General features: G+C 58.3%; 47 protein-coding genes (2 of these 47 running past the window's edge). 38 read left to right on the top strand and 9 right to left on the bottom strand.

The annotated features are described in order from the left end of the window. From ACFSKT_RS22920 to ACFSKT_RS22890, 7 genes are all read left to right on the top strand, one after another. Nucleotides 1-513 carry the 3' portion of a carbohydrate ABC transporter permease gene (locus ACFSKT_RS22920; RefSeq protein WP_377717672.1) on the top strand. It extends 369 nt beyond the left edge of the window, so only the last 513 of its 882 coding nucleotides appear in the window; its start codon lies beyond the left edge, outside the window; its stop codon occupies nt 511-513. Nucleotides 514-570: 57 nt separating this feature from the next. After that, on the top strand, nt 571-2,187 hold the full coding sequence (locus ACFSKT_RS22915) for an ABC transporter substrate-binding protein (protein WP_377717671.1): 1,617 nt from the start codon (nt 571-573) through the stop codon (nt 2,185-2,187). Between the two features lie 89 nt (nt 2,188-2,276). Continuing rightward, a complete protein-coding gene (locus tag ACFSKT_RS22910) occupies nt 2,277-3,761 on the top strand; it encodes a glycoside hydrolase family 32 protein (RefSeq protein WP_377717670.1) in 1,485 nt (494 codons plus the stop codon). A gap of 23 nt (nt 3,762-3,784) precedes the next feature. After that, complete coding sequence (locus ACFSKT_RS22905) at nt 3,785-4,672, top strand: ROK family protein (protein ID WP_377717669.1); 888 nt, start codon at nt 3,785-3,787, stop codon at nt 4,670-4,672. A gap of 291 nt (nt 4,673-4,963) precedes the next feature. Beyond that, nucleotides 4,964-8,755, top strand: coding sequence for a GH32 C-terminal domain-containing protein (locus tag ACFSKT_RS22900; protein ID WP_377717668.1), 3,792 nt, complete (start codon nt 4,964-4,966; stop codon nt 8,753-8,755). A gap of 184 nt (nt 8,756-8,939) precedes the next feature. Continuing rightward, nucleotides 8,940-9,677 carry an MBL fold metallo-hydrolase gene (locus tag ACFSKT_RS22895; RefSeq protein WP_377717667.1) on the top strand — a complete coding sequence of 246 codons (738 nt, stop codon included), beginning with the start codon at nt 8,940-8,942 and terminating at the stop codon, nt 9,675-9,677. A gap of 322 nt (nt 9,678-9,999) precedes the next feature. Then, a complete protein-coding gene (locus ACFSKT_RS22890; protein ID WP_377717666.1) occupies nt 10,000-11,694 on the top strand; it encodes a methyl-accepting chemotaxis protein in 1,695 nt (564 codons plus the stop codon). A 181-nt stretch (nt 11,695-11,875) separates the two neighbouring features. Here ACFSKT_RS22890 and ACFSKT_RS22885 read toward each other — a convergent pair whose 3' ends face one another. Then, a complete protein-coding gene (locus ACFSKT_RS22885; RefSeq protein WP_377717665.1) occupies nt 11,876-12,778 on the bottom strand; it encodes an AraC family transcriptional regulator in 903 nt (300 codons plus the stop codon). Between the two features lie 112 nt (nt 12,779-12,890). Between ACFSKT_RS22885 and uxuA the strand changes: the two genes are divergently transcribed. The 13 genes from uxuA (at nt 12,891) to ACFSKT_RS22820 (ending at nt 28,215) form a co-directional block, all read left to right on the top strand. Next, complete coding sequence (uxuA, locus tag ACFSKT_RS22880) at nt 12,891-13,973, top strand: mannonate dehydratase (protein WP_377717664.1); 1,083 nt, start codon at nt 12,891-12,893, stop codon at nt 13,971-13,973. A gap of 3 nt (nt 13,974-13,976) precedes the next feature. Next, the gene (locus tag ACFSKT_RS22875) at nt 13,977-14,825 is read left to right on the top strand and encodes an SDR family oxidoreductase (RefSeq protein WP_377717663.1); all 849 of its coding nucleotides are present in this window, start codon (nt 13,977-13,979) and stop codon (nt 14,823-14,825) included. Between the two features lie 240 nt (nt 14,826-15,065). After that, on the top strand, nt 15,066-16,805 hold the full coding sequence (locus ACFSKT_RS22870; protein ID WP_377717662.1) for a sensor histidine kinase: 1,740 nt from the start codon (nt 15,066-15,068) through the stop codon (nt 16,803-16,805). Beyond that, nucleotides 16,802-17,584, top strand: a complete 783-nt coding sequence (locus ACFSKT_RS22865) for a response regulator transcription factor (protein WP_377717661.1) — start codon at nt 16,802-16,804, stop codon at nt 17,582-17,584. The genes ACFSKT_RS22870 and ACFSKT_RS22865 overlap by 4 nt, the downstream gene beginning before the upstream one ends. 117 nt (nt 17,585-17,701) lie before the next feature. Next, on the top strand, nt 17,702-19,078 hold the full coding sequence (locus ACFSKT_RS22860; protein ID WP_377717660.1) for an extracellular solute-binding protein: 1,377 nt from the start codon (nt 17,702-17,704) through the stop codon (nt 19,076-19,078). A gap of 238 nt (nt 19,079-19,316) precedes the next feature. Beyond that, a complete protein-coding gene (locus ACFSKT_RS22855) occupies nt 19,317-20,195 on the top strand; it encodes a carbohydrate ABC transporter permease (RefSeq protein ID WP_377717659.1) in 879 nt (292 codons plus the stop codon). Nucleotides 20,196-20,286: 91 nt separating this feature from the next. After that, nucleotides 20,287-21,096 (top strand): carbohydrate ABC transporter permease, encoded by an 810-nt coding sequence (locus ACFSKT_RS22850; protein WP_377717885.1) that lies wholly within the window; start codon nt 20,287-20,289, stop codon nt 21,094-21,096. A 60-nt stretch (nt 21,097-21,156) separates the two neighbouring features. Beyond that, a complete protein-coding gene (locus tag ACFSKT_RS22845; protein ID WP_377717884.1) occupies nt 21,157-23,274 on the top strand; it encodes a glycoside hydrolase family 52 protein in 2,118 nt (705 codons plus the stop codon). A 185-nt stretch (nt 23,275-23,459) separates the two neighbouring features. Continuing rightward, a complete protein-coding gene (locus ACFSKT_RS22840; protein ID WP_377776353.1) occupies nt 23,460-23,876 on the top strand; it encodes a MarR family winged helix-turn-helix transcriptional regulator in 417 nt (138 codons plus the stop codon). 189 nt (nt 23,877-24,065) lie between these two features. After that, entirely contained in the window at nt 24,066-25,292 is a 1,227-nt protein-coding gene (locus ACFSKT_RS22835) for an epoxide hydrolase family protein (protein ID WP_377717657.1), read from the top strand. 323 nt (nt 25,293-25,615) lie between these two features. Beyond that, entirely contained in the window at nt 25,616-26,170 is a 555-nt protein-coding gene (locus ACFSKT_RS22830) for a GNAT family N-acetyltransferase (protein WP_377717656.1), read from the top strand. Between the two features lie 655 nt (nt 26,171-26,825). Then, a complete protein-coding gene (locus ACFSKT_RS22825; protein WP_377717655.1) occupies nt 26,826-27,392 on the top strand; it encodes a GNAT family N-acetyltransferase in 567 nt (188 codons plus the stop codon). 259 nt (nt 27,393-27,651) lie between these two features. Next, nucleotides 27,652-28,215 (top strand): GNAT family N-acetyltransferase, encoded by a 564-nt coding sequence (locus tag ACFSKT_RS22820; protein WP_377717654.1) that lies wholly within the window; start codon nt 27,652-27,654, stop codon nt 28,213-28,215. 143 nt (nt 28,216-28,358) lie between these two features. Here the strand turns inward: ACFSKT_RS22820 and ACFSKT_RS22815 are convergent, their stop codons facing one another. Next, nucleotides 28,359-28,514: a hypothetical protein gene (locus tag ACFSKT_RS22815; RefSeq protein WP_377717653.1), complete on the bottom strand. Its 156-nt coding sequence runs from the start codon at nt 28,512-28,514 to the stop codon at nt 28,359-28,361. Between the two features lie 241 nt (nt 28,515-28,755). On the opposite strand from ACFSKT_RS22815, the gene ACFSKT_RS22810 reads away from it, so the two are divergent. Next, nucleotides 28,756-29,028 (top strand): hypothetical protein, encoded by a 273-nt coding sequence (locus tag ACFSKT_RS22810; RefSeq protein WP_377717652.1) that lies wholly within the window; start codon nt 28,756-28,758, stop codon nt 29,026-29,028. Nucleotides 29,029-29,167: 139 nt separating this feature from the next. Beyond that, the gene (locus ACFSKT_RS22805) at nt 29,168-29,980 is read left to right on the top strand and encodes an imm11 family protein (RefSeq protein ID WP_377717651.1); all 813 of its coding nucleotides are present in this window, start codon (nt 29,168-29,170) and stop codon (nt 29,978-29,980) included. A 394-nt stretch (nt 29,981-30,374) separates the two neighbouring features. Here ACFSKT_RS22805 and ACFSKT_RS22800 read toward each other — a convergent pair whose 3' ends face one another. Continuing rightward, nucleotides 30,375-31,115 carry an SDR family NAD(P)-dependent oxidoreductase gene (locus ACFSKT_RS22800; RefSeq protein WP_377717650.1) on the bottom strand — a complete coding sequence of 247 codons (741 nt, stop codon included), beginning with the start codon at nt 31,113-31,115 and terminating at the stop codon, nt 30,375-30,377. Between the two features lie 122 nt (nt 31,116-31,237). On the opposite strand from ACFSKT_RS22800, the gene ACFSKT_RS22795 reads away from it, so the two are divergent. Next, a complete protein-coding gene (locus tag ACFSKT_RS22795; protein ID WP_377717649.1) occupies nt 31,238-32,137 on the top strand; it encodes a LysR family transcriptional regulator in 900 nt (299 codons plus the stop codon). 112 nt (nt 32,138-32,249) lie between these two features. Here the strand turns inward: ACFSKT_RS22795 and ACFSKT_RS22790 are convergent, their stop codons facing one another. Next, the gene (locus tag ACFSKT_RS22790; protein WP_377717648.1) at nt 32,250-36,725 is read right to left on the bottom strand and encodes an endo-1,4-beta-xylanase; all 4,476 of its coding nucleotides are present in this window, start codon (nt 36,723-36,725) and stop codon (nt 32,250-32,252) included. Between the two features lie 417 nt (nt 36,726-37,142). Between ACFSKT_RS22790 and ACFSKT_RS22785 the strand changes: the two genes are divergently transcribed. The 3 genes from ACFSKT_RS22785 to ACFSKT_RS22775 all read left to right on the top strand — a co-directional run bounded on the left by ACFSKT_RS22785 (nt 37,143) and on the right by ACFSKT_RS22775 (nt 39,176). Beyond that, on the top strand, nt 37,143-37,979 hold the full coding sequence (locus tag ACFSKT_RS22785) for an alpha/beta fold hydrolase (protein WP_377717647.1): 837 nt from the start codon (nt 37,143-37,145) through the stop codon (nt 37,977-37,979). A gap of 182 nt (nt 37,980-38,161) precedes the next feature. After that, complete coding sequence (locus ACFSKT_RS22780; RefSeq protein WP_377717646.1) at nt 38,162-38,716, top strand: TetR/AcrR family transcriptional regulator; 555 nt, start codon at nt 38,162-38,164, stop codon at nt 38,714-38,716. Between the two features lie 10 nt (nt 38,717-38,726). Next, nucleotides 38,727-39,176, top strand: coding sequence for a DUF3995 domain-containing protein (locus ACFSKT_RS22775; protein ID WP_377717645.1), 450 nt, complete (start codon nt 38,727-38,729; stop codon nt 39,174-39,176). A gap of 151 nt (nt 39,177-39,327) precedes the next feature. Here the strand turns inward: ACFSKT_RS22775 and ACFSKT_RS22770 are convergent, their stop codons facing one another. Next, nucleotides 39,328-39,936, bottom strand: a complete 609-nt coding sequence (locus ACFSKT_RS22770) for a DedA family protein (protein WP_377717644.1) — start codon at nt 39,934-39,936, stop codon at nt 39,328-39,330. Between the two features lie 297 nt (nt 39,937-40,233). Here ACFSKT_RS22770 and ACFSKT_RS22765 point away from each other — a divergent pair, with 297 nt between their 5' ends. Then, complete coding sequence (locus ACFSKT_RS22765; RefSeq protein WP_377717643.1) at nt 40,234-40,815, top strand: DUF1349 domain-containing protein; 582 nt, start codon at nt 40,234-40,236, stop codon at nt 40,813-40,815. A gap of 121 nt (nt 40,816-40,936) precedes the next feature. Continuing rightward, complete coding sequence (locus ACFSKT_RS22760) at nt 40,937-41,977, top strand: zinc-binding alcohol dehydrogenase family protein (protein WP_377717642.1); 1,041 nt, start codon at nt 40,937-40,939, stop codon at nt 41,975-41,977. A 103-nt stretch (nt 41,978-42,080) separates the two neighbouring features. Here ACFSKT_RS22760 and ACFSKT_RS22755 read toward each other — a convergent pair whose 3' ends face one another. Further along, the gene (locus ACFSKT_RS22755; protein WP_377717641.1) at nt 42,081-43,133 is read right to left on the bottom strand and encodes an oxidoreductase; all 1,053 of its coding nucleotides are present in this window, start codon (nt 43,131-43,133) and stop codon (nt 42,081-42,083) included. 155 nt (nt 43,134-43,288) lie between these two features. Here ACFSKT_RS22755 and ACFSKT_RS22750 point away from each other — a divergent pair, with 155 nt between their 5' ends. The 3 genes from ACFSKT_RS22750 to ACFSKT_RS22740 all read left to right on the top strand — a co-directional run bounded on the left by ACFSKT_RS22750 (nt 43,289) and on the right by ACFSKT_RS22740 (nt 45,522). Further along, nucleotides 43,289-43,717 carry an Lrp/AsnC family transcriptional regulator gene (locus ACFSKT_RS22750; protein ID WP_377717640.1) on the top strand — a complete coding sequence of 143 codons (429 nt, stop codon included), beginning with the start codon at nt 43,289-43,291 and terminating at the stop codon, nt 43,715-43,717. 244 nt (nt 43,718-43,961) lie between these two features. Continuing rightward, the gene (locus tag ACFSKT_RS22745; RefSeq protein ID WP_377717639.1) at nt 43,962-44,426 is read left to right on the top strand and encodes a VOC family protein; all 465 of its coding nucleotides are present in this window, start codon (nt 43,962-43,964) and stop codon (nt 44,424-44,426) included. 226 nt (nt 44,427-44,652) lie between these two features. After that, the gene (locus tag ACFSKT_RS22740) at nt 44,653-45,522 is read left to right on the top strand and encodes an SDR family oxidoreductase (RefSeq protein ID WP_377717638.1); all 870 of its coding nucleotides are present in this window, start codon (nt 44,653-44,655) and stop codon (nt 45,520-45,522) included. 127 nt (nt 45,523-45,649) lie between these two features. Here ACFSKT_RS22740 and ACFSKT_RS22735 read toward each other — a convergent pair whose 3' ends face one another. Beyond that, nucleotides 45,650-46,606, bottom strand: a complete 957-nt coding sequence (locus ACFSKT_RS22735) for a copper amine oxidase N-terminal domain-containing protein (protein ID WP_377717637.1) — start codon at nt 46,604-46,606, stop codon at nt 45,650-45,652. Between the two features lie 210 nt (nt 46,607-46,816). Between ACFSKT_RS22735 and ACFSKT_RS22730 the strand changes: the two genes are divergently transcribed. Next, a complete protein-coding gene (locus ACFSKT_RS22730; RefSeq protein WP_377717636.1) occupies nt 46,817-46,981 on the top strand; it encodes a hypothetical protein in 165 nt (54 codons plus the stop codon). Between the two features lie 327 nt (nt 46,982-47,308). Here the strand turns inward: ACFSKT_RS22730 and ACFSKT_RS22725 are convergent, their stop codons facing one another. After that, a complete protein-coding gene (locus ACFSKT_RS22725; protein ID WP_377717635.1) occupies nt 47,309-48,466 on the bottom strand; it encodes a glycosyl hydrolase family 8 in 1,158 nt (385 codons plus the stop codon). A 154-nt stretch (nt 48,467-48,620) separates the two neighbouring features. On the opposite strand from ACFSKT_RS22725, the gene ACFSKT_RS22720 reads away from it, so the two are divergent. The 6 genes from ACFSKT_RS22720 (at nt 48,621) to ACFSKT_RS22695 (ending at nt 56,886) form a co-directional block, all read left to right on the top strand. Further along, the gene (locus ACFSKT_RS22720) at nt 48,621-50,195 is read left to right on the top strand and encodes a response regulator (protein ID WP_377717634.1); all 1,575 of its coding nucleotides are present in this window, start codon (nt 48,621-48,623) and stop codon (nt 50,193-50,195) included. Continuing rightward, on the top strand, nt 50,192-51,979 hold the full coding sequence (locus tag ACFSKT_RS22715; RefSeq protein ID WP_377717633.1) for a sensor histidine kinase: 1,788 nt from the start codon (nt 50,192-50,194) through the stop codon (nt 51,977-51,979). Before ACFSKT_RS22720 ends, ACFSKT_RS22715 begins: the two co-directional genes overlap by 4 nt. A gap of 443 nt (nt 51,980-52,422) precedes the next feature. Continuing rightward, the gene (locus ACFSKT_RS22710) at nt 52,423-54,144 is read left to right on the top strand and encodes an ABC transporter substrate-binding protein (protein ID WP_377717632.1); all 1,722 of its coding nucleotides are present in this window, start codon (nt 52,423-52,425) and stop codon (nt 54,142-54,144) included. Between the two features lie 162 nt (nt 54,145-54,306). Then, nucleotides 54,307-55,218 carry an ABC transporter permease gene (locus ACFSKT_RS22705; protein ID WP_377717631.1) on the top strand — a complete coding sequence of 304 codons (912 nt, stop codon included), beginning with the start codon at nt 54,307-54,309 and terminating at the stop codon, nt 55,216-55,218. A gap of 12 nt (nt 55,219-55,230) precedes the next feature. Further along, nucleotides 55,231-56,154, top strand: coding sequence for a carbohydrate ABC transporter permease (locus tag ACFSKT_RS22700; RefSeq protein WP_377717630.1), 924 nt, complete (start codon nt 55,231-55,233; stop codon nt 56,152-56,154). A 105-nt stretch (nt 56,155-56,259) separates the two neighbouring features. After that, nucleotides 56,260-56,886, top strand: a complete 627-nt coding sequence (locus ACFSKT_RS22695) for a polysaccharide deacetylase family protein (protein WP_377717629.1) — start codon at nt 56,260-56,262, stop codon at nt 56,884-56,886. Nucleotides 56,887-57,159: 273 nt separating this feature from the next. Here the strand turns inward: ACFSKT_RS22695 and ACFSKT_RS22690 are convergent, their stop codons facing one another. After that, nucleotides 57,160-57,671 carry the 3' portion of a Nif3-like dinuclear metal center hexameric protein gene (locus tag ACFSKT_RS22690; RefSeq protein WP_377717628.1) on the bottom strand. It continues 286 nt past the right edge of the window, so 512 of the gene's 798 nt are visible here — the last part of the coding sequence; the start codon falls outside the window, past its right edge; the stop codon is at nt 57,160-57,162.

Here is a 57,671-nt window from a genome sequence, read left to right as displayed (position 1 = left end):
GGGCTAATCCCGACCTACCTGCTGGTGAAGAAGCTGGGCATGATCGACACGATCTGGGCCGTCGTCATTCCCGGCGCGGTGAACGTGTGGAACATCATTTTGGCCCGGACGTTCTTCCGCGGGGTGCCCTTCGAGCTGAAGGAAGCGGCTTACGTGGACGGGGCTTCCGAGTGGAAGGTATTCGCTAGCATCGTGCTGCCGCTGTCGAAGCCGATTATCTTCGTGCTGGCGCTGTACGCGTTCGTCGGCCAGTGGAATTCGTATTTCGACGCGATGATCTATCTGGACAATGCCAGCCTGCATCCGCTGCAGCTCGTGCTGCGCTCCATCCTCATCCAGAACCAGGTTGACCCCGGCATGATCGGCGACCAGCTGGCGATGGCGGAGATGAAGCGGCTGTCCGAGATGATCAAATACGCGGCGATCGTCATTTCCAGCCTGCCGCTGCTTATCATGTACCCGTTCTTCCAGAAGTACTTCGAGAAAGGTGTCATGGTCGGTTCGCTCAAATAGGGGCCGGCTGCACATAAAGGCATCATCCATAGCGATATAAATGGGAGGTCATTATCGATGAACAAGATCAGACAACCGCAAGCCGCATTGAAGACCGTATCCGCCACTGTGCTCGTCTCCGCGCTCTTGTTGTCCGCCTGCAGCAACGGGGGCAGCGACGGAGCGGCAAGTCCGAAGCAGGACGCAAGCGGCGGGAAGGTGACGCTGAACATCATGACGCAGAGCTCGCCGCTCGCGCCAACCGATCCGAACGAGAAGCTTATTTTCAAACGGCTCGAGGAGAAGACGAATGTCCATGTGAACTGGAAAAACTTCACCCGCGACGTGTTCGCCGAGAAGCGCAACCTCGCGATGGCGAGCGGCGATCTGCCCGACGCGATCTTCGACGCCGGCTACGGCGACTACGAGCTGCTCAAGCTGGCCAAGGACGGCGCGATCATCCCGCTGAACGAATTAATCGAGACGCACATGCCGAACTTGAAGAAAGTATTGGAAGAAGCGCCCGAATACAAATCGATGATGACGGCGCCGGACGGCAACATCTATGCCTTCCCGTGGATCGAGGAGCTGGGCAGCGGCAAAGAGCGCATCCAGTCGGTTGACGCGGTGCCGTGGATCAACGTCGAGTGGCTGAAGAAGCTCGGTCTCGACATGCCCAAGACGACGGAGGAGCTGAAGCAGGCGCTCATCGCCTTCAAGACGCAGGACCCGAACGGCAACGGCCAGGCGGACGAAATTCCGCTCTCCTTCATCAACAAGCCGGGCGCCGAGGATCTCGTCTTCCTGTTCGCGTCGTTCGGTCTGGGCGAGAACCCGGACCATGCGGTCGTCACGAACGACGGCAAGGTCGTCTTCACGCCGGCCGAGGAAGACTACAAGAACGCGGTCAAGTACATCCACGAGCTGTATAAGGAAGGTCTGATCGACGTGGAGGCGTACACGCAGGATTGGAGCACGTACTTGGCCAAGGGCAAGGATCAGAAATACGGCCTATATTTCTCCTGGGATAAGAGCAACATTACCGGCGCCAACGACAGCTACGACGTCATGCCGCCGGTCGCCGGCCCGAGCGGCGAGATCAATGTCACCCGCACGAATGGCCTCGGCTTCCATCGCGGCCGCACGGTCGTGACGAGCGCCAACCAGAACCTGGAGGCGACGGCCAAGTGGATGGATCAAATGTACGATCCGATCCAATCCGTGCAGAACAACTGGGGCACGTACGGCGACGAGACGCAGCAGAACATTTTCGAATTCGACGAAGCAAGCAATTCCCTCAAGCATCTGCCGCTGAACGGCACCGCGCCGGTCGAGCTGCGGGAGAAGACGAGCGTGGCCGGACCGCTGGCGATCCTCGACAGCTACTACGGCAAGTACACGACCGTGCCGGACGACGCGAAGGAAAGACTGCGCATCGTCAAGGAAGTCATGGTGCCGCACATGAAAGCGGACAATGTCATGCCGAGCGTGTTCAATTCGATCGACGAGCTGGATGCCCTGACGACGATCGAGACGGACCTGTTCGCCTACGTCCTGCGCATGCGCACCGAGTGGTACCAGAACGGCAAGATCGACGAGGAGTGGGACGACTATCTGAAGGAGCTGGACCGTCTGGGTCTGCCGAAATGGCTGGAGATCAAACAGGCCGGCTACGACCGGGCGACGCAGAAGTAACGGCCGCTGAGGTAACGAGGAAGAGAACGCCTTCGGCGGCACCGGCTGCCGGGGGCGCATATAGAGGAGAGCAAAGGAGAGAGGCATGCATGTCTACAATGATCCAGCATGATTACAGAAGCGTATATCATTTCTCGCCGCGCGAGAAATGGATGAACGATCCGAACGGGATGGTGTTCTTCCAAGGCGAGTACCATCTGTTCTACCAGCATCACCCAAGCGGGATGAAATGGGGGCCGATGCATTGGGGTCACGCGGTCAGCAAGGATTTGGTCGCGTGGGAAGAGCTTCCGATCGCGCTCGCGCCGGATGAGCTGGGGATGATTTTCTCGGGCAGCGCGGTAGTCGATTGGCACGATACGACCGGCTTCTTCGGCGGCGAGCCGGGGCTGGTCGCCATCTTCACGCATCATCTGGAGCGGGAAGGCCAAGCCGCCTTGCAGACGCAGAGCCTCGCCTACAGCAAGGACGCGGGGCGTACGTGGAGCAAATACGCGGGCAATCCGGTGCTTGCGCACCCGTCCTTCGTGGATTTCCGCGATCCGAAGGTGTTCTGGGACGCGGAGAAGGAGCGTTGGGTCATGATCGTCGCCTGCGGTCAAACGGTATGCCTGTATCATTCGCCGGATCTCAAATCGTGGACGTTCGCGAGCGAATTCGGCGAAGGCATCGGCTTCCACGGCGGGGTGTGGGAATGCCCGGATTTATTCCCGCTGCCCGTGGACGGCGACGCCTCGCGGCAAAAGTGGGTGATGCTCGTGAGTATCGGCGACAGCCCGGACTATCCGGAAGGCTCGCGCACGCAATACTTCACCGGCGAATTCGACGGCGAGACGTTCGTGCCGGATGCGCATTCGCGGACGGTGCGCTGGCTGGATTACGGCCGGGATAACTACGCGGGCGTCAGCTGGTCCGACGTGCCGGCCGAGGATGGCAGACGGCTGTTCATCGGCTGGATGAGCAACTGGAAATACGCTAACCTGACGCCGACCGAAGGGTTCCGCGGCGCGATGACGGTGCCGAGGGAGCTTAGCCTTCGCACGCTTGCCGACGGCAGCACCGCATTGGCGCAGCAGCCGGTTCAAGAGCTTGCGGCCGCGCGCGTACCGCTCGTGACGCTGAAGGATGCGACGATTGCCGAAGCGCAGCAGGCGCTCGCGGGACTTGCGCTCGAGAGCTATGAGCTGCGGGCAGAGGCGGCGCCAGGCTCCTCCTACGCGTTCCGGGTGAGAGCGGGCGGCGGCGAAGAGACGATCGTCGGCGTGGATGCTTCGCTTGGCGAAGCGTATGTAGACCGGTCAAATTCCGGCTTGAGCGGGTTCCATGAGCAGTTCGGCGGACGGCATGCGGCAAAGCTGGAAGCCGGCCGTGATGCGGGCCCGTCGCATGATCTGACGATTCTCGTGGATCGCGCGTCCGTCGAAGTATTCGCGAACGACGGGCAGGCGGTCCTCACGGATCTGATCTATCCGAACGCCGATGCCGCCGGTCTATCCGTAGCGGGCGATGAAGGGCTCGTGCTCGCTTCCTTGGCGATCTATGCGATCCGGCAGCCCGCAGGCGGCTCGGTCTGAGCGCGAAGGGAGGCATCGGCGATATGAAGCGAATTGGCGCAATCGAAGCGGGCGGCACGAAGTTCGTCTGCGGGATCGGCAGCGAGCGGGGCGAAATCGAGGACCGCATCAGCTTTCCGACGGAAGGACCCGAGCAGACGATCGGTCAGGCGATCGCTTATTTCAAGGGGAAAGGCGTCGACGCGATCGGCGTCGGCTCCTTCGGGCCGATCGATCTTCGGCCCGAGAGTCCGACCTATGGGTATGTCACCACGACGCCGAAGCCGGGCTGGTCGAATGTCGACCTGCTCGGCGCGCTGCGCCGCGAATTCGGCGTGCCGTGCGGCTGGGACACGGACGTGAATGCGGCCGCGCTCGGCGAAGCGATGTGGGGCGCGGCCCGCGGCTTGAGCAGCTGCCTGTATTACACGGTCGGCACGGGCATCGGCATCGGCGTCTATGCGGAAGGCCGTCTTGTGCACGGCCTGGTTCATCCCGAGGGCGGACATACGCTGCCGAGACGGCACCCGGACGATGGCTACGCCGGCCGGTGTCCGTACCACGGCGATTGCCTCGAGGGCATGGCGGCAGGTCCCGCGATCGAGGCGCGCTGGGGCGTGAAGGGACACGAGCTGCCGGCGGATCACCCCGCCTGGACGATCGAAGCATACTATCTCGGGCAGTCGATCGCAAGCGCCGTGCTGCTTAACTCGCCGGAGAAGGTTATTCTCGGCGGCGGCGTTATGCAGCAAGCCCAGCTGTTCCCGCTCATTCGCGCCGAGGTGAAGCGCAATTTGAACGGCTACGTGAGCGCACGCGAGATTCTTGACGATATCGACGGCTACATCGTGCCGCCGGGGCTCGGCCAGCAGGCCGGCCTGTGCGGCGCGGTAGCGCTGGGGCTCTCGGCGCTGCGCGAGGCGACGGCTTAGAGAGCGGCGCCGCTCTCTAACCGTACTTCGCTTCGCATCACGACGACCAGGTCTCCACATGGCAGCAACCCGGCCGCCCCCTGTCACGGGCGGCGGCCGGTTCTTTGCTGAATGCTGCATGCACAATCCTCGGATTGTGAACGCAAACCAATCCGCTTTTCCGGGACGCAGCTCGCCTCTCTACCAAAGACGGCGCCAGCCGTTGCGCCTTTGCTGTGCCCATTTTTCCTCACGACCGATCACGATGGCACCATCGGATTCGCCACTTTCCACGAATAGGGGTGCGTAAGGATGTCATGGAACAAAGGAATGTCCGCGCTGCTGGCGTTCGCGCTGCTGCTCGGCTCCGTCCCGCTCGGGACTGCTGTTATTGCGGCGGGAGAGCCGACGGCTGATCAGACGGCAAAGGAGGAAACGTCTATTTTTGTAAGCGCAACCAAAGCGAATAGCGACCTGTCGGCTTGGACGATCAAGGGGAAAGGGAAGCTGGAGGATACGGCGCAGGGGCTCACGCTAACCTCCGACCCGAAGGAAAATGTCATTGCGATGTCGGATACCCGCGCGGACGATTTCGTCTACGAAGCCGACGTCCAGATTACGGATCTAAAGGCGGACGCCACGCTCGTGTTCCGCTCGGATGCGGATGGCTGGTCCTCTTACATGCTCCAGCTTGTGCCGCAAGCCGGACTTATTCGGCTGAAGGACGCAGATGGTCAAGGGCTATATGAGGAACGACAGGTCAGCGTGTCAGCCGGAGGGATTTATCATCTGAAAGTGAAGGCTGAAGGCGATACGCTTAAGGTGTATTGGGGCGATCGCTACAAGCCGCTCATCGACGTGAAGGACGCCTCTTACCGCGGCGGCTATCTCGGCCTGCACGTCTGGGATGGTTCGGCGCTGTTCCAAAATGTGCGCGTCAGCGGCCTGAACGGCAATCTCGGCACGACGGCATACCGGTCCGGTTCCTGGCAGCCGGACCTTCGAGGGACGAAGGGCACGGCAGAGGCATCGCAGCAAGCGGTGCAAATGTACGGGAACAGCTACGGCGACTTCGTGTACGAGGGCGATATTGCGTTCGGCTCGGCTACGGGCGAGGCCGCGCTGCGAATACGGGGCGACGAGAAGGGACTGAGCGGCTACGCGGTCGCGCTGCTTCGGGAGAACGGCCAGGTCCGCGTTCAGTTGAAGAAAGCGAGCGGCGCGGTCATCGCGGCTTCCGCACGCGCGTATCCTTCGCAGCCGGGGGCGAAGCACCATGTAGAGGTGAGCGCGGTCGGCAGCCGGATTCAGGTGCTCGTCGACGGCTATGCGACCGCCGCAATCTCCGTGACCGACGGCAGCTACGCGAGCGGACGGACAGGCTTGTCGGTAGCGTCGGGAACGGCTTATTTTCAGCATACGTACATCACGGCAGCGGCCGACTATTATACGGAGAAGTACCGTCCAGCCTACCATTACAGTCCGGCGCGCGGGTCGGCCAGCGATCCGAACGGGCTTGTCTACTACGAAGGGGAATACCATCTGTTCCATCAGGACGGCGGGACGTGGGCGCATGCGGTGAGCACCGATCTGGTGCATTGGAAGCGGCTGCCGATCGCCTTGCCGTGGAATGATCACGGGCATGTCTGGTCCGGCTCGGCGATCGCGGACGAGGGTAATGTGTCGGGTCTGTTCACGGCTTCGGGCGGCAAAGGTCTTATCGCGTATTATACGTCCTTCAACCCCGATTTGCCGGGCGGCAACCAGCGGATCGGCATCGCGTACAGCACCGATCGGGGCCGGACGTGGGTCTATCCCAAGGATCGTCCGATCGTCATCGAGAACCCCGGCAAGCAGGGCGACGACCCGGGCGGCTGGGACTTCCGCGATCCGAAGGTCGTGCGCGATGCGGCGAACAACCGCTGGGTGATGGTCGTCTCGGGCGGCGATCACATCCGGTTCTTCACCTCGACCAACCTGCTCGACTGGACGCTGACCGATAACTTCGGCTACGGCAATTATGTCCGCGGCGGCGTATGGGAATGCCCGGACTTGTTCCCGATGAAAGTCGAGGGAACGGGCGAGACCAAATGGGTGCTCATGATCAGCACCGGCGCCAATCCCAAGACGCAAGGCTCGGACGCGGAATACTTCGTCGGCACGTTGACCCCCGAAGGGAAATTCATCAACGACAATCCGGCCGGCCGCGTGCTGCGTACCGATTACGGCAAAGAGTTCTACGCCTCGATGTCGTTCGCGGGCATGCCGGACGATCGCCGGGTCATGGTCGCGTGGATGACGAACTGGGATTATCCGTTCGCCTTCCCGACGTCTGGCTGGAAGGGCGAAATCTCGCTGCCGCGCGAGGTGACGCTGAGACGGACGGCCGACGGTCTGCGGCTCGCCCAGGCGCCGGTCAAGGAGCTGCAAGCGCTGCGGAAGGAAATCTACGCCGCCGCTGACCGCGAGGTGCGTCCGAATGGGGCGAATGTGCTGGAGGGCGTGACGAGCGGCGCATACGAGATCGAAGCCGAGATCGCCATTCCGGCGGGAAGCAGCGTGCAGGAGTTCGGCTTTCATCTGCGCGAAGGCGCGGAGGAACGCACGGTGGCGGCCTACGACGTCGCGGGTTCGCGGCTAATCGTCGATCGCTCCGCCTCCGGCGAGACCGACTTCTCAAGCCTGTTCTCCACACGGCACGAAGCGCCTCTTGCGCTGTCGGGCGGCCGCGTCAAGCTGCGCCTCTTCGTGGACGAATCGTCGGTCGAGCTGTTCGCCGGCGATGGCACGGTCGTCTTCAGCGACCTGATCTTCCCGGACCCGGCCAGCCGCGGGATGCGCTTCTACGCCAAAGGCGGCAGCGTGAACGTGGTGTCGCTGAACGTATACGCGCTGTCTAACGTATGGCGTACCGATGCGGACGGATCGGCTCGGGTCATGATGGACACCGCCGGCCGTGAGCTGAGCTTGGGGAGCAGCGAGACGTTGTACGCGGCGATCGATGGCGGCCGACGGAACGGGGAGCAGCCGCTTCGATGGCGGTCCTCCAACCCGGCTGTCGTGCGGATCGATAACGCGGGCAACGGGCATGCGGTCATTCATGCGACCGGCGCGGGCGAGGCGGTCGTCACCGTCTCGACGCCGAACGGCAAGACGTCGGCGCGCGTGCCGGTGGACGTGTCGGACGGCGAGTTCCGCACGAATTTGACCGGTTGGCAGCCCGATCTGTCCGCGTCGCGATGGATCGCCACGGCGTACGGCATTCGCGGCAGCTACGGCAGCGACGCCAATTACATGGCGCGGGAGCAGGCGGGCGATTTCACCTACGAGGCGGATATGCGGCTTGGCGAGTCGGGCGGAGCGGGCTCCCTGCTGTTCCGGGCCAGCCGAGACGGACGCAGCGGCTACTACTTCAACCTTGATGCGAACATGAAGGCGTTCCGGCTGTTCTACAAAGTAGACGGCGCGTTCGCCGACCGGCAGGTGCTCGCGAAGGTGCCGGCTTTCGTGCAGCCGGGCCGGACGTACCACGTGAAGATCGTCGCGGAAGGGCCGCATGTTCAAATCTTCGTGGATGGCGCCCAAATTATGGATCTGAAGGACGGGACGTTCGCGGAGGGACATTTCGGCGTGAACGTGTTCGGGGGACAGGCGTATTACCAGCAGGTGAACGCGAGCGCGATGCGGCCCGCGGACCTGCAGCGCGTCGGCATCGCGAACGCGGCGGGCACGGGCAAATACCTCTTTGCCGCCGCATCGCGCAACGGAGAGCCGATTATCGTCAAGGATGGCACGACCGGCGCAAGCGGTCAGACATGGGTGCTCGTGCCGACAGGGGACGAGCAGGGCAGCTATTCGATTCGCACGCCGGAAGGCCAAGCGCTCGACCTGGATATCGGGCAGAATAAAATTCAGCTCTACGCCTACTTGGGCTTCAACAACCAACGATGGCTCATTCGCCGGCATGATGACGGCACGGTGGGCATCGTCTCGTCGCATAACGGCAAAGCGCTCGAAGCGGCGGAGAGCGGAGATGGCTTGACGTTGAACGATTCGGATCCGGCGCTGGCAAGGCAAAAGTGGCGGCTGGAGAGCGTGCAATAACGGGGACAGCCCTGACCGGGATGGTCAGGGCTTCTTCGCGCATGGATGTGGAGGCTCGGATCATGGGTGGCAGCCGCTTCCGGGATCATTCGGTTATATTCAAATTAACCCTTGCCCGTTCGCGCGCATCCTTTTACATTGGAGGGGCTTGCTCCGTTTTAAACCGAAAGGAGAATTCCATGCCATGCCCGACATGTACCGTTTAGACTTGCCTATCCCATACGGAGATCAGGGCCAATATCTGTCGCCTGTTATTCTGCGAGACGACCGCGAGACGATTCTCGTCGACTGCGGTTATCCGCAGTCCGTCGCCTTGCTGGAGGCGGCCGCGGCGAAGCACGGTATCGCGCTATCGACTGTTACCCGCCTCGTCTTGACCCATCACGACATGGATCATATCGGCTCGGCCGCCGAGCTGAAGCGGGCTTATCCGCATATCGAAATGATCGCGCACGAAGCGGAAGCGCCCTATATCGCGGGAGCCGCCAAGTCGCTGCGACTCGCGCAGGCGGAAGCCTCGTATGACACGCTGCCGGACGAGGCGAGAGAAGCGGCAGCGGGCTTCATCGCCTTCCTCGGCTCGATCGAACCGGTTCCCATCGATCGCACGGTTGCTTCCGGCGAGCGTCTTCCATGGTGCGGCGGGATCGAGGTCGTCCATACGCCTGGGCATATGCCGGGCCATATCTCGCTCTATCTGCCCGCAAGCCGAACGATGATCGCGGCCGATGCCGTCGTCATTGAGGCAGGTAAGCTTGCGATTGCCAATCCGCAGTATACCCTCGATCTAGAAGAAGCCGTTCGCTCGGTTCGCCGGTTGCTGGATTATGAGATCGACGCGTTGATCTGCTACCATGGGGGGCTCTTCGCAGGGGATGTCCACGCCGCACTGCTGCAGCTTCTGCAGGCATACGGCACCTAGTTGGTGGCTGTAACCGCCAATTCGGCATTTGTTCGGGACGCAAGAGCCAAGTTGTCCCTATTTTGCGTTAGCCGGACGATGATTATGCCAGCAACAAAGAAACGAAGCGCCCGATACGCACGGCGCATGCCGTCACGGACCGGACACGAGCCTTTGGTGGCAGCATTTGGCTGCTCATGGGGCGCATGAAGCGCGGTCTTTTTTTTCGTGAAAATATAATCCGCGCATGCCCCGCTACCGATATAACCGGAGTTAGTAAAATGCACGGGTTAGATATGCATGTGCTTAACGACAATATCGACTGGGAGGGCAGACAGCTGCGATGAACGTGCGAAATTCCTTACTTACCAAACTCATGCTGGCGATTGCGATCGTGCTCACCTTGTTCGCGGTCATACTGAACGCGTACGTCGGCAGCGAGGTCAAAGAAAAGCTGGTGCTGGCGGCGCAGGAGAAGCTGGCGTCCGACATGGCGCTGACGGAGAAATATTTGGAGATGAAATATCCGGGCGACTGGTCCGCGAAAGGCGATCAGCTGTATAAGGGCGATACGCCGCTCAACGATAATTTCGAATTCGTGGACGAAGTCGGTAAACTTACCGGCGATACGGTTACGATTTTCCTCCACGATACGCGGGTGACGACGAACGTCTTGAAAGCAGACGGCCAGCGGGCTGTCGGCACTCAGGTATCCGCGGCCGTTAACGCGGCGGTACTGCAGAAAGGCGAGGTTTACGTCGGCGAAGCGGACGTCGTCGGCACGGTCAACCAGACGATCTATAAGCCGATCAAGGATGGCGCGGGCGCGATCGTCGGCATTTTGTACGTGGGCGTGCCGTCCACCCCGTTCGATAAGATGGCGAGCGATTTCCGGAACGAGATTTATTTGATCAGCGCTTTGATCTTGATCGGCGCGATTCTCTTCTGCTACTTGATCAGCCGTCCCGTCATGAAGCGCATCCGCCGGCTCGTGACGGTCGCCGGTCAGATCGCGGACAAGAATTTGACGCTGGAAGTGCAATCGAAGTCGAAGGATGAGATCGGCCAGCTCGCGGTTTCCTTCGAACGGATGAGGCTGAGCCTTCGCGAGACGATGACGCAGGTGGGCGACATGTCCGTGCAGCTGAAGGAGAACAGCGTGTCCCTGTCCGAAGCGGCTGTCCAGACCGGACAATCCTCGCAGGAAGTCGCCGGAGCGATCCACCACGTCGCGGAAGGCGCAAGCGCGCAGTCTGCATACGCCCATTCCATCCAGAGCCGGATGAAGGAGACGCTGCGTCAGGTCGAAGGCGGCGGCAGCAAAATCCAAGAGACGCTTCAGGAAGCGGAGGCGGCGGCCGAGGTGGCGAAGCGGGGCGACGAGGCGATCAACGACGCGATTGCGAACCTGTCCACCGTGACGCAGACGGTCGAGTTCGCGACGGACGCGATTCACAAGCTGGGCAAGCGGTCGTCGGAAATCGGCGGCATCGTGCACGTCATCTCGGGCATCGCGAGCCAGACGAACCTGCTCGCGCTGAACGCGGCGATCGAAGCGGCGCGCGCCGGCGAGCATGGAAAGGGCTTCGCGGTCGTCGCCTCGGAGGTCAGCAAGCTGGCCGAGCAGTCGAAGCAGTCGGCCGAGCAGATCCGCGCGCTCATCGACGACGTGCAGGCAGAGACGAACGAGACCGTCGGCACGATGGAGCACAATCTGAAGTCGGTCGAGGAGCAGGTCGAGATCATTACGCTCGGCGGGCAGGCGCTCAAGGAGATTGTCGCGATGACGCGTTCGACGGAAGCGAATACGGTGGACGTGAAGCGGACGCTCGAGGCGCTGGCGGCCAGCTCGCAGGCGGTCATGGACGCGATCGATCACATTAACCGCCTCGTCGAAGTGTCGGCGACCGCGTCCGAGGAAGCGGCCTCGTCGGCAGACGCGCAGACGTCAACGGTCAACGATATCGCAGGCGCTTCCAAAGACGTCGCGGCTATCGCCAACATGCTGAACGACAAGGTACGGGAATTCAAGCTATAAGCCGCAGGATTTTGCCGATACGGGCAAACGAACAGGCCATGCAGGACGATTGTCGTCCGCATGGCCTGTTTGCCGTTTAATCCCGAAGCGCCCGAATCCCGAAGCCGCGGGGGCCGCAACGGAGCGGCATTTTTGCACAACCCGCCTGCACCGCGGGCCGCCGCCGCTTGCTACGATTTCACTAGAGGCGGCCGGTCTTCCGGCCAAGCGGCTGCTCGCTCCATTGCTTGCGGTAGCGGTGCGGCGTCATCCCGTAGTGGTCCTTGAATACTTTGCAGAAGTGGGAGGCGCTCGTCATGCCGATCTCTTCCGCCATACGGGCGACCGCCATATCGGTTGATTGCAGGAGAAGCACGGCTTGCTGCATTCGCTTGGCGGTCAAATAGTCGGTGATGCTGCTGCCGGTGCATGCCTTGAACAAGTGGGACAAGTGGTAGGTGGATAGATGCAAATCGCGGCTCATCCGCTCCAGCCGAAGCGGCTCCCGGTAATGCCGATCGAGCCACTCCATCATCCGTTCGGCTTGATGGGGCTTGCGCAGCTCCTCCGGCTTGGCCGCTTGATGGTGCTTCTCCCAAAGCGGCTTCAAGGCGCGGAAGAAGGCGACGAGGAAGAGCGAGACTTCCTCCATGCGGCGGTCCTTGGACAGACCGAGACAGCGCTCCTCCAGGTCCATCAGCATGCCCGCGACCGACTCCAGCTCCGGTTCCTGCCAGACGCAGGTGGCGAGCTTGCCTTTGTGAAGATGCCGGAAGAAGGCTTGAAGCGCGGGCCACGGCGTCAGATAGGCGTCGTAGGAAGAAGGCTCGTAATGCACGATGGAGCGCACGAACGGCTTCTCCTTGCTCAGCTCCATCTGGACATGGTGCAGCTGGTACGGCTGGAACACGCAGATGCAGCCTGGGCCGACCTCGTAATGGACGCCGCCCAGAATGAGCGTCCCGCGACCTTCGTGGACGAGGAGAATCTCGACGCCTTGATGGGCGTGGAAGGTCCCCTCGAACTGATCGGCGCATGTGCTCGTACGCCGGTAGGCGTAATATAGGGGCGTTTCCTTGAGATCGATCGGCTGGATGTACGTCATGCGGTCATGGCCTCCATGTCGCGTAATCTCGTGCAAATAATGAGAGAAGGTTCTAGCGTTAGTATAAATCGGCATATCGGAAATGCAAGCGTAAAAGAAGGGACGTAGGACGATGAGAATGGTATTTCGATGGTACGGCGAAGGCAACGATACGGTGACGCTGCGGCAGATAAAGCAGATTCCAGGGGTGGAAGGCATCGTGTGGGCGCTTCATGACGTGCCGGCCGGGGAAGAGTGGCCGATGGAGAAGATCGCGGCGTATAAGGAATTGGCCGACGCTTACGGCTTGCACCTGGAGGTCGTCGAGAGCGTCAACGTCCACGAGGACATCAAGCTCGGCCTGCCGAGTCGCGAGCGGTATATCGACAACTACAAGAAGACGATCGAGAAGCTCGCGAGCGTCGGCGTCAAAGTCATCTGCTACAATTTCATGCCGGTCTTCGACTGGGTGCGAACCGACATGCATAAGGAGCTGGAGGATGGTTCGACGGCCTTGTTCCTGGAGAAAGCGAAGATCGAGGCGATGGATCCGCGGGAGCTCGTCCGCACGATCGCGGGCAACCCGGATTTCACGATGCCGGGCTGGGAGCCGGAGCGGCTGGCTCGCCTAAGCGAGCTGTTCGACGCGTACCGCGGCGTGTCGGAGGACGATCTGCGGGACAATCTCCGCTACTTCCTAGAGCAGATTATTCCGACGGCGGAGCGGTGCGGCATCCGGATGGCGATCCATCCCGACGACCCGCCGTATTCGGTATTCGGGCTGCCGCGCGTCGTCAAGGACGCGGCGGATCTGCGGGCCATTCTCGGCTTCGCGAACAGTCCGGCCAACGGCATCACGCTGTGCAGCGGGTCGCTCGGCGTCCGCCAAGATAACGACATTCCGGCGATGGCGCGCGAATTCGCGGGCCGCATTCCGTTCACCCATCTGCGCAACGTGCGGGTATACGAGAACGGCGATTTCATCGAGACGTCGCACCGCGCCCAAGACGGCACCGTCGATTTGTGCGGCATCGTGCAGGCGCTCCATGAGACCGGCTTCGACGGGTACGCCAGACCGGATCATGGCCGGCATATTTGGGAGGAGCAGTGCAGACCGGGCTACGGGCTGTACGACCGGGCGCTTGGCATCATGTATCTCTGGGGCATCTGGGATTCGTTGGAGCGGAGCAAGCAGACGAAAGCGGGAGGCGTTTAGCATATGAGTGGACGGCATGGAAGTATGCAAGGCCGCGTCGCGGTCATAACCGGCGGCAGCGGGGTGTTGTGCTCGGCGATGGCAAGGGAGCTGGCGGCGCACGGCGTCAAGGTCGCGGTGCTGAACCGGACGGCCGAGAAGGGCGAGGCCGTGGCGGCAGAGATCCGGCGCGCGGGCGGGGAGGCGATCGCCGTCGCCTGCAACGTGCTGGATCAAGCGAGCGTCGCCACGGCGGAAGAGACCGTGCGCGAGCGGCTGGGCGGGTGCGACATCTTGATTAACGGCGCGGGCGGCAATCATCCGGATGGCATCACGAGCAAGGAGATTTTCGAGCGGGCGGATCTTGGCGATCCCGACGTGAAGACGTTCTTCGACCTGACGGTGGCGGGCTTCACCGACGTGCTGCATCTGAATTTCCTCGGTACGCTCATCCCCAGCCAAGTATTCGGCCGCGGCATGACCGAGCGCGAAGGCGCCGTCATCATCAATATCTCGTCGATGAGCGCGCCGAGTCCGATGACGAAGGTGCCGGCCTACAGCGCGGCGAAGGCGGCGATCGACAATTTCACGCAGTGGCTCGCCGTCCATATGGCCGAAGCGGGCATCCGGGTGAACGCGATCGCGCCGGGCTTCTTCCTGACGGAGCAGAACCGCCGGCTGCTCACGAACGAGGACGGCTCACTGACCGAGCGTTCGCGCAAGATCATCGCCCATACGCCGATGCGGCGGTTCGGCGAGCCGAAGGATCTGCTCGGCACGCTGCTGTGGCTCGCGGATTCGGACGCCTCCGGCTTCGTGACCGGCGTGACCGTCCCGGTAGACGGCGGATTCATGGCGTATTCGGGCGTGTGACGACGCCCCACTATCGAAATATGCGACACGGCGGCCATGGCGCCGCGCATGGTCTTCAACCTTACAGCCCTGCCGACTCGGCAGGGTTTTTCTGCTGCCGGGAAGCGGGAACGCGGTTTGGTAATTTCTGTACGTGCGTACATTTTTCGCGGGGAGGTCTTGTCGCTGCGGCCGGGACGCCCCTATAATTAAGCACATTCCCATGAATGAGGACCAAAGCGGGCGAAAGGAAGGAAACACATGCGGGCATGGCTTCACAATCACAACACGCTGCGCAATCAAATATTGGCGGTCTGCCTGCTGGTCATGGCGCTTGTGCTCTGCTTCGTCGGGCTGGTCACCTACAACCGGGTGTCCGCGCTCATTACGAACAACGCGGAGCGCCAGCTGCAGCAGACCGCATTCGAAGCGACCGGCAGATTGGAAACGCTTTATCGACAGGTGGACATGCTCTCCAGCCAAGTGATGACGACCGGCGACGTGCAGCAGCTGCTCCTGCAGGAGGCGAGGGGGCGTCAAGCGGGCTTCCAGCAGCGGCAGGCCGTCATGCAGAGCGTCGGCACGTTCCAGGTATACTCGGACGGCATCAACGCGTTCGACCTCTATACGGACGACTACCGCAGCTTGTTCCCGCTGGACGATACGACGCTGATCACCCGCATCGGACCAGACCGAGTGCGCCAAGCGGACGAGGCGCGAGGAAAGCTGGTCTGGATCGGGGAGGACCCTCGGGACCCCTCGTATTTTCTGGCTTTGCGGCAGGTAAGGCTGATGGACCACTGGTTCGAGAACGGCGGGTATTTGCTCGTGCGCATCAACCGCGCGTACTTCCAGCTCGGCGACGAGAACGCGGACAGCCGCCGGGAGTATATGATGCTGTTCGACGAGCGGGAGGCGCTGATCGCCTCGAACTACGAACAGGCCGAGGAACTTGATCTGATCGCGGCAGGGCAGCGGGAGCTGACGCTTGGCAGCGAGGACTATATCCGCGTCGACCGCAGCTCGGAGCTGACGGGCTGGAAGCTGGTCATCCTCTCGCCGGTCAGCAGTCTGACCGAGGGCATCAACGTGCTGCGTACTGCGATCGTCGTCTCGGGGGCCGTCGGGTTCCTGATCTGCCTCGTCTGCTCGTTCTTCCTCTCCGCGATGATCACTCGGCCGATTCTGCGCCTCATCAAGACGATGCGCGGCGCGCGGCTCGGCGAGCTGCGGCCAAGTCCCGAGATGCATTCGACGGTGGAGCTCAACGAGCTGACGAAGACGTACAACGGACTCGTCGGCCATATGAACGATCTCATCCAGGTGATCTACGAGAAAGAGCTGGTGCGCAGCCGGACGGAGCTGAAGGCGCTGCAGGCGCAGATCAACCCGCATTTTCTGTATAACACGCTGGAGGCGCTCTATTGGGCGCTGCAGGAGAAGAACGAGGAGGAGCTGGCCGATCTCGTCGTGGCGATGTCGGAGCTGTTCCGCTATACGATTGGCAATGACAATCAGAGCGAGTGGGTAAGCGTCAAGGAGGAGCTGGAGCATGTCGAGCGCTACATGGCGCTGATGAAGCTGCGGTTCGGCGAGGAGCTCGCGTGGCGGATCGACGCGCCGGAGGCGTGCTTGTCCGTGCGGATGCCGAAGCTGCTCATCCAGCCGCTCGTCGAGAACGCGATCCTGCACGGGGCGGGGAACAAGAAGGGCGCCGGTTCGGTCTCCCTCGTCATCCGCCCGTCGGAGGACGGGGAGCGGTGGCTGATCCAGGTGAAGGACGACGGTCCCGGCATGGACGGGGCGCTCGTGCAGGAGCTGATGCGCTCGCTCGGCTCGGGCGGGTTCTCGACCGGCAAGGGCAGCGGGCTGGCGCTCGCCAATGTGAACAAGCGAATACAGCTGTACTATAAAGACGACGAGCTGGGCGGGCTGACGATCGCAAGCGTCCCCGGCGAAGGCACGGTCGTCGGATTCGAAATACCGGGAGGTGCGCCATGAGGAACGGCACGACGATCTTGATCGTGGACGACGAGCCGCGGACGCGGCAAGGATTGAAGAAGACGCTGGAGACGTGGGCGGCAAGCGATTGCGAGATTGTGACGGCGGAGAACGGCGACGAGGCGCTCGATATCACGGCGAAGCGGCCGATTCATCTGCTGCTGACCGATATCCGGATGCCGGAGATGAACGGACTGGAGCTGATCAAGGCGATCCGCGAGGGCGGGAGCGACCCCGTCGTCATCCTGCTCTCGGGCTATTCCGAGTTCGAATACGCGCAGGAGGGCATTCGGCTGGGAGTCGTCAACTACCTGCTCAAGCCGGTGCAAAAGGCGAAGCTGCTGGAAGCGGTGGAGGAAGCGCTGCGGATCGCCAAGGACCGGGTGCGGACGGGCGCGATGGAGAAAATCGTGGACAAGGAGCTCGTCGCCATGCGCGAGGAGGACCGTATCGTGCCGCAGCCAATCCAGGAGGCGATCCGCTACATCGAGGCGAACGTGAAGCAAGCCGTGACGCTGCGCGAGGTGGCCGAGCACGTCCATCTGAATGCCAGCTATTTCAGCTCGCTGTTCAAGGAGAAGACAGGCATGACGTTCAGCGAGTTCGTCGTGCGCGGCAAGATGCAGGCGGCCAAGAAGCTGCTCTACTCGACGGGCATGCCGATCGCGGACATCGCCGAAGAGGTCGGCTACGCGACGGCCAAATATTTCATCACGCTGTTCAAGGAATACGAGGGCATGACGCCGAGCCAGTACCGGAAAGATCTGCCGGATCGGTAGGGCAACCTAAAAATATCGGACTTTTCCCTAATCGCCGTGACCTTATCGGGCGGCGCATGAAGCGCTATCATTGGAAATGTAACCGCTATCCTTAGCGACAAAGGGGAGAAGAAAAACATGTTCAAGAAGAAACCATTGACCATCGCCATGACCGTCGCGCTCGCTTCCGCGCTGGCGCTGACCGGGTGCGGCAGCAGCAATAACGGCGGCAACGCCGAGAATGGCGGCAATACGGGCGGCAACGCGCCGGCCGAGGGCAATGCGGGCGGCAATGCCGCTACGGCGGAGAAGGTCACGCTCAAGATGATGCACCTGTGGCCGGCCGGCAGCTCCAAGCAGCAGAACATGATCGTCAACGATATCATTACCCAGTACCAGGAAGCGAACCCGAACGTGACGATTAAGCAGGAGATTCTCGAGAACGAGCAATACAAGAATAAGCTGAAGGTGCTCTCCGCCTCGAACGATCTGCCGGACGTCGGCATGACGTGGGCTGCGGGCTTCCTGACCCCTTATGTGAAGGGCCAGCTGTTCGCGCCGCTCGACGACACGCTTGAAGGCGGGCTGAAGGATTCGTTCGTCTCCGGCACGACCGAGGCGTACGCGGTGGACGGTAAGACGTACGCGCTGCCGCTCGAGCTGAACATCACGCCGGTGTACTACAACAAGGCGATCTTCAGCAAATACAATCTCGAAGTGCCGCAGACGTACGCCGATTTCCAGAAGGTCGTCGAGACGCTGCAAAGCAACGGCGTGGCGCCGATCGCGCTCGGCAACAAGGACCGCTGGACCGGCTCGCTCTGGTACATGTACCTGGCCGATCGGCTGGGCGGACCGGAGACGCTGAAGAACGCGATCAACCGGAGCGGCTCCTTCGAGGATCCAAGCCTCGTGAAGGCGGCCGAGGATGTGCAGGCGCTCGTGGAAGGCAATGCATTCAACAAAGGCTTCAACGGCCTCTCCAACGACGAGGGTAAATCCGAATTCTTGAACGGCAAGGCGGCCATGTACCTGATGGGCACGTGGGAGCTGCCGAACTTCACGACGAACGAATCGATCCCGCAGGAGTTCCGCGACAGCGTCGGCTTCTTCAAATTCCCGACGGTCGAAGGCGGCAAGGGCGACATCGACAGCTGGGTCGGCGGACCGGGCGTCGGGCTGTTCGTCGCCGAGAACTCGAAGGTGAAGGAAGAAGCGAAGAAATTCGTCAAGTTCTTCGTCGAGAAGTGGGGCGAGCAGTCGGTCACCAAGGCGGGCGTCATCCCGGCGACGAAGGTCGACACGTCCAAAGTGCAGCTGCCGCAAATGTACATCGACATTCTGAACGAGCTGGGCAAAGCGAGCAACATTACGCTGTTCGCGGACGTGCAGATGAGCCCTGCCGTTGCGCAGACCCACCTGAACATGATCCAGGCACTGTTCGGCAAGGAAGTATCGCCGGCGGACTTCGCGAAGAATCACGAAGAGGCGCTGAAGCAGGAAGCGGGCAAGTAATTTCCGTCGTGTAGTCTACTGAACCAAGGAGAAGGACATATCCCCCTTAGGTGCGCGATATGTCCTTTTCTGCACCCAAAAAGCCCGTTAGCGGGACCAAAACGCGCGAAAACGCGTCTTGCGGGCGTGCAAACGCCCAGTAATGAAGCAGCAACCGGCAACCGGTGAAGGCGCAGGCCCGGGTTCGCCTCGGACCGGCAAGGGCTGCGAAACGTTCACCCGAAGGAGCGTGTCTCGAATGGATAAAGTCATGTCGAACAAAAAAATGATCGCCCTGTACGTGCTGCCCGCGCTGGCGCTCGTGCTTGCGCTGATCTACGTGCCGATCGTGCTCACCGGCTATTACGGCCTTATGAAGTGGGACGGCATCGGCGCCATGGAATTCGTCGGCCTCGACAACTACAGCAGGCTCGTCCAGGACTCCGCCTTCTGGCAGAGCGCCTACCACGCGCTGCTGCTCGCGCTCTTCTCCGCGCTGAGCTTGCTTGCGTACTTGGCAGTGGCGCTCGTCCTCTCCGGCGAGATCAAGGGCGCGAATCTGCTGCGCAAAATATACCTCATCCCGATGCTGCTCTCGTCGGTCGCGATCGCGCAGCTGTGGCTGAAGATTTACCATCCGACCAACGGCGTCGTGAACAGCCTGCTCGCCTCGCTCGGCTTCGAGGGGACGATCGAATGGCTATCGGATACGCGCCTCGTGCTGATCGCCATCTTCATCCCGATCATCTGGCAGTACGCGGGCTTCTACATTCTCATCTACTATGCAGCACTGAAGAATATCCCGTCCTCGCTCGTCGAGGCGGCGCGCATCGACGGGGCCAACCCGCTGCAGATCGCGCTGCGCGTCAAGCTGCCGCTCATCGCGAGCGTCTCGAAGGTGACGGTCGTGCTTGCGATCGTCGGCTCGCTCAAGTACTTCGACCTGATCTACGTCATGACCGACGGCGGCCCGAACGGGGCCAGCGAAGTGATGGCGTCCTATATGTATCACCAGGCGTTCCGCGGCTTCGATTTCGGCTACGGCAGCGCGATCGGCTTCTTCCTGCTGCTCATCTGCCTCGTCGTCACCTGGCTGATCCGCAAGCTGACCGCCGGCGAAGAGATTCAATATTCGTAATGAGAGGAGCGACCTTATTATGGCACAAACATTAGCCGCGCCGGGTTCGGCCGCGCGCGCCGCGGGACGTCCGGCCGGACGCGCCGTCGGCATGGCGCTCCTGTACGCCGTACTGGGCATCATCGCCGTCCTGCAAGTATTTCCGCTGATCTGGCTGCTGTTCTTCTCCTTGAAGGACAACCAGGAAGTGTTCAATCTATCGCCGTTCGCCCTGCCGACCGACCCGAAGTGGGAGAATTACGCCAAGGTGTGGACCGAGGGCAACATTAGCCGGTATTTCTTCAACAGCGTCTGGTATACGGTGGCGGCGGTCGTCTTGACCGTCCTGCTGGCGAGTCTCGTGACGTTCGCCTTGACGCGGATGAACTGGAAGCTGAAGAAGCCGGTGCTCGGCCTGTTCATGGTCGGCATCATGATCCCGATCCACTCGACGCTCATTCCGCTGTTCCAAATGTTCATGAAAGCGAACCTGACGGACCATCCGCTATCGATCATTTTGACCTATACCGCGTTCAACCTGCCGCTAACGATCATGATTCTGCTCGGCTTCTATCAGACGCTCCCGCGCGAGGTCGAGGAAGCGGCAGTCATGGACGGCTGCTCGGTCAACCGGATTTTCTTCCAGATCATCCTGCCGATGACGGCCTCCGTGATCGCGACGACCGTCATCATCAACATGATTTATAACTGGAACGAGTTCGTGTTCGTCAACACGTTCATCAGCTCGGACAGCCTGAAGACGCTCACCGTCGGCATCCAGAACTTCATCGGCCAATATACGACGGATTGGGGCGCGATCGGCGCGACGCTGATGATCAGCATTTTGCCGATTCTGATCGTGTTCTTCATCCTTAGCAACCGGATCGTCGAAGGCATGACTGCCGGATCGGTCAAAGGATAACGCTCGCGGCGTACGCCGAACTATCGATGAAAGCAGGGGACCACCGTGACGAGAAACACCATGCAGCAGCACAATACGTTCTTCAATGCTCACCATTCGCCGATCGGCGCGTTCGCCAGCTTCACGCTCGGGTTCCCCGGCAGCGGCGGCGGGCTGGATCTGGAGCTGGGCCGCTCGCCGAAGCAGAATGTCTACATCGGCGTGGAATCGAAGGACGAGGCGGGCTTGTACGACGCGCTGCCATTCTTCGCGGCGGCGGACGACGAGAGCAAGCGCTACGATATCGAGAACATGGACCCGGAGCCGAACAAGCCGCGCATCATCCGGCCGTTCGCGAAGGAAGCGGTGAAGCGGGATTTTCGGCTCGGCACCGATACGTGGGAAGCCGGCGACCTGACGTTCACGATTCTGTCGCAGGCGCAGTCTGTGCCCGATCCGGCCACCGCATCGGAGGAGGAGCTGCAGCTTGCGCTCGTGCCGTCCGTGCTGGCGGAGCTTGTAATCGATAACCGGGCGGGAACGCGGCCGCGCCGCGCCTTCTTCGGCTACCAGGGGAGCGACCCGTACAGCTCGATGCGCCGGGTGGATGACACGCTGCCGGGCGTCGCGGGCATCGGCCAAGGTCGCTTGACGGCGATCACGTGCGCCGATCCGGGCGTGCGGTCGGCGCTGCACTTCAGCGTCGAGAACATCCTGACGACGCCGCAGGAGGAGAACTGGACGTTCGGCCTCGGTCCGGTCGGCGTGCTGCTCATGGACGTCCCCGCCGGGGAGAAGCGCACGTACCGGTTCGCGATCAGCTTCTACCGAGGCGGTCTCGTGACGGCCGGCATGGACGCCTCCTACTATTACACGCGTTACTTCCGGAACATCGAAGCGGTCGCGGACTATGCGCATGCGAATTACGAGGCGCTGCGCGGTCGGGCGCTGGCGTCCAATGCGCTTGCGGAAGCGCCGCATCTGTCGGAAGACCAACGCTTTATGCTCGCCCACGCCATCCGCAGCTATTACGGCTCGACCCAGCTGCTGGAGGCGGACGGGGAGCCGTTCTGGGTCGTGAACGAGGGCGAGTACCGGATGATGAACACGTTCGACCTGACCGTCGACCAGCTGTTCTTCGAACTCCAGATGAACCCGTGGACGGTGCGCAACGAGCTGGATATGTTCGTCAGCCGCTTCAGCTACGAGGATACGGTCCGCTTCCCGGGCGACGATGCCGAATACCCGGGCGGCCTTAGCTTCACGCACGATATGGGCGTTGCGAATACGATCTCGCGTCCGGGCTATTCCTCCTATGAGCTGTACGGCTTGGATGGCTGCTTCTCGCACATGACGCATGAGCAGCTCGTGAACTGGGTGCTGTGCGCGGCCGTCTATGTCGAGCAGACAAGCGATCGGGCATGGATGAAATCCAACATGGAGGTGCTCGTCCGCTGCTTCGAGAGCATGCTGAACCGCGACCATCCGGACCCGGCGCAGCGCAATGGCATCATGGGCCTCGACAGCAGCCGCGTTATGGGCGGGGCGGAAATCACGACGTACGACAGTCTCGACGTCTCGCTTGGCCAGGCGCGCAATAACATCTATCTCGCGGGCAAAAGCTGGGCTTCCTACGTCGCGCTCGAGAAGCTGTTCGCGGATCACGGACAGCCGGAGCTGTCCAAGCAGGCGGGCGAGCAGGCGGCGCGATGCGCGGCGACCATTACGAGCCATCTCAAGCCGGAGGGCTATATCCCGGCCGTTATCGGCGAGGGCAATGATTCGCGCATCATCCCGGCGATCGAGGGCTTGATCTTCCCGTACTTTACGAATCGCCGCGACGCGCTGGCCGCAGACGGGCCATACGCCGCTTATCTTGAAGCGCTGCGTACGCATTTGGACACCGTGCTGCAAGAAGGTATCTGCCTGTTCCCGGACGGCGGGTGGAAGATCTCGTCGACGAGCAACAACTCCTGGCTGAGCAAAATCTACCTATGCCAGTTCATCGCCCGCCGGATTCTCGGACTCGCGTGGGACGAGAAGGGCGCGGCTGCCGATGCGGCGCACGTCCGCTGGCTGACGCATCCGTCGCTGTCGGTATGGAGCTGGAGCGACCAGATTATTGCCGGGGAAATTGCGGGCAGCAAATACTACCCGCGCGGAGTGACGAGCATTCTTTGGCTGGAGGAAAGGGACTAAGGCTGCAATTCAAGGTTGTTCTGAGCGGATGCTCGGAGCAACCTTTTTATTTGCATGGGTGAGAAGATTCCTTTTTACCTGATGATGATAGATTGAGGACTGGTAGTTAGCTAATGCGATCATATATATAAGTTTGTGATATAATTTGTTTTATGAACACTAATGACCACTCTATAGATATCAACATGACCGATTTCGCGATGGCCTTCGAGGAACTGACCAGAATTATTATTCGGCTGCCATCCATTGAAAAACTAAGTTTTACTACGCTTTCTGTTCTTCATACGTTATCACGCAAGAGCCCTATGCGGTTAACGGAGCTGACGGCTACAGAACAAATTACGCAATCAGCCATCACACAGCTCGTTACCCGTCTGGAACGGGACGGATTGGTGGAGCGCCGGCCGGATCCGGGTGACGGTCGGGTCGTCCTTGTGCATATTACCGAGGAGGGAGCAAAAATAATTGATTCGCGCCGCTCAGAACGCATAGCTCACCTTTCGAACATGTTCGAAAAACTTACGCCGGAGGAGCAAACGGCTATTGCAGGTGCGATCCCTGCACTGATGCGTCTTTCTGAAATTGGCAACAATAACGTGTAATCATGGGAATGGGCTTGACCCAATAAGAAACTTCTTCCGAACAAGGCAAGCACGAGCTTGCCTTGTTTTTTATTTAGGGATGAACGCTTCGACAAGTGGTTGGTTTATATTAGATATTTATATTAGACATTTATATAAATTGATAATATAATTTCCTTAACTTGTTTTTCTGAAGGAGGAATTTTCTTCATGCCAAACGCCCCTTTCCCGCTTGAACCCCAGCCAATTTTCGTACCCGATGACGTACTTGCCGATCTGCGATACCGCCTCCAATCAACCAGATGGCCGCTGGATGCTGGCAATGAGGATTGGTTTTACGGCGTGAATCGAATGTATCTTGAAGGCTTGGTCGAGGAGTGGATAAACCGGTTCGATTGGCGAAAAGCCGAACGAGCCATAAACGCCTACGAACATTATCACGTGGACATTGACGGTGTACCCGTGCACTTCATGCGTAAACCTGGCAAGGGCCCAAGCCCAATCCCTCTAATCCTTTCCCATGGCTGGCCATGGACCTTCTGGCATTGGTCCAAAGTCATCGAGCCGCTGGCCGACCCTGCTGCCTTCGGAGGCGATCCAGCTGATGCCTTTGATGTTATCGTACCGTCACTCCCGGGTTTCGGCTTCTCCTCTCCACTGCCTAACCACCCCGATATGAACTTTTGGAAAATCGCCGATTTATGGCACACGCTCATGACGGATATTCTCGGCTATACCAAATATGCTGCGGCAGGCTGTGATGTCGGAGCGCTCGTAACCGGTCAGCTCGGCCATAAGTATCCGGATGAACTTTATGCCATCCATATCGGTTCGGCACAAAAACTCAGTTTGTTCAACGGGGAACGTGCTTGGGATCTCACGGGCGGCCGCCCCCTTCCGGACAATCTGCCCGAGCGCATCCGAACCCAAATTTTTGAACTGGACCGCCGTTTTGCCTCCCACCTTGCTGTCCATACCCTGGATCCCGGCACGCTGGCCTACGGTTTGAGCGACTCGCCTGTCGGCATGCTGGCGTGGATCTTGGAACGTTGGGCCAAATGGAGCAATAACAACGGCAATCTCGAGCATGTTTTCTCAAAGGATGATTTGCTGACGCACGCGACCATCTACTGGGTTACGAACACCATTGAAACGTCCATGCGCATATACGCGAACAATAACCGGTATCCGTGGACGGCTGTTCATGAACGCTGGCCTGTTATCGAAGCGCCAACGGGGATCACGTTCGTCGGTTATGAAAATCCGCCTGGCATTACGACTGACGCGCGCATTCAGCATTTTTTGGAGAGCGATCGTGCACCTTGGTACAACCATGTTAACATCACGGTTCATGAGAAGGGCGGGCATTTCATCCCTTGGGAGATTCCGAATGAGTGGGTGGAAGACATGCGCCGCACTTTTCGCGGAACGCGATAACCTGCCGCTCCCCCATTAGCGCAATCGTACACCTTAATTAAAGTTTGATCCTGGGAACAGTTTGCGCGGCGGCAGCTGTTCCTTTTATTGAGGGACGGGCAGGTTGCAGGGGATCTCGGCCGGCTGAGGGATACCGAACTGGCCTGCGTCCGTCAGCGTCGAAGGCGGCGGATTGTCTCGTGTGTGCTGCCGTACTCGTCGCCCGATCCCTTTGGCGCCGGATCGCGGAGTAAACTGGCAAAGGCATTAAGCTATAGGGCAGTTTACTACCAATAGATGCTATTATGAATTTGAAAGAATTATTTGGATTGGAGGCTCTTGTAGTGGGGATTAAGCTTGAGTTGTTAAATGAATCTGAATTCGGCATCATTGTTAATTGGATTAATAATTACGATGAGGATTTTCTAGTTCAATGGTCAGGGCTAACTTACAAGTTCCCATTGTCAACTGAACAAATGCTTACACACTATCTTAGAGGTATTAATTCACAGGAATCAGATGTGTATATATATAAAATTATTGATCAGCAGACTAATGAAATGATTGGGTCGCTACAGATTTGCCGATTCGATGCAAGTAACAATGAGGCGGTAGTCGGTCGGTTTATCATAGGAGAAGAACGATATAGAGCATCTGGAATTGGAACAAGTGCATTAAAAGCCTTATTGAAGATTGGCTTTACACAATTCAATCTAAATAGAATAAAATTGAACGTTTATGATACTAATCAACCTGCTATTCGTTGTTATGAACGACTCGGATTTAAAAAAGGAAGACTAACAGAGAATGTTTACACCTCAAGTCATGGTCATCAGTGGAGTAATTGGGAAATGTATTTAGATAAGGACATTTGGGAAAGCGAAGAAAATGTAGTTTAAATGTATGGTGCGACAAATACGACCCATTGAAGTAACGCAGGAACGATAGCTGAATAAACCCATGATGGCAGCCGGTCGCAAGATCGGCTGTCTTACCCGTTTAAAATTCCGCCGCCGTTCAACTAAAGGGTAGTGTAATGGGGAAATATGTTAATATTGGATTGCGATGCTTATGCTATTCCGAAAGGAGATTTATTGAAGATGCTTAGTGCTCAACAGGTCTTCATAAACTCATCGGTAATCAGGAAGCAGCCTGTGCTTGGGGGAATTTCCGCATTAAGGTCAACGTGACCGGTAAAGTATTCGACAGTGATTGGGCAATGGTTTGCGAAGTAGATCAAGGAAAGATACGGTTTTTTCAAATCTTTGAAGATACGGCCGCATTAGAAGAAGCTTTTGATCGTAAAACGTTGATTTGCTAGTGCATGAAAAAGTACTGCGAAAGAGTAAAAGCTTTGGTCAAGTTCTACGTTGCACTAACCTGGAGACGATAGTTAGTTCAGAAATAAGGAGCAGTATGCCGCCTTGGCTGCTGCTCCTTTTTTAGTTGAAGTAACGGGCATAATATTTCCATTATGTGTTAGAATAGTGTTGGTATTTACATTGCTTCGGCGACCTTTATATCGAAATTCGGGTTCTGAAAGGAAGATGACGATTGGAATTCGGAAACAATAACTTTTATATTGTTGCTGAAACAGAAAGGTTAGTTGTAAGGCCACTGATAATAGCTGATTACAATAATTGGTTGAGTGAATGTAAGAGCAGATTACCTTCACAACATCAATATGATGAAGGAAGTTCCGACATGAGTGAACGTACAGTTGAATGGTTCTCGGATTTCATTACCTACCATCAAGAATTAGCTGTAAAAGATAAAGCATATATATTCGGCGTTTTTCGCAAGGAAGACGGAAAACATGTAGGCATGATTGACTTTTCTACAATAGAAAGAGATGTGTTCCAGTGGGGAAGAATTGGTTATTCTATTCATAATCATTATTGGAATAATGGGTACGGAAAGGAAGCTGTAAAAGAAGCAATAAAAGTAGCATTCAATAAGCTTGGTTTCCATAGAATTGAAGCACACATCAATGTAGATAATGGCCCCTCAATTAAGTTGGCGGAAAGTGTGGGAATGGAATTTGAATGTATACGAAAGGGATTCATATTTGAGTTTGGCGAATGGACGGATAATTTGATTTACTTTAAAAACTCAATTTGAAAAATTCATCTTTCAATTGTAAGACCGAGGTTATTTTTAGTGAGCGAGGAAGACAGTGCCGGTTATATCCTGTCGGTTATCCCAGATGATAGTAAGCAATCGGAGAACGATAGCTGAATAAACCTATGATGGCAGCCGGTCACGAGATCGGCTGTTTTTGCTGAACGAACGGGCAGTATAAGGTGGGATTGTGCAGGAAGGAGAATACAGCCCACTTCTGGAATTTAGTACTAGGTAAACCAATCTAGGAGGTGTTCTTATGGGAGATGTATTCGATGCGCTGCCAGTCCTAGAAACCAATCGACTTAAACTAAGAAAGATAACAGTAGGAGATGTAGAGGATATGTATCTTTACTGTTCGAAGGAGGAAGTGCCGAGGTACGCTTCTTGGAACCCTCACCAAACCATAGCCGAAACAAAAGAGGCGATTGAGCGAGTACTTGTTCAGTGGGAGAATAAGAGCTTGGTTCATTGGGGGATTGAATATAAAGAAAACAGCAGGTTGATCGGTACAATAGAGTTCGCCACATGGGACAGACAGCATAAAATTGCCGAAATGGGATATGCCCTATCACCGGATTATTGGGGAAAAGGGATCGCAACGGAAGCCGTAAGAGAAGTAATCAAATTCGGTTTTACAAATATGAACTTGGTACGTATTCAAGCAAAATGTTACTTGGAAAATATCGGTTCTGCTCGAGTGATGGAAAAGGCGGAAATGTCATTTGAAGGAATTATTAGAAAGGGGCTCTTTATCAAAGGGAGACATCAGGATCTAAAAATGTACTCCATCCTAAAGGAAGAGTTTCAATCTATACGCTGAGTTAGGAACGATAGCTGAATGACGATACAGCGGCAGCCGACCAACATACGTTTCAGGGAGAGGGGATTACCCATGAAAGGTAAAGCCGAGCGAAGATCGGGAGAGAATCCTGAAATCCGCTCGGCTTAATTTTTCAGCAGGCCCTAACAGCCTCTAATTCTAGGTCTATACGATTTGGTGCCCCAGCCGCCCTCGACCTCGCGTTTCTGCGCATCCGTCAGCTCTTGTTCCAAATCGCGAAGCTCGACTTCCTTCTCGGCCTTCGGTTGCTGCTCGGCAGACTTTTCGTTCTCTGTCATTCTCTCGATCCCTCCGGTTTGTTGATAAACCCATTATAATACGACCAACCTGTCGGAGCCATTCCCCATTCGGGGGATACCTTCTGGGAGCACAGCGGGTTGACGCTAAAAATCCGTTGAAGTACCCGATGAAACGCGAACGCTCGCATAAGGGGATTGAACGGACGGGGAACGTGAATTCAATGCGACCGGCAGGATACTTGGTGACCGAGGCGAATATTATAGGGTTTGAATAATCGTAATGACGATGTTCGTGAACACTCGAAAAAAGCATTTAATAGCAGATGTTGAGGGGCAGATAGATGTGGGAACGGCAGAAAATAGTCTTACGGAAGAAACAAAAGCTAAGCTAATGGATAAATACGGTTTCACTGAATCTGAACCGTTAAAAGACACTCTGTTTCAAGGTGACATCGGCTTCACCATTAACTTTCCGATACTAATCACTTCAACTATTCTTATCGTGGTGCCAGGTTTTCTATTATATTTTTTCCTTAAAAAAAGAAAGCTATGAAGGATCAAATCCCATTAATTATTTAACTATCGTAGGAATGGTAGTTTAATACCTTTGAATTTATCCAGAAGATAACGCAAAGGTACGCAAATGTTCGCCAATACAAGCCGCTTCCGATAAAGAGGGGAATGATTTCAGTATGAAAATATATCGTTGGGATTATGAATCTTTATTTTTATTGACTACCCAACAGTTTTCAGATTACGTCAGCTTTCTCAAAGGCCAGCCTTTAATTGATGAATGGCCCAAAATAGTCATACACGATAATGAGTACCGTAAAGGTAAATACATTGACAATAGTGGGTTTATTGGAGGTTCGCCATTATTTAGCGAGAAAGCAAAAAGCGTTTTTCAAAAATTACTAGAAGGCAAAGCGGAATTTTTACCTGTAGAACATGAAAATGGCGATGTTTATTATATTGTAAATATTGTGAATGTGTTGAATTGTATTGATTATGAAACTGCCATTGTGAATAAAACAGAAATAATTGAAAACGTATTTATAACAGAAGTCCAAAAGTATGAATTCAAAGAGGAATTAGTCAAAGATGAATTGATGTTTAAAATTCCTGAAGATGTTGTTACGCGAGTATTTGTGACAGAAGAGTTTATAAGAATTGTTGATGAAAATGGGCTTGTAGGTTTTCGGTTTGAAGAGGTTTGGAACTCTAAAAAAGAAGAAGAAATTGAAAAAGAAATGCAATATGAGAAGCACCTTTCTGTCATTAAGCAGCATGCGGGGGCTGAATCTACATTCGAAGAGGCCTTGAATCTTATGAAAGAAGGAAAGGCATTTATTCATGAAGGTTCCAAAATTCAGCTTGATGAAAATGGTGACCTGCTCATTGGATACTTGCAATATACCGGAAAATATATTTGGATAAGCCCTGTATTTATTCCACCTAATTTCTTAGAATTGAAGTGGCATGAAGTTGAGAAAAGTCCACTGTAATCAAGATTAAACGATATTCATTGCGCTATCGTAGGAATGATAACTCAATCAGCCATCTGGATGAAGCTGCCGTTGTGATCGGCAGCTTCATTACGTTAACGGGGCAGAATCATCCTATCTAAACGTAACCTCTCTTAGGAATTAATCGTCTATTTAGGTGTTCTGAATTAAAGGGGGGAAGGTGTGCATTGAGAATCTCGATATATACTTGCGGAGTAATAATGGTGGGCGTTGTCTGGTTCTTTCTTTCCGTTTATTTTTCAGCCGGTGAGGAAACATGGTGGTCTGTTTTTAGGTTGGAGCGAATTAGTTTTGATGTTGTTGTCGCAGAGATATCTTGGTTTAAGGTTTCGATATTCGCAATGTTAAGTGCGATATATAACGAAAGTCCACCCTACAACGTTTGACCGCTATCTACGGTAATCGCTTGCCCCGTCATCGCTTCCTGCTCTAAGGCGGCGCAGATGAAAGTGGCGATATCTTCGGGCGTCGAGATCTGCTGCAGCAGAAGATTCGGGGCTAATCGCTGCATCTGTTCCTCTCTTCCAGCCCACCATCTTGTCGCGACGGCTCCTGGCACAATGCAGTTGACCCGGATTTCGGGTGCCAGAGCGCGGGCTAGCGATTTGGTCAGGCCGTGAACAGCGGCCTTCGATACGGCATAGGGCAGAGAAGAACCGAGACCGGTTTGTCCGGCGATGCTGCCTAGATTGACGATCGCGCCCTGCTTATTCTTCTTCATGTGAGGGGCGACGGCTCGCGCGCAGTAGAACATGCCTTTCACATTCACATCGAACAATTCATCCCATATTTCTCCGGTTACGGCTTCCAGATCGGCCATCGGGATATGCCGGGTGATGCTGGCGTTGTTGACGAGCAAGTCTACCGTGCCGAATTGCCGCACAATCGCTTCGACCATGTCCCGGACTTCTTGATCCTGGGATACGTCGGCTTGCATCGCCACGGCTTGTCCGCCTTCCGCATGAATGCTTCGCACGGTTTCTTCCGCCTCGGCTTTAGAACGGGAATAGTTCACAATCACGGTTGCCCCCCGTTTGGCTAGCAGGAGACTGGTTGCGCGGCCGATCCCCGTTCCGCCTCCCGTAACCAGCGCCACTTTCTTATCGATTTCCATGATCAACCCACTCCTTAGATGATGTAGTCAGCTTTATTGTAAATCTACTCAATCGATTTGTATAATTGAACTAATTGAAGGGTTGGATCAAATTTATTGAATCTTTGAACAAGGGGCGCATCATGGATCTGAAAACGTTAAAAACGTTCCAAATGGTCGTGAAATATGGCAGTTTTGTCCGAACGGCCCGGGAAATGAACTATGTGCAATCCACGGTTACGATGCAAATTCAGAAGCTCGAATTGGATCTGGGCGTTCAACTGATCGAGCGTGGTCATGGAAAAGAGTTTCGGTTAACAGAAGCCGGCAGGTTATTTCATGACCAAAGCCTGCAAATCGTAAAGCGAATGGAGCAATTACAATCCAGCTTATCGAATTTGCAAATGGGGGAAACGGGGCATGTTCGCATCGGCGTTACAGAGCCGACCGGGAGTTACCGGCTGCCTGGCCTATTGAAGGCATTCCTGTCCGACTATCCGAATATCCGCATTTCCTTGGAATTTGCGAACACGCCGACGCTGAGCGAACGAGTCCTGAAAGGGGAGCTTGATTTCTCGCTATGCTCGGCACCGGATTTAGGGGAAGACCTCTATTTCGAACCCTTGTTTCAGGAAGAGTTCGTCGTCGTGCTGCCTGAATCTCATCCGCTTGCGCGTAAAGAGGTGCTGTCTCTGGAGGATATCGTGGAATTTCGTCTGCTTCTCACTTCCGCAACCTGTCCTTATCGGCGAAAGCTGGAGATGTTGATTCAGGAAATCGGGCATGCACCGCTCGACACGATGGAGGTCGGAAGCATGACTGCCTTGAAATTTTTCGTGGAAAGCGGATTAGGCATCGCGCTTGTCCCGAGGATTGCAGTGGAACCTGTTTCAACGGGAACCGCAATACGAGCAATGCACGGCAGCCGTATCCATATGAATGTCGGACTCCTCTGCAAAACAACGTCGTATCCCTTGCAGCTGGCCAGTCAAAAGCTGTATCAATTTCTGAAGCTCCGTCTGGGTGAGGGAGCGACCTCGTAAGCCGCATATTTGTGCAGCAAAGAATAGCAAAGCCTTGAGCCTGCTTCAGCAGGCTCAAGGCTTTTAAACATGCGCTAAAGTGTGTGAAGCTCCCGTTGATTCGCCGTTCTCATCACCGCAGCGCCCATACGGCTTGCACGATGACGGCTGCCTCAGCGCGGGTCAATGCCGCTGCCGGGCGCAGCTGGCCCGCGCTGCCTTTCACGATGCCGGCCTTCACGAGCGCGGCCGCGCTTTCCTTGGCATAGCCGGCCACGCTGCCCGCATCGGCGAACGATTCGAGCGAGGCGCCCGCTGGCAATGGCTTGCCCGCCGCCTTCAAGGCGAGCGCGGTCAAGGTCATCATATCTTGGCGGGTGATCGCTTGCTCCGGCCGGAACCGGTTCTGCCCGGTGCCGGATGCGATGCCGAGCGCTTGCGCGGCGGCAACCGCTTCGTAATAGTAGTCGGATGGCTTCACGTCCGCGAACGGCGCCGCAGGCGCTGCATCTGCCTTTAGCTCCAGCGCGCGTACGAGCAGGGCGACGAAATCGGCCCGGCTGATAGCGTTCGCCGGTGCGAATGCCTCATCCGTAACGCCGTTAATGATGCCTCGAGCAGCCATGGCTTCTACGGCTGCCTTCGCCCACGGCGCGGCCTGCAGATCGCCGAAGGTCTTCGTGGAGTAAGCAATCGCATAGTTGCTGAAGTGCGTCGTGCGGAACTGCACCGTTCCGCTGACCGTGTCGTATCGGCCGCTTGCGACCGGTTCGACTTGGCCTTCGCCGTTGATGTGCCAGACGACGATTCGCTCCGGATGTTGAAGTTCCTCCGATGTTGGCTTATACGGAACCGCGACTTCGACCGACGCGGCCGGGTTGTTCCAGTCGAGCGTCTTGTCTCCTGACGCGAGCTCAAGCGAGATGACCGGACGAGCGCCGATCTGTTCGCGCTCCGACTCGGCTATGCCGCTTGCCACGGTGCCGGTGCCGACGCGCAATGTTACGAGCTCGGAGCTGCCCGCCTTCGTACCGGCGAGCATGTTCGATGGCAGTGTGACTGTGCCTGCCGCCGTGCGCAGCACGAACACGTAATTACTCGCGCTGTTCAGCAGCGAAGCAGGAAGCTGCACGTCATAGCCGTTCGCGTTGGACTGGGCCGGCAGATCGATGACGATCTGCTTGCCGCCTTGCGAGTTGGCCGCGGCTTGCTTCAGCGCTTCGTTCAAGCTGTCCGCGCTTAGTGCTGCGCTCGCGCGTCCGTCCTTCGTCTGCACGGGCGGGGTGACGACGATTTGTCCGTCTTTCCTCTCGATCTTCGTGCCTGAAGGCGGTACCGCTGCCCCGCCGCCGCCCGATGGTCCTGGCGTGCTCGTCTGTGCCTTCGCCAGGCGGAGGACGCCGAGCTTGGACGTGTTCATGTACGAGGAGCCGGACGGGTCGGCCCAGTTGGCGACGCTGTCGCGGTCGCCGTCGCCGTCTTCGTCGTTGTTCACTTGGAATTCGAAGCCGACGAGCGTGCCATTGGCCGGCGTAATCGTATCGAGCGCGATTGCGGTCTCGACGATGTAGCCGCCTTCGATCGTCTTGGTCGCCGTGACGTAGTTGTCCTGCGACGCATGGCCGCCGACCGACTTGACGTTGTTGAAGTTGATCCGGTATTGGCCGTCATCTTCCTCGTAGGACTCCGTCTTGCCATTGTTCTGGTCGACGAATAGCTCGACGGAATCCTCCTCATAGGCGTTATCGCTCGCGTCGGACAGCTTGGCGTCCGTGATTACCGCGTAGACGTACAGGTTATCGGCGTCCCACATCGTGCGGAATTTCGCCGTGGCGCCGCTTGTTCCTTCGACCCAGATACCAGTCGAGAGCTCGGCGGCATTATTCCATGCCGCATCCATGACGCCGTCTACTTGCGGCGTGCCGAACGCGGACTCGGCGACCTTCGGCGCGGCGGCGAGCGTCAGCTTGCCGTATCCGATCGCGTCGGTATCCTGCGCGCTGCGTGGATCGCTCCACGAGACGATGGCGCCGTTGCGTCCTTGCTCGGAGCCGTCGTTCACGCCGCTGTCCGAGACGCGCACGTCGAAGACGAGCTGGCTGCCGATCGCGGAGCCGGCCGGGATCGGAAGGGCGGCATAGGCGGTGTAGCCGCCGGTGCCTTCGGTCGCGCCTTGGCTGCCGCGGGCGATCTTCACCGTCTGCGTGCCGTTATTCTGAAGGAACAGCTCGACCGCGTCGTCCGCCGCGATGTACGTGTCCTTCACCGCTACCTTCGCATACAGCTTCTCGTTATCCCACAGCAGCTTTACGTCCGCGCTAAGCGTACCGACCTCTTCGGTCGCAAGCGCGGGCACGAGCTGCCATGCGGCATCCGCCGCGCCTTGAGCTGGCGTGCCTTGTAATACGGAGCCGACCTTGCCGACGACGGGGAGCTTCGTCGGATCGACCATGCCCCAGTAGGCTGGCTTTGCCTGCAGGCGCGTGCTGAACGGGAACGGGGCGTCCTGTCTTGTGATCGGACGATTCGTCAGCCACGTATGGTCGTCGGCGACGCCCCAGATCGTGACGTTGCTGATCCAGCCGCCCGGATTTTGCGCCGTGCGCCCTTCGTTGTCGAGCTTACGCAGCGCGTCGAACAATTCTTTGTACCGGTAGCCCTGCTTGTTCAGCAAGTTATCCGGCACGGTCGTATACGCGTCGGTGTTGTTCGTGTACACCGAAACATCGAGCTCGGTAATTTGGTTATCGAAGCCGGCCTCGCCGAATTTGCGGATCGAGTCCGTGATTTGCTGGATGGACGGGCCCGTAATGTTGATGTGAGTTTGGTGGCCCACGCCGTCGATCGGCACGCCGTCTTCTTTCAAGCGCGTGACCAAATCGAACAGGAAATCGCGCTTCTTCGGGTTGTGCGTGCTGTAGTCGTTGATGTAGAGCTTCGCGCTCTCCGCGTTCGCGATCGCCGCCGCCGAGGCATCCGGCTTGAACGTCTGCAGATGGTCGAGGACGTAGCGCGTGCGCGTGAATGCGGTGCGGATGAAATCATCGCCCGTGATGCGGTACCACTGGCTATCGCGCATGCCGTCCGGTCGGCCCTCGTCGATGACCTCGTTGACGACGTCGTACGCCTTGGCCACATCGGCGTAACGCGGGACGACGATGTCGATGTAATCCGAGAGGCGCTTCAGCACGGTCGCTTTGTTCGTCTCATTCGGTTCAAAGTATTGTCCCTGCGCGTCCTTAAGCATCCACTCCGCCCCTTGTGAGTGCCAGAGCAGGGTGTGGAAGCGGAGCGTCAAATTGTTCTCTCGCGCATAATTCGCAATGTTGTCCGCGGTTCCGAAATTCCAGGTCGCGCTGTCGCTGTTCTTGCTGATGGAATCGGGCTTCATGGAGTTCTCGGCGACGATGGAGTTATAGTGGCGGAGCAGCAGCTCTTCGTGCGACCCCTCCAGCTGGGCGGGCTCGACGGCCGCGCCGATCTCGAAGTAGTCGTCGTAGACGGTCTTGAGCTGCGGAATATCCGTCTGCACCGGAAGCGGACCTTCGACGGCGCCGAGATATTCCAGCTTGAAGTCGTCTATGTAGAACGAGCGCGGGCCGCCATAGTTATTGGCGACTTCCACGTACGCGTTCAGGACGGACGGCGTGTTCGGCAGCGTGAAGTCGCCGCTCAGCTGAACCCATGCGTCGTCGGTCACGGTTGTGTTGGCCGATACGTTCGTGAACGTATTGTCGCCGTGCTGGACGCTGATGCGGATGACGGTCGCTTCCTGTCCAGGCGCCATTTTGGCCCACGTCGACAACCGGTATTTGCTGTTCTTCTGCATCTTGCCGAGCACGTTCAGCAGCGGTCCTTGGTATTGCTCGGAGGCTGCCGTAAGCAGCGATTTCGAGCCGCCAGCCGTATGGTTGTCGGCCGATGATACTTCGATCGGGTCAGTGCCGTTGCGCGCGCCCCAGCCCTGCAGGCCGCCGGTCTCGAAGTCGGCCGCAACGCCGGATTGGTCGCCGCCTCCCGGCTGTCCGCCGCCCGAGCCCGGCGTCACGTCCACGATCAGCACTTCGTCGATGTACAGATCGGCGCTGGAGGTCGTGCCGTCCGCGGCTTCGACCCAGATGAGCGCTTCTTTCGTGCCGCTCGGCATCTCGTACGCTTTCGCCTCGAACGTCGTCCAAGCGTCGGCGGTCACCGGCTTGTTGCCAATGATCCACGGATATTTGTTCTCAAGCGCCGGGGAGTCGATCTTGGAGGCGATGTGGTAGGTGCCGGTGGATTCGCCGTGCCTGACCTTGAGCGAGATGTCGTACACATGGTCCGACAAGAGAACGTTCGTCAGATTCAAGCTAGGCTTGCTGTCGCTCGATTCCCGGTTCGTGAATTTCAAGGCATGCGTGCCGTCGCTCGCCTGCTCGGTCGTCACGACCGCGTCGCCGGCTTTGCCCCAAGACAGCTTCGCCCAGCCGCCGGTCGCGCCGTCCTCGAAGTCCTGCTTCAGGACGACCGTGCCGTCCTCGGCTGCTTGCGCCTTCGCGGGCGCCCAGCCCCCGGGCAGGAGCAGAGCGGCGGCCAATAGCAGCGACGCCGCTTTTTTGATGCTGCTGCGCATTGCGTAACCCCCTTAATAAGATGAAGTGAAGCGCTTTCATCATACCGCCGGGGCGGTTTGGCAAGCACTTGAGGAAGTAAAGAACGTACTGTAGGAATTAAAGGAAGTGGTAGGGCCAGAGACTTCGCTCACAGAGATAGAGGTTCGAATTATTGACGAAAAAATCTAGATTCTAACACTACGGATTCTCAAATTAGAAGGCACCATTGAAAGAATAACGTCTTTATATTCTGTCTTCTATTGGGTCTCGCTGGATTACGGGTACTTTTTACAAGAATATAATCTATACTTTTTCACTATTCCAACTATAGTGCCTTGTCCATTCCATTTTGTTCCAGTAGCATAGAGTATGCGCGGGCAAGCAAAGGGCAGCGCGTAATGCGGGCTGTCCCGAAATCCGGAGAGGAGAAAATAACAATGGCGTATGTAACCGTAGCAGAAGAGAATGGCGCACCAGTAGATATTTATTACGAGGATCAGGGAAGCGGAAAGCCGATCGTGCTGATTCACGGCTGGCCATTGAGCGGACGTTCGTGGGAGGCGCAGGTGCCGGCGTTGGTGGAAGCGGGCTACCGCGTCATAACCTATGACCGCCGCGGCTTCGGCAAGTCGTCCCAGCCATGGGGCGGGTACGATTACGATACGTTCTCGGCCGATTTGAACAGACTGCTGGAGCATTTGAACCTGAATGAGGTGACGTTGGTCGGCTTCTCGATGGGCGGAGGCGAAGTGGCCCGTTATATCGGGACCTATGGCAGCAAGCGCGTGACGAAAGCGGTGCTCGCCGCCGCGGTTCCGCCATACTTCTATAAGTCGGAGGACCATCCGGAAGGCGGACTGGACGAAGCGACCATTCAAGCGTTCCAACACGGCTTGAAATCCGATCGAATCGCGTTCCTCGATAATTTCACAACGAATTTCTTCGCCGTTCGCGGCCGTACAGATTTGGTCAGCGAGGCGTTCCGGACGTACAATCGCGATATCGCGGCGCTCGCATCCCCGAAAGGCACGATCGATTGCGTCGCGGCGTTCGGACGTACCGATTTCCGCGGGGATCTGGCCAAGTTCGACCTGCCGACGCTGATCATTCACAGCGATGCCGACGCCATCGTCCCGATCGAGGTGAGCGGTCAACGCGCGCATGACATGATCCCGGGCAGCCGGCTAGTCGTGATCAAAGACGCTCCGCACGGACTGAATGCGACGCATGCCGAGGAATTCAATGCCGCGCTGATTGACTTCTTGAATAGCTAAACCATAGATGAGGGTGCCCCTCAAACCAAAAATGGCTTCGCCGGATGAGCAATCATCGGCGGAGCCATTTTGTTATGTACAGCCATTCGGCAGCCAGCTGCTATCGCCGTTTTTCATTGAACCCCTCCAGAAAATGGGTTAAACTAGTTTCTGTACGATGCCGTACAGAAGGGGCGTGAACGATGCCGAAGATTATCGTTACTGAAGAACAGTGGATCGAATCGGGGTTGAAGCGGTTTGCGCGGAACGGTTCCGATGGCCTGGTGATCGAGAGCATGGCGTCGGAGCTGGGCTGCAGTAAAAGCAGCTTCTATTGGTATTTCGACAACCGGAGCGAGTTTATCGCCAAGATCGTGAATCAGTGGGCTTATTTAGCGACGGTGCATGTCATGGATAAGGCGAACAATGCCGAGGACCCCGAGACGCGCCTGACCGCGCTGCTGACTCAGATGTTCGCCGCGACCCAAAACGGAGATTTTTTATTCTACTTGAGGAGGGCGAGCCGGGAGAATCCGCAATACGGCGCGCTCCTTGAACAGGTAGAGCAAACAAGAATGGATTACGCGCGGCAGCTCCTGATTCAGGCCGGCACGGACGCCGAGACGGCCGCTTGTAAATCAAGCCTCCTCTATCATTATTATTTGGGTTGGTATGAACGGCACAAGCATCTTCCCGTCGGCGATGAGGAGCGTGACCGGCATATCAGCATGCTGCGCAGTCAATTACTAGGGATATAGGGGGACAACGATGTTCAATCTTCTTGCTTGGATCGTGGGGCTTATTCTCATGCTGCTCAGCGGCATTCATCTGTATTGGCTGGCCGGCGGGAAGAAAGGGATCGCAGCCGCGGTTCCCAGTACGGGCTCTAGCACGGGCTCCGGCATGGGCTCCAGGCCGCTCTTCCTGCCGACAATGGCGGCTACGGGGGCCGTGGCCATCGCGTTGGCCGCGGCGGGCTGGTTTGTTTTCGCGCTGGGAGGCGTTGCGAATCGCTCCGTGATCCCCGATTTCTTATTCCCTGTTGGAGGCTGGACGTTATCGGCTGTTTTCATGCTAAGAGCGGTGGGGGACCTTCGTTGGGTCGGTTTTTTCAAAAAGCATAAGGGGACCGTATTCGCGAGATGGGATTCGGCTTTGTATGCGCCGTTGTGTGCTTTCTTGGGCGTTTGTCTGATGCTGATTACGCTGGAGGCATGAACCGGCAGCGAATCTTCTCCCCGTAACAATGCGGAGGCGCGTCCTCGAACCCAAAATGGCTTCGCCGAACGAGAAATCATCGGCGGAGCCATTTGGTTTAACCTCTAGCGGCGCCCCGAATCGACGCCAGCCATAGACGCGGAAATTCTCATTAACGAGCCTTGCGCTTGCGGACGAAATACACGATCGCACCCGCCCCAGCCAATGCGATCAGCGCGTATACGACGTTCGAATAGGCGTCCATATAACCGACGATGGACTCCCAGGAGGCGCCGACGGTCGCCCCGATAACGACGAGGAACGTGTTCCAGGCGAGAGAACCTAGCGTCGTGAAGAGCAGGAACGGAAGCAGCCGCATCCGGGTGCTTCCGGCGGGGATGGAGATCAGGCTTCGGATCAACGGAATGACCCGGCCGATCAGCACGGCCCATACGCCGTATTTATGGAACCACGCGTGAGCCTTGCGGATATCCTCGGGCTTGAGGCGCAATATTTTGCCGTAACGCGCGACGAACGCGACTTGACGCTCAAGCGGCATGAGCCGGCCGAGCCCGTACAGCGCGATCGCGCCGCTCAGCGAACCGGCAGTCGAAGCAAGAATGACGCCGATAATCGTTAGCTTCGTCGAGGTCGTCATGAACCCGCCGAACGAGAGGATGAGCTCCGACGGAAGGGGCGGGAACAAATTTTCCAGCGCGATCAACAAGAAAATGCCCAAATACCCGAATTGACTCATCGTGTCCATAATCCACTGTTGCAAGCTTCAATCTCACCTCCTTCAAGTAGCTGTCAGGGGCATTTCGCGCCGAAAGGGCGCACGCTGCACTATATTTACGTGGAAAAGCCCTTCATTTTTCGCGAAATTGTGGCGATCTTGTTACTTCTGATAAAAAATAACCTCTCCGTCAGGGCCTGTTTGGTTGCTTAGCGGACGATTGGTAGGGCTGCAGGTCGGCGAGGGTGAATGCATTCCGGGTCTCAGGGAAGCAGGAATGATTAACAAAGGGTGGAATTTATAGTAAGGTTACGCAGCGAATATGCCGAAGGAGTGAGGAGATTGAATCTATTTGATCGTCGCGCGGATCGCGCGAACGGCTCGGAGTTGAAGTGGTTGAACGAACCGGAGGCGTGGAGGTTTAACGAGGACGGTTCTTTAGAGGTGATGGCGCCTCCGAAGTCGGACTGGTTCATCGATCCGTCGGGCAAGTCCGTCCGGTCGTCCGCTCCGTTTCTGTATTATCCGGTTCGAGGGGATTTCGAAGTGCAGACCAAGGTTAGCGCGGCGATGAAAAGTCCTTACGATTCGGGATGTCTGATGATCATGGCGGATGAATCCCGTTGGGCGAAGCTCTGCTTCGAGTTCTATGAGAACCAGCCCTCCATTCTTAGCGTCGTCACGAACTCGGCTTCGGATTATTGCATCTCAGGCAAAGTAGAAGTGCCCGAGCCGTATTTGAAAATCGCGAGAACAGGCAACTGTTTTACCTTCTATTATTCCGCGGATGGCGAGAAGTGGGAGATGATCCGTTATTTCGGACTGCCCTGCGAGGACGAGGTCAAAGTAGGCGTCGTGGCGCAATGTCCGACCGGTGACGGTTGCCGCGTTACCTTCTCGTTCCTCCGCTTAGATCAGCCTTAATAATCGCCGACGGTATACAAACTTATACTAGATCACAAAAATGTGCGTACTACTCAAACCATCGCGCTCGAACTATACTCCCCTTATATGCAAGTCAATCGCGATTAAGGAGATATGTACGATGACAACAACGACAACGACGATGAAAGCCGTTGGGCTTTATCATTATTTGCCGATCGACAACCCGGAGAGCCTGCTTGACGTGTCCGTAGCGAAGCCGACGCCGACGGGGCGTGATCTGCTCGTGAAGGTGAATGCGATCTCGGTTAATCCGGTAGATTACAAGGTGCGCAAGCCGAAAGACCGGGTGGAAAGCGAACCGAGGATCCTCGGCTGGGACGTGGCGGGCGTCGTCGAACAGGTTGGGCCGGACTGCACGCTGTTTCGCCCCGGCGACGAAGTGTACTACGCCGGCAGCATTACGCGTCCCGGCGGCAACAGCGAGTTCCACCTCGTGGACGAGCGAATCGTCGGCGCGAAGCCGTCCACGCTGGAATTCGCGCAGGCGGCTGCGCTGCCGCTGACGGCGATTACCGCGTGGGAGAGCCTCTTCGACAGGCTCGGCGTCTCGCGAGACAAGGCTGCTAACGCGGGCCGGACCATCCTGATCATCGGCGCCGCGGGCGGCGTCGGTTCGATCGCGACGCAATTGGCGAAATACGCCGGGCTGACGGTCATCGGGACGGCTTCCCGTCCGGAATCGGCCGAGTGGGCGAAGGCGCTTGGCGCCGACGCGGTCATCGACCATTTCGACGCCTTCGTCCCGCAACTGAAGACGGCCGGCTATGATCAGGTCGACTACATTCTCTGCTTGAACAGCACCGAGCGGCATTGGGCGAACATGGCGGAGGCGATTGCGCCGCAGGGCAAAATCTGCTCGATCGTCGAGACGGACGAATTGCTGAACCTGACCTTGTTGAAGAACAAGAGCGTCACGTTCGTCTGGGAATTGATGTTCACGCGCCCGATGTATCAGACGCCGGACATGATCGAGCAGCATAACCTGTTGAACGATATCGCGCGTCTCGTGGACGAAGGCGTCCTCCGCACGACCGCGAGCGAGACGCTCTCGCCGATCAACGCCGCCAATCTGCGCAAGGCGCATGCGGTGCTCGAGACGGGACGGACAGTCGGGAAGGTCGTGCTGGAAGGCTTCGAATAACGGACTGCGGACAACGGATCAAATGGCGGAAGCCGTCGCGGCGAGCGACGGCTTCTTTGTTACTCGTTACAGAGACGGCCGGAAGCTCCGTGGGCGGCTGCGATTACAACAGCGTCTTCAAATGAATGGATGGCTCATAAGCGGCCAGCGGCTGTCCGCTCCGAAGGCGCGCCGCGAAATCCGGATTCGCCAGCAGCGGACGTCCGAAGGCGGCCAGATCGATCGTGCCCGCGCGGATTGCTTCGGCCGCGGCGTCCGCGGTCAGCCCGCCGACGCCGATGATCGCGCCGTCCCAGCGCTGCCGGACGAGCTCATGGAGCGTTCGGCCGCCGGCAATCGGCTGCGCGAACGAATTCGTCGACGGATGGATGATGCGCAGGCCGACTTCGCGGAACACGTCAACGAGCGCCTCGATCTCCGCCTCGGGCTCCTCCCAGCGGAATCCGGGCTGATCGTCCTTCAGCTCGGAGAAGCGCAGGATGACGCGCTCCATGCCGATCGCGCCGCCGGCCGCTTGCAGCACCTCTTTCATCAGCCGAAGCCGGTTGCTTCGGCTGCCGCCGTAGCGGTCGGTGCGCGAGTTGGTCGTCGTCGCAGCGAATTGGTCCAGCAAATAACCATGCGCGCCATGAATCTCGATGCCGTCGAAGCCGGCTTGGGCGGCGTATTCGGCGGCCTGCTCATAGTCCCGTACGACCTGCCGGATATCGTCCGCCGTCATGGCGCTCGGCATCGCGAACGGCTTGCGAAGGCGATGCACGAGTCCTGCCGCTTGCAAGGCGGAGGGGGCTTGGGGCGCATAGCCGCCGATGAGATCGGGATGGGTCAACCGCCCGACATGCCACAGCTGCGCGATGATTGTGCCTCCGGCGTCATGCACCGCTTCCGTCACGCCGCGCCATGCGTTCGCCTGCTCCTTCGCGTATAGACCCGGTACCCCGAATGTGCCTTTCCCGAGCGGGGAAGGCGTTATTCCCTCGGTAATGATCAGGCCGATTCCATCTGCCGCCCGTCTTCTGTAATAGGCGGCGATTTTCTCATCGACGGCTCCCGTGGCATCGTCCGCGAATCCGCGCGTCATCGGCGCCATCGCGATTCGCGTGCGGAGGCGCCAATCGGCAATGCGGACCGGCTGCAGCAATTCGTTGTAGGTCATGTTCGTTCGCTCCCTATCGTTCATTTCGTTCTTGATTTGTATTTTATATAATGAGGGCAGCCGAACCCATAGGAGAATCCTGTTGTTTGACGGGATCAACCTTTGAAATGCATGAATTTCTCCATAATGACCTTGAATAACAAGGAGTCGTGACGATGGACGAATTGGACAAACATATTTTGCTCGTGCTGCAGGAGCAAGGACGCATCTCGATGACGGATCTGGGCAAAGCGGTATCCCTTTCCCAGCCGGCCGTGACGGAGCGTGTGCGGCGCATGGAAGAGAAGGGCATTATCGACCACTACCGCGCCGTCGTGGACGCGGAGAAGATCAATAAGCCGATCGCCGCGTTCATTTTGTTCTATACGAAGGGGTGCGAGCGGTTCGTGGACTACTGCAAGGAGGCGCCGTACGTCGTCGAGCTGCATCGCATCAGCGGCCATCAGTACAACTTTCTCGTCAAGCTCGTGACGGAATCGCTGCAGACGCTGGAATGCGCGATCAACGAGCTGGGCCAGTTCGGCGACTCGACGACGCTTATCGTACTGTCCTCGCCGATCAAGCAGGATCGGATTATTCCCTGAGGCGCGAACATCTATGGCAGCGGTTCGTTTCTCGAGATATGAATGATCAGCGAGCCGAGCTGAGCTGCTGCCATATTCAAATCGTCGGCAGCCGATTCGCCTTGACGTATGCGTTCATCCTGCCGTCTTACTTCCGATGCCTTACCGGATTCCAAAAGTTGTTCTATACTCGTAGGTAAGACAACGAGAAGAGGATCGCGTTTCGGAAGGCGTAACGACTATTCTGCGATGGGGGGCAACGCGAATGGATGCACAAGCGCAATTAACAGGCGCGAAAGCAGAACCGAAGAAAATGCTGGGCAAGACGATTCAGGTGAGGCTCGTGTCGGATCTGTCGCGATCGCAAGCCTATTATCGGGATCAGCTGGGCTGCCGGGTGGACGATTGGGGGCATGCGGAGCGAGACGAGATGATCGTCATTCTCCAACAGGCGGTGACGGCCGAGGATGTGAGGCCGAACGCCGTCTCCGCCAACCGGTCGAATTATCCGACCGAATGGGAAGGACCGGAATACGGATGGGACACCTTCGTCCATATGGGATGGGAGGAGCTGAGCGATTACGTCGAGGAGGTACGCGGGCGCGGCGCCCGGATCGCGATCGAGCCTTTCACCGGCGCGCATGGCGGCTGGGAATTCAAAAATGCCTACGTGCTTGACCCGGATGGCTACAGCATCGTGCTCGGAGCTATGCGCAAGGCGGCGTTGTAGCACCCGGAAGCGGGAAGCAAGTCCGTCGATAACACCAGCTCGGCATTCTGGCGATCATGCACCTCCCCGCATAATAGACAGCAGTAGGATTCAACATCGACTTGCAATTGCGTTCACCACACAAGTCCTACCCGCCGATAGCTGGCAGCATTAAGGTAGAGCTTGAACGCGTTCAGATGCAGTAGCGGAAATTACGATTCTTGAGGTTTGGGAAGGAGCGAGAAAGATGGCGGAGGAACCGAACCGTCCCATAGCGGTCGTCACCGGCGCTAGCGGAGGGATGGGCAGGGCGACGGCGGCGCTGCTCGCCGCCGAGCACGAAATGAAGGTGTATCTGGTGGCGCGGAGTCGGGAGAAAGGCATGGAGGCGGTTCGCTTCGTCAATAGCCGCAGCGGCAGAAGCGACGCGGAGCTTATCCTGTGCGACTTAGCTTCATTGGCAAGCGTGCGAGCCGCGGCGGCGGAATTGAACGCCTCCTGCACGCATATCGATGTGCTGATCAACAACGCCGGCGTCGTGACGATCAAGCGGGAGGAGACCGAAGACGGCTTCGAGCGCCAGCTGGGCGTGAATCACCTCGGTCATTTCGTGTTAACGGGGCTGCTCATGCCGCTGCTCCGCAGCAGCAAGGCCGGGCGCATCGTCGTCGTCTCCTCCGGCGCGCACAAAATCGGCCGCATGAATTACGACGACCCGGACATGCGGCGGAAATTCACGGTGTGGGGCGCTTACGGCCGCTCCAAGCTGGCGAATATATGGTTCGCCCGAGAGCTCGCCCGCCGTCTCGAAGGCACGACGGTCACGGTGAACGCGCTTCATCCCGGCGCGGTCTCGACCGACATCGGCGTAGACCGCCGCACGGGGTTCGGCAAGCTGGTGCACCGGCTGCTGCGTCCGTTCTTCCTGACGCCGGAGCAGGGCTCGGCGACCGCGGTCTACCTGGCGACGTCCGCGGACGTCGGCGGCGCAAGCGGCGGGTACTATTACCGCCAGAAGCCCGCCGCCGTCACGGCGCGTGCGAGCGATGCGGAGCAAGCGCGCCGCTTCTGGGCGTGGAGCGAGCAGGCGACCGGTTATGAGTGGCCGAAGTCGTGAGGGGGGGCCGGCAGCGAGGCGGACGTTCGTGCGATCGTTAATTCAATAGCCCCCGCCGATAATAAAAAGAGCGCTCGCACCAGCGGCAAGCGCTCTTTCCTCTTTTAGCGACCGTCTTGCTCGACCTTTACTTCTTCTCATACGTCAACGTCTCGATGAAGAATGGATCGTCGGCTTCGTCCCAATTGAGGTTCGTAAAATGGATGTCCACGGTATACCCGGGTTTTGTGTAACGAGCCTTCAGGTCCAAGACGCCGAACGTGATCGCCTCGCGGATCAGCTTGTACTCGTCGCCTTTGTAATCCTGGATAAAATCCCGCCGTTCTTCGTCGTCCACGTTCCACTGCACATCCGCCGCGCTCTCGCCTCCGTTATAGAGACGGTCCAGGTATGACTTATCCTTGGCGTATGCGTTCATCGCCGCGTCGAGATCCCCCGATTGGTCCATGAAGGAGACGCGCATGGCATCGAGCTTGCCGCCTGCGAACGTAAAGGTGTAATACCCCTCGCGTCCTTGCGGCAGCGGCAATCCGTGATACTCGACGACGTAGCCTTCTTCCTTCTCGCCTTCCTCCGAGGGGGCGGTCTTGATGAGCTTCTTCAGCTCGACAACCGTCATGCCGAAGCGGGCCCGGAAGAACTGGTCGGCGAGGAAGGCGCTGCCGAACTGGACAAGCCCCGCCTCCCGGTCGTAGACGACGGGAATCTTGGCGGTCTCCTGCGCGAAACGGAGCGGCACGTAGACCGTGCCGCCGACCGTGCGGGCAGGCGCCGACAGCTTGACGGTCTTCCCGTTGACGGACGCCGTGCGGCTCCCGACGGCGAAGACGATTTTGATGCCGGGCTTCGCGAGCACGTGCAGCTTGGTTTTCGCGTCGTAAGCGGCCGTATAGCCAAACTGGGCGAACAACGGCTTGTACGGCAGATAGACGCCGGACGGGTCGACCACGGGCTTGAGCGCCGCGGATGGTACCCCGTTGACGTATACGCTCGTCGTCGCGCCTGCGGCGATAACGGCTGGCGCAGCGGCGCCGACTGTAATGGCGACCGCGAGCATCGCCGCGAGTAAGGTTCGTCTCCTCATAAGGCAACCTCCGAATCTCGTAATTTCATCTAACAAGACTAGTAATATTATACAATGCTGGTTGGTTCCGGTCATCAACCTGGCTCCGTCGATTTCAAGTTTGGCTGTATCCATCGCATGGTAATACCCCATTCTCGGTATGGCGGTTAAGGATCGAAACGGTTATCATGAGCGTATCCAAGCTATTTTTGGGGAAGGAGAAGTGATCACATGTCGGAAGAGCGCGAAATCAGCGAGAACGAATCGAACGCGGAAGAGCAAAACGTGGCCGAAGTCCAAGATCTTCCCGAGGAGTTGTCCGAGGACCAAATGGCCGACACCCAAGGCGGATGGGGCGGAGGACGGAATTACCGTCCCAGGGTTAGAGGCTGCTAGACGGGCCATCTTGCATCGATCGGGCCTGTAGGGTGACCCGCGAGAAGGGAGCTTTGTATGAAGCGACCTTCTCGCGGGTCATTTATGTTCGTCGGGGTAAAGCCGCTGCGAGCGCACGATTTCACGTTCATGAACGAAGCGCAATTCCTCCCAAAAATAGTGGAACTTTCCCCAATATCCCTCGCCTTACGCCTGCCTTGCACCCGTGGTATTCTGAAAGCGCTAAACGAGCACCGCATCCGGTAACGGTTCAGTCAACGATGATTTGTAAGGGGTTACAACCAAAAAAGGACGAGATTCGACCGAAGCCGAACTCGTCCTTTGCTGTTACGCCTGCATCGGCTCCCAAATCCGGTAGCGTCCGCTTAACATCAGCAGGCTGAAGAAATAGAGGCAGTTGTCGTAATAGCGCCGCTCGCCTTCGCGCAGCGGCGTGTCCCAGAACAGCCGCACCGCCGCCTGGGCATGCGCGGAGCCTGGTGCCGCAAGCGCCGCCGCCGCGTTCGTCGACAGCAGGCCGACGGGGTGAAGCGACTTCTCCTCGAGCGGCTTGCCGTCGAGCTCGTACCGGCGGTAATCGTCCGGCGACTTGTCCGCGAAGAACGCGAGAATCCGCTCGGCGATCTCGCCATGGCGCGGGTCGCCGCCGAACCATTCGGCATCGAGGCCGAGATTGGCCGCGACCCGGTAGGAATCGCTGAAGAAGCGGCCGTAGCCCCGCTCGTCGTTCGGCGTCCCGTCGTAATGCGCGTATTCCGGCGCCAGTCCTGTCACCGGATGGCAGGCGATCGGCAAGTAATCGCGGCTTGCGGCGGCCGCTTCCCGCCAGAAGTCGCGATCCTCCGGCTCCGCCCACTCGGCGAACAGCTCGTAGAAGTGCGGCAGGTGGTAGGACGGATCGGTAAATTCGACGTTCGGCACGAATTTGATCAGCTTGTTGGCCGGGTTCCACATCGGGAAGCCGTCGCCGTTCTCGCCCTTATGGATGCACGCTTGCAGCAGCTTGCGCGCCTGACGGCCGTAATCCAGCGGCGCTTCCATGCCGTCGCCCCAGCGATGGGATGCGAAGAGGAGGGCCAGCGCGAAGAACTCTTCGCCGTCCGGCGCCGGACCGTTCGAATTGCGCGTGCCGTCCGGCAGGCACGACCAGGCGAAGTAGCCGGCGTTCGGGCCTTCCTCCAGGTACATATGCGCCATCGTCCAGCGCCAGATGCGGTCGAATACGTCCTTGCGGTCCATCTGAACGGCCATCATCATCCCGTACGACATCCCTTCGGTGCGCACGTCCAGGTTGCCGGTATCGAGCAAATAGCCCATGTCCTCGCCGGCCTCGTAATAAATTCGGGTTTCGGGCGCATCCCCGAACAAGCCGTTCCAGCAAGCTTCGACGCGGGCGTCGATCGCTTCCGGCGCATACCCGTATTCCTGCAGCAAATTCCGGTATTGTCCGGTTGCATAAGCACCTTGCCTCGTTGTTGTTGACACTTCAATCTCTCCCTCCCGGAGCATTCGTGCTCCAGTTGCTCATGGAATCACCGTAAGCTTACCGCTGCCGGCATAGGGGCGGAATGGAAGAAGTATAGATCGTGCTGTCCTATCTTTAGATTTTTAAGCGCTTACATTCAAAGGAGGCGTCGTCATGCGAAAAGTACTGCTGGTAGATGATGAAATCTTCGTGCGCAAAGGGCTTAAGGAGCTGATTCCGTGGGAGGCGTTCGGCTACGAGATTATCGCGGAGGCGGAGGACGGCGAGGAGGCCGCCGAGCTCATCGAGCGGCATATGCCGGACCTCGTGCTGACGGACATTCGGATGCCGGTCATGGACGGCCTGTCGCTCATCGAGACGGTCAAGGCAAGCGGCGGCCGCGCGCCGGAGTTCATCATCTTGAGCGGCTACAACGAGTTCTCGTATGCCCAGCGCGCGATGCGCTTCGGCGTGCAGGAGTTCATCTTGAAGCCAATCGATGACGGAGAGCTGACGGAGACGCTGACGCGGATGAACCGCAGGATCGCCAGTCGGGACGAGAAGGGCGGCCGCCAACGGACCCCTGACGCGGTACTGAACGAGCTGTTGTTCGAAGGCGCGGAAGGCGCGCCGCCAGCCGATCTGGAGGCGGTACTGCGGCTCGGGCAAGGCTCGTGCTGCTACGTCATCGCCGAGCGCAACGGCTGTGGAGAGAGCGCGGAGGCTGAGGCGCAGTCGCTGCGGCAATGGAAGATCGCGATCGGCGAAGCGCTTATGCGGCTTGGCGGCGGGGCGCCGATCGTCCACGACTTAAGTCCGTACACGTTCGGCTTCCTGCTGACGCCCAGCCATCTGTCCGACCTCGGCTCCGCCCAGCTGGAGCGGCTCGGCGCGCGTCTGCTGCACCGGGCTGGCGGGGAGGAAGGCGGCTTCCTGCGCCTCTATCTCGGCCCGGTCGTCGAGCGGCCGAGCGAGCTGAAGCGCTCCTACGAAGCGGCCCGCGACGCGATGAACGCGAAGTTCGCGCTGGACGACCGCCAAGTGTTGACCGCCGACATGGCGTCGCAGGCGGGGCTTGCTTTCCGCGACCTGGACGCGGATGTCTATGCCGCGCTGCAGGAGGGTGTGGAGGAGAACGACATTCCGCTGCTGTCGGGGCTGGTCGCCCGGATCGGCGCGGACTTCAAGCGGCATGCGTTCACCACCGACGCGGTCATGGCGTCGCTATCCAAGTGCGTCATGCGCGTGCTCGACGCGCTGCGGGGGATGAACGAGGGACAGGAGCCGGAGCTGGCCTCGCTTGCGCCGCTCCTGCAGTGGAACCAGACGCCGAAGACGCTCGGCATGCTGCTGAAGAAGCTGGAGAAATTCCTCGCCGAGAGCGCGGTCTGCATGGAACAGCTGCGCAAGCGCAAGACGTGCGGCGGCATTCACCGGGTACGGCAGTATATTGAAGCGCATTACAACGAGGAGATTACGCTGAAGGGCATGGCCAAGCGCTTTTACATTAACCCCGTCTACTTGGGCCAGCTGTTCAAGAACACGTACGGCGTCTACTTCAACGATTTCCTGCTCCAGCTGCGCATTGGCGAGGCCAAGCGGCTGCTGCGGCAGACCGACCGCAAAATCTACGAGATTGCCGAGCTCGTCGGCTTCAGCAGCTCGGAATATTTCATCAAGCAATTCGAGAAGGTGGAGGGCTGCTCGCCGACGGAATACAAGCAGGCGCAGCTGGCGAGAACGCCATGAGACGCCGATTGCGCATGCTGCTGAACTTGAACAACGTCCGTCTGCGGAACAAAATGCTGCTCATGTACGTTCTCTCGGTTTTTATTCCGGTCGTAGCCACGAACGTCGTGTTCTACGCCATTACGACCGGCAACATCCGCCATCAGAAAATGAACGATATCTCGGTCGCCGTCAAGCAGATCCGCGACGAGCTGCAAAGCAGCATCAACGCCGCGGCCGGCATCTCGACGGTGCTGTACAACGACACCCTCCTATGGGAATACGTCAGCCAGCGGTATGACAATCCGGCAGATTATGTGGAGCACTACAACAGCTACATCAGCCTCATGCTGGAGAAGTACAGTCCGCTCTACGAGACGATTCAGGCGATCACGATCTACACGGACAACGATTCGATCGTCTACGGCGGGCGTGTCCAGCCGATCGACGCCCGGCTCCGCCTGCAGCCGTGGTACCCGCAAGTGAGCACGGCCGCGCCCTCGGACGTCATCGCGCTGGAGCTGGCGCCGGAGACGACGGGCGGGCAGAAGACGATCAGCCTGCTGCGGCGCATTCGCGGATCGGAGGCGGGCGTGCGTCGTCCGATTTTGCTGCGCATCGATTTCCACCCGGCGCTGACGGAGGATGTGTTCAAGAACGCGACGCTGGACGGCACGCTCTATTTGTCCCAGGGCGATCGGCTGCTCTACTCGACCGATGCGGAGGCGGACAAGGATGCGGAACAAGGCGCGTGGATGAACGATGCGGCGAAGGAACGGGGCACGCTGCTGTTCCGCGAGCCGTTCTCGGCGTCTTATTTGGCGGATTGGCGGGTGACCGGGGCATTCCGGGAGGAGGACGTGCTCGCCGACGTGCGGGAGTCGCGCCAATTCTTGTTCTATTTCGCGCTGCTCAACCTGCTCGTGCCGACGCTCATCATCGTCTGGTTCAACCGCTCGATGAATACGAGGCTCGTCCGCATTCTGAAGCAGATGAAGCGGGTGAAGAACCAGACGTTCGAGCCGATCACCGAGCCGGAGACGCGCGACGAGATCGGGCAGCTGACCGAGGCGTTCAACCAGATGACGCTGCAAATCCGCCGGCTGATCAACGACGTCTATATCGCGGACATTCAGAAGAAGGAGCTGGAGCTCGGGCGCAACCAGGCGCAGCTGAACGCGCTGCAGAGCCAGATCAACCCGCATTTCCTGTTCAACGCATTGGAGACGATCCGCATGCGCAGCCTGATCAAGCAGGAGCAGGAGACGGCGCATATCATCCATAACATGGCCAAAATCTTCCGCAGGTCGCTCGCCTGGGGCAAGGATTGGGTGAGCGTGCGGGAGGAGATCGATCTGGTCGTTTGTTTCCTGGAAATCCAGAAATACCGCTTCGAGGACAAATTGCGCTACGAGATCGACGTCGATCCGGAAGCTTTCGGCGCGCTCATGCCGAAGATGACGCTCCAGCCGCTCGTCGAGAACGCGAGCATACACGGCATCGAGGCGGTGAAGCGCGCGGGGCTTATTCGCGTCAGCGTCAGGCGGACGGCGGAGGGGCTGCGCTGCACGGTCGAGGATAACGGCGGCGGCATCACGCCCGAGCGGCTGCGTACGCTTATGGACGAGCTGGCCGGCGGCGGGGAGATGGGCGAGCATATCGGCATCGCGAACGTGTATTACCGGCTGAAGCTCAATTACGGCGACCGCGCGGACTTCCGCATGCGCAGCGAGCCGGGCGTCGGGACGACCGTCGACATCCTGCTGCGGGACGCGCTTCCGCAAGAGAGCCGGAGCGCGATTTAGAACGCAATCGAGACCGGGCGAAGCCACCGGCGGCCTATAGTTGTCAGGATTAAGCCATAGGACGGGCTTCAACACCCACTGAAGCTTTGTCCGCGAGGACAAAAGCGTGCCAGCTCGAAGCAACCCGCCGACCGCGAACCGTGATGGCTGCACGAAGAAGGGAGTCCAGAGGGCGAAGTCTGAGCGTTTTCCAACGGAAAGCGCCCTTCGGAAGCATATGCTTGGTTCCCCTCAGCGGAGGGGGAAGGGGGAGGGAGCAACAAAAGTGGGGTCAAAGGGGCGGAGCCCTACTTAACCTGACAGCATTGCGGAGGAGGTGGGAGGAGGAGCAATTCTAAACATAATGCAGTAACAAGTTTAGTTTCTCCATTAAGCGGGGCAGGGTCCGCATTCTATAATGAAAGTGCTTACAATACCAGGCGAATCAGAGGGGGAAGCGATTCATGCGGAATAAAAAATGGCTCAGTTCGGCAGTGCTCGCCACGGCCTTCGCGGTAGCGATCACCGGCTGCTCGGGGAACAACAACGGCGGCGGGAACAACGCGCCGGCGCCGGCGAACGAAGGGAACGCGAACGCGGGGAACCAGAACGCGGCCGGCGGAGAGGCTGAGAAGCCGGCTCCGGTGACGTTCACGTATTTCAATGCGACGGCGAACAAGGACATCGACACGAACAAGACGAAGATCGGCAAAATTCTGGAGGAGCAGACCGGCGTCAACTTCAAGCAAGAGTTCCTCGTCGGCGACCTGCAGACGAAGATCGGCACGATGATCGCCAGCAACGAATATCCGGACGTCATCCAGCCGGACGCCGGCATCGACAAGATTCTCGACGCGGGCGCGTTCATTCCGCTGAACGACCTCATCGACAAATACGGACCGAACATCAAGCGCGTGTACGAGCCTTACTTCAACCTCATGAAAGCCGAAGACGGCAACATCTACTTCCTGCCGTTCTCCCCGCTCGTCGGCGAATTCAAGCCGAGCCCGACGATCGACCAAGGCGCGTTCTGGATTCAGAACCGCGTACTGAAGGAAGCCGGCTATCCGAAGGTGAAGACGCTCGACCAATTCGTGAAGCTGATCGAGGATTACACGGTCAAGCACGCGAGCGAAGACCTGATCGGCATGACGACGCTGACGCACGACTGGCGCTTCTTCGCGACGACGAACCCGCCGAACCATCTGGCCGGCTATCCGAACGACGGCGGCGTGCAAGTCGACGTGAACACGATGGAAGCGAAGGTATACGGCGACAACGACGGCACGAAGCGCTGGCTGAAGACGCTGAACGACCTGAACGCCAAGGGTTTGCTCGACAAATCGTCGTTCGTCGACAACTACGACCAATATCTCGCCAAGCTGACCTCCGGCAAAGTGCTCGGCCTGTTCGATTACGGCTGGCAGGTGCAGCAGGCGTTCAATACGGTCAACAAGGCCGGCAATGACGATCTGATGTACTTCCCGCTGCCGATCGTGTTCGACGAGAATACCAAAGACCAATATCTCGACCCGCCTTCCTTCGTCAATAACCGCGGCATCGGCATTACGGTGAGCGCGAAGGATCCGGAACGCATTATCAAATTCTTCGACAACCTGCTGACGGACGAGAACCAGAAGCTGACGCGCTGGGGCATCCAAGGCGAGACGTACGAAGTGGACGCGAATGGCCGCCTGTACCGGACGCCGGAGCAGATCGAGAAGCTGAAGGACAACGATTACTCCCGCGAAGTCGGCATCAGCTATTTCGCCTACTATTGGCCGATGTACGGCGGAGGCTCCACGTTCCCGGACGGCAACGCCGTCGATCCCGGCCGCCAGCCGGAGGTCGCCCAAGCGTCCTTCACCGACGCCGAGAAGGAGCGCCTTGCCAAGTACAACGCCAAGACGTATGCCGACCTGTTCGCCGCGCCGGACGACCGTCCGTGGTACCCGGCTTGGAGCATCGCGCTCGAGCAGGATACGCCGGCCCAAATTTTCACCGTCAAGCAGACCGACCTGCAGAAGAAATATTTCGCCAAGATCGTGCTCGCCGCGCCGGATAAATTCGAGAGCGTCTGGAACGATTACGTGACGGAATACCGTAAGACGCCGGTCGACGAATACGAGAAGACGATGACCGAAGAGATCAAGAAGAAGGTTGCGAAGATCAAAGGCACGAATTAACGGCCGAACCGACGCAAGAGGAAGAGTGAAAGGCGGGAGGCGGCACCGGCCGGTCCGAATCGGGGCCGGATGCACCTGGGCCGCCCCCGCCGCTCTTTTTACGCACAGCATCCAAGACCGCAGCGTAAGGCCGATAGCACCCGAAGTAGAGGAAGTGGAACGATGAGACTGTTCATGAAAAGGCTGATCAGCCAGCGCGCGCTCGTGTTCATGACCGTGCCTTTCTTGATCTGGCTGGCGATCTTCAAATATCTGCCGCTTTGGGGCTGGACGATCGCCTTCCAGAATTATAAGCCGGCCAAAGGGTTCGGCGACCAGAAGTGGGTCGGCCTGAAGCAGTTCCGGTTCATGTTCGAGGACGACCGGTTTCTGCTCGTGCTGCGCAACACGCTGGCAATGAGCTTGATCAATTTCGTGCTGGGCTTCGTGACCGCCATCATTTTGGCGCTGCTCCTGAACGAGCTGCGCAATGCGATATTCAAGCGTTTCGTGCAAACGATCAGCTACCTGCCGCATTTCATTTCGTGGGTCGTGGCCGCCACGATCATCCAGACGGCGCTGTCCGCGGACGGCGGCATCATCAACATTATTTTGATGAATCTCGGCTTTATCGACGAACCCATCCTGTGGCTGGGCGAAGGCAAGTATTTCTGGGGCATCATGGGCGCTTCGGAAGTGTGGAAGAACATCGGCTGGAATACGATTATCTACCTGGCCGCGATGACGACGATCGATCCGGCGCAATACGAGGCGGCGGAGATGGACGGTGCGAGCCGGCTCCAGCGCATGTGGCACATTACGCTGCCGGGGCTTCGTCCGGTTATCATCGTGCTCGTCATTATGAACCTCGGCCAAATTTTGGAGACGGGCTTCGAGCCGCAATATTTGCTCGGGAACGGCCTTAACGTCGACTACTCTGAAAATCTCGAGATTTTCATTTTGAAATACGGCATGAACCTCGGCAACTATTCGTTGTCCGTCGCGGCCGGCATCTTCAAGACCGTCATCAGCATCATCCTGCTGTTCTCCGCGAACGCCATCGCCAAGCGGTTCGGCCAGGACAGACTGTTCTAAGGAGGGAGCACCATGGCAATCGCGGAGAAAAGCTACAAACGGCGCGTCCCGATCGGCGACCGTATTTTCGACTGGTTCAACTACGCGTTCATGATCTGCCTCATGATCGTGACCGTCTATCCGTTCATCAACATGCTGGCCGTGTCGCTCAACGACGCCAGCGATTCCGTCAAGGGCGGCATCTACTTCTGGCCGCGCGTGCTGTCCTTCGACAGCTACAAGTACGTATTCGAACAAGGCACGATCGTCCACGCGACGTTCATCTCGGTGATGCGGACCGTGCTTGGCACGATCATCTCGACGTTCTGCTCGGCGATGATCGCCTATGCGATCAGCCGGCCGGATTTCGTCCTGCGCAAGTTCGTCACGCTCGCTTTCGTCCTGACGATGTATTTCAACGGCGGCCTCATCCCGAACTTCCTGCTCATGCGGGAGCTGGGACTGATGAACAGCTTCTGGGTGTACATCATTCCCGGGATCATCGGCGTGTTCAACATCATCGTCATCCGTTCGTTCATCGAAGGGCTGCCGGACGGCCTCATGGAATCGGCCCGGATCGACGGCGCCGGCGAGTTCACGACGTTCATGCGCATCGTGCTGCCGCTGACGCTGCCGGTGCTCGCGACGACGTCGCTGTTCACCGCGGTCTATCAGTGGAACTCGTGGTTCGACGTCTTCCTCTACAACTCGTCGAACGTCGAGCTGAGCACCTTGCAATACGAATTGATGAAAATGCTTCAAAATTCCAACGCCTCGGGCAGCTCGATCGACCCGGCTGGCGGCTTCGCGAACGGCTCGGCAGCGGCCAACTATGTGACGCCGACGTCGATCCGGGCGACGATGACGATCGTGGCGAGCTTGCCGATCATCATGGTCTATCCGTTCCTGCAGCGGTATTTCGTGAAAGGCTTGACGCTCGGCGGCGTGAAAGGATAAGTCTGGCGATGGCCGCCAGCAGGTCTATGGGACGCGAAACGCGAACTTGTAGACGATGCGGCGGCCGTTTGCTAGCGCCGCCTGCCGGAGAGGAGCGAATCAACGATGGAACAACGCATTACGGTGAAGCGGGTCGCGACGGCGGAGAAGGTTATCGCCTTCACGTTCGACGATGGCCCGAATGCCGTTTATACGCCGCACATGCTGGAGATTTTCAGGGAGGTAGGCGGGAAGGCGACATTCTACATGATCGGCGAGCAGATCGAAGCGAACCGCGCAGTCGCCGAAGCCGTCTATGCGGAAGGACACGAGATCGGCAATCATACGTACGCGCACCCGAATCTGACGGAGATCGCGATCGGGGAAGCGGCGGAGGAAATGCGCCGCACCGACGCCATCATTCGCGAGGTGACGGGCGAAGCAGTGCGTACCTTCCGCGCTCCGTACTTGGCGGCCAACGACGATATTCTGGCGCTGGCAGCCGAGATGGGCTGCGAGACGATCGGCGCGCTGAACACCGAGACGCATGACTGGGAACAGCCGGGCGTGGCGCATATTCTGGACAAGTCGCGGGATCACCTGGTGCCGGGCAGCATCCTGCTCTTCCACGACGGTTACGGCGACCGTTCGCAGTCGGTGGAGGCGGTCCGGACGCTCGTCCGCGAGCTGGTCGCGGACGGCTTCCGGCTCGTGACGGTGCGGGAGCTGCTGGAGCTGGGGGAAGGGCGGTAGAACGCCGGACAACAAGGTTACGGGGATGGTCGGCTACAGCCCATTGCAGCTTGACAATAGAGTCTACAGCATATGTCCTAGGACAAACTTTAAACCCACTGAAGCTTTGTCCGTCAGGACAAAAGCGTGCCACACTCAAGCCCAACCGCCGTTCGCGAACAAACGCGCTAGCACGAACAAGGGTGTCCAGAGGGCAAAGCCCTTTGGAGCCTCCTCGGCGGAGGAGGTGGGAGGAGGGAGCAACAAAAGCCGGTCAACGGGGCGGCGCCCCTTCTAGATTATTTGAAACACCGGCTGCCCGGGGATGAAATGAACCGGCAGCTCCGGATACCGGCCGCGCAGCTGCTCGGCCACCACGCGCATGCCCGGTTCTTCGCTCTCCGCATGGCCTATGGCGAGCAAGGATGTCGGGCTGCCTTGGCTTGCGGCGTCGCGGACGTATTCGGGCGTCTCCCACTCCGGCCCTTCGCCGGCGACGATCAGATCGAGCTTGTGCTCGCGGAAGAGCGGAATGGCGTTGGCGCCCCCGCCCCGGTAGCCGACGAGCACGCCGATCCGCTCGCAGCGCATGTCGAGATCGCCGGTCAGCCGCACGTAAGGGAGGCGAAGGTTCGCTTTCACGTAAGCGGCCAGCTCCGCGGCACGTCTCGCGGGTACTTGAAGCACCGCGGCAGTAGGGAGCATAGCTTCGACATGCGTATCCCACGCCAGGCTCTGCAGCAGGCCGGTCATGATCGGGTCGGGCTGCAGGCGGTGGCAGTAATCGTGGTGCCGGTAGACGGCGA

The sequence above is a fragment of the Paenibacillus xanthanilyticus genome, from assembly GCF_042682185.1.
Lineage (GTDB): Bacteria > Bacillota > Bacilli > Paenibacillales > Paenibacillaceae > Paenibacillus_Z > Paenibacillus_Z xanthanilyticus.
This window is presented reverse-complemented; position numbering and strand designations above follow the sequence as displayed.

Coding starts and splice junctions, on each gene's coding strand:
- ACFSKT_RS22915 (WP_377717671.1), top strand. CDS start 571: ATGAACAAGATCAGACAACCGCAAGCCGCATTGAAGACCGTATCCGCC.
- ACFSKT_RS22910 (WP_377717670.1), top strand. CDS start 2,277: ATGTCTACAATGATCCAGCATGATTACAGAAGCGTATATCATTTCTCG.
- ACFSKT_RS22905 (WP_377717669.1), top strand. CDS start 3,785: ATGAAGCGAATTGGCGCAATCGAAGCGGGCGGCACGAAGTTCGTCTGC.
- ACFSKT_RS22900 (WP_377717668.1), top strand. CDS start 4,964: ATGTCATGGAACAAAGGAATGTCCGCGCTGCTGGCGTTCGCGCTGCTG.
- ACFSKT_RS22895 (WP_377717667.1), top strand. CDS start 8,940: ATGCCCGACATGTACCGTTTAGACTTGCCTATCCCATACGGAGATCAG.
- ACFSKT_RS22890 (WP_377717666.1), top strand. CDS start 10,000: ATGAACGTGCGAAATTCCTTACTTACCAAACTCATGCTGGCGATTGCG.
- ACFSKT_RS22885 (WP_377717665.1), bottom strand. CDS start 12,778: ATGACGTACATCCAGCCGATCGATCTCAAGGAAACGCCCCTATATTAC.
- uxuA (WP_377717664.1), top strand. CDS start 12,891: ATGAGAATGGTATTTCGATGGTACGGCGAAGGCAACGATACGGTGACG.
- ACFSKT_RS22875 (WP_377717663.1), top strand. CDS start 13,977: ATGAGTGGACGGCATGGAAGTATGCAAGGCCGCGTCGCGGTCATAACC.
- ACFSKT_RS22870 (WP_377717662.1), top strand. CDS start 15,066: ATGCGGGCATGGCTTCACAATCACAACACGCTGCGCAATCAAATATTG.
- ACFSKT_RS22865 (WP_377717661.1), top strand. CDS start 16,802: ATGAGGAACGGCACGACGATCTTGATCGTGGACGACGAGCCGCGGACG.
- ACFSKT_RS22860 (WP_377717660.1), top strand. CDS start 17,702: ATGTTCAAGAAGAAACCATTGACCATCGCCATGACCGTCGCGCTCGCT.
- ACFSKT_RS22855 (WP_377717659.1), top strand. CDS start 19,317: ATGGATAAAGTCATGTCGAACAAAAAAATGATCGCCCTGTACGTGCTG.
- ACFSKT_RS22850 (WP_377717885.1), top strand. CDS start 20,287: ATGGCGCTCCTGTACGCCGTACTGGGCATCATCGCCGTCCTGCAAGTA.
- ACFSKT_RS22845 (WP_377717884.1), top strand. CDS start 21,157: ATGCAGCAGCACAATACGTTCTTCAATGCTCACCATTCGCCGATCGGC.
- ACFSKT_RS22840 (WP_377776353.1), top strand. CDS start 23,460: ATGACCGATTTCGCGATGGCCTTCGAGGAACTGACCAGAATTATTATT.
- ACFSKT_RS22835 (WP_377717657.1), top strand. CDS start 24,066: ATGCCAAACGCCCCTTTCCCGCTTGAACCCCAGCCAATTTTCGTACCC.
- ACFSKT_RS22820 (WP_377717654.1), top strand. CDS start 27,652: ATGGGAGATGTATTCGATGCGCTGCCAGTCCTAGAAACCAATCGACTT.
- ACFSKT_RS22815 (WP_377717653.1), bottom strand. CDS start 28,514: ATGACAGAGAACGAAAAGTCTGCCGAGCAGCAACCGAAGGCCGAGAAG.
- ACFSKT_RS22810 (WP_377717652.1), top strand. CDS start 28,756: ATGACGATGTTCGTGAACACTCGAAAAAAGCATTTAATAGCAGATGTT.
- ACFSKT_RS22805 (WP_377717651.1), top strand. CDS start 29,168: ATGAAAATATATCGTTGGGATTATGAATCTTTATTTTTATTGACTACC.
- ACFSKT_RS22800 (WP_377717650.1), bottom strand. CDS start 31,115: ATGGAAATCGATAAGAAAGTGGCGCTGGTTACGGGAGGCGGAACGGGG.
- ACFSKT_RS22795 (WP_377717649.1), top strand. CDS start 31,238: ATGGATCTGAAAACGTTAAAAACGTTCCAAATGGTCGTGAAATATGGC.
- ACFSKT_RS22790 (WP_377717648.1), bottom strand. CDS start 36,725: ATGCGCAGCAGCATCAAAAAAGCGGCGTCGCTGCTATTGGCCGCCGCT.
- ACFSKT_RS22785 (WP_377717647.1), top strand. CDS start 37,143: ATGGCGTATGTAACCGTAGCAGAAGAGAATGGCGCACCAGTAGATATT.
- ACFSKT_RS22780 (WP_377717646.1), top strand. CDS start 38,162: ATGCCGAAGATTATCGTTACTGAAGAACAGTGGATCGAATCGGGGTTG.
- ACFSKT_RS22775 (WP_377717645.1), top strand. CDS start 38,727: ATGTTCAATCTTCTTGCTTGGATCGTGGGGCTTATTCTCATGCTGCTC.
- ACFSKT_RS22760 (WP_377717642.1), top strand. CDS start 40,937: ATGACAACAACGACAACGACGATGAAAGCCGTTGGGCTTTATCATTAT.
- ACFSKT_RS22755 (WP_377717641.1), bottom strand. CDS start 43,133: ATGACCTACAACGAATTGCTGCAGCCGGTCCGCATTGCCGATTGGCGC.
- ACFSKT_RS22750 (WP_377717640.1), top strand. CDS start 43,289: ATGGACGAATTGGACAAACATATTTTGCTCGTGCTGCAGGAGCAAGGA.
- ACFSKT_RS22745 (WP_377717639.1), top strand. CDS start 43,962: ATGGATGCACAAGCGCAATTAACAGGCGCGAAAGCAGAACCGAAGAAA.
- ACFSKT_RS22740 (WP_377717638.1), top strand. CDS start 44,653: ATGGCGGAGGAACCGAACCGTCCCATAGCGGTCGTCACCGGCGCTAGC.
- ACFSKT_RS22735 (WP_377717637.1), bottom strand. CDS start 46,606: ATGAGGAGACGAACCTTACTCGCGGCGATGCTCGCGGTCGCCATTACA.
- ACFSKT_RS22730 (WP_377717636.1), top strand. CDS start 46,817: ATGTCGGAAGAGCGCGAAATCAGCGAGAACGAATCGAACGCGGAAGAG.
- ACFSKT_RS22720 (WP_377717634.1), top strand. CDS start 48,621: ATGCGAAAAGTACTGCTGGTAGATGATGAAATCTTCGTGCGCAAAGGG.
- ACFSKT_RS22715 (WP_377717633.1), top strand. CDS start 50,192: ATGAGACGCCGATTGCGCATGCTGCTGAACTTGAACAACGTCCGTCTG.
- ACFSKT_RS22710 (WP_377717632.1), top strand. CDS start 52,423: ATGCGGAATAAAAAATGGCTCAGTTCGGCAGTGCTCGCCACGGCCTTC.
- ACFSKT_RS22705 (WP_377717631.1), top strand. CDS start 54,307: ATGAGACTGTTCATGAAAAGGCTGATCAGCCAGCGCGCGCTCGTGTTC.
- ACFSKT_RS22700 (WP_377717630.1), top strand. CDS start 55,231: ATGGCAATCGCGGAGAAAAGCTACAAACGGCGCGTCCCGATCGGCGAC.
- ACFSKT_RS22695 (WP_377717629.1), top strand. CDS start 56,260: ATGGAACAACGCATTACGGTGAAGCGGGTCGCGACGGCGGAGAAGGTT.